Annotated in this window: 50 protein-coding genes, 3 tRNA genes and 2 pseudogenes; 27 read left to right on the top strand and 28 right to left on the bottom strand. The window is 70.5% G+C overall.

The window, feature by feature from the left end; genetic code table 11:
• The first annotated feature begins 98 nt into the window (after positions 1 to 98).
• Positions 99 to 965: an RNA polymerase sigma factor SigF gene (locus tag AS594_RS18190; protein WP_069928040.1), complete on the top strand. Its 867-nt coding sequence runs from the start codon at positions 99 to 101 to the stop codon at positions 963 to 965.
• A 79-nt stretch (positions 966 to 1,044) separates the two neighbouring features.
• Positions 1,045 to 1,947 (top strand): hypothetical protein, encoded by a 903-nt coding sequence (locus AS594_RS18185; RefSeq protein WP_069935171.1) that lies wholly within the window; start codon positions 1,045 to 1,047, stop codon positions 1,945 to 1,947.
• Positions 1,948 to 2,014: 67 nt separating this feature from the next.
• On the opposite strand, the gene AS594_RS18180 is transcribed toward AS594_RS18185, so the two are convergent.
• Positions 2,015 to 2,230: a hypothetical protein gene (locus AS594_RS18180; protein WP_069928038.1), complete on the bottom strand. Its 216-nt coding sequence runs from the start codon at positions 2,228 to 2,230 to the stop codon at positions 2,015 to 2,017.
• A gap of 211 nt (positions 2,231 to 2,441) precedes the next feature.
• Between AS594_RS18180 and AS594_RS18175 the strand changes: the two genes are divergently transcribed.
• From AS594_RS18175 to AS594_RS18165, 3 genes are all read left to right on the top strand, one after another.
• On the top strand, positions 2,442 to 2,936 hold the full coding sequence (locus tag AS594_RS18175) for a MarR family winged helix-turn-helix transcriptional regulator (RefSeq protein ID WP_069932605.1): 495 nt from the start codon (positions 2,442 to 2,444) through the stop codon (positions 2,934 to 2,936).
• A 94-nt stretch (positions 2,937 to 3,030) separates the two neighbouring features.
• Entirely contained in the window at positions 3,031 to 5,382 is a 2,352-nt protein-coding gene (locus AS594_RS18170) for an MFS transporter (protein ID WP_478078925.1), read from the top strand.
• 168 nt (positions 5,383 to 5,550) lie between these two features.
• Positions 5,551 to 6,369 (top strand): YceI family protein, encoded by an 819-nt coding sequence (locus tag AS594_RS18165; protein WP_069932607.1) that lies wholly within the window; start codon positions 5,551 to 5,553, stop codon positions 6,367 to 6,369.
• A 9-nt stretch (positions 6,370 to 6,378) separates the two neighbouring features.
• Here the strand turns inward: AS594_RS18165 and AS594_RS18160 are convergent, their stop codons facing one another.
• From AS594_RS18160 to AS594_RS18110, 11 genes and pseudogenes are all read right to left on the bottom strand, one after another.
• Entirely contained in the window at positions 6,379 to 7,161 is a 783-nt protein-coding gene (locus AS594_RS18160) for a GAF and ANTAR domain-containing protein (protein WP_079144533.1), read from the bottom strand.
• A gap of 40 nt (positions 7,162 to 7,201) precedes the next feature.
• Complete coding sequence (locus AS594_RS18155; protein ID WP_240509043.1) at positions 7,202 to 7,879, bottom strand: GAF and ANTAR domain-containing protein; 678 nt, start codon at positions 7,877 to 7,879, stop codon at positions 7,202 to 7,204.
• A gap of 189 nt (positions 7,880 to 8,068) precedes the next feature.
• Complete coding sequence (locus tag AS594_RS18150) at positions 8,069 to 8,824, bottom strand: TetR/AcrR family transcriptional regulator (protein WP_069932608.1); 756 nt, start codon at positions 8,822 to 8,824, stop codon at positions 8,069 to 8,071.
• Between the two features lie 81 nt (positions 8,825 to 8,905).
• Positions 8,906 to 10,420, bottom strand: coding sequence for an MFS transporter (locus AS594_RS18145; protein ID WP_069935170.1), 1,515 nt, complete (start codon positions 10,418 to 10,420; stop codon positions 8,906 to 8,908).
• A gap of 80 nt (positions 10,421 to 10,500) precedes the next feature.
• On the bottom strand, positions 10,501 to 12,498 hold the full coding sequence (locus tag AS594_RS18140; protein ID WP_069932610.1) for an ArnT family glycosyltransferase: 1,998 nt from the start codon (positions 12,496 to 12,498) through the stop codon (positions 10,501 to 10,503).
• Complete coding sequence (locus AS594_RS18135; RefSeq protein ID WP_069935169.1) at positions 12,495 to 13,790, bottom strand: bifunctional glycosyltransferase family 2/GtrA family protein; 1,296 nt, start codon at positions 13,788 to 13,790, stop codon at positions 12,495 to 12,497. The genes AS594_RS18140 and AS594_RS18135 overlap by 4 nt, the downstream gene beginning before the upstream one ends.
• Before the next feature lie 421 nt (positions 13,791 to 14,211).
• A pseudogene (locus AS594_RS18130) lies at positions 14,212 to 15,779 on the bottom strand (sensor histidine kinase).
• Positions 15,772 to 16,494, bottom strand: coding sequence for a response regulator transcription factor (locus tag AS594_RS18125; protein WP_069932612.1), 723 nt, complete (start codon positions 16,492 to 16,494; stop codon positions 15,772 to 15,774). The pseudogene AS594_RS18130 and the gene AS594_RS18125 overlap by 8 nt, the downstream one beginning before the upstream one ends.
• Before the next feature lie 141 nt (positions 16,495 to 16,635).
• Entirely contained in the window at positions 16,636 to 17,514 is an 879-nt protein-coding gene (locus AS594_RS18120) for an amidohydrolase family protein (protein ID WP_069933877.1), read from the bottom strand.
• Positions 17,515 to 17,703: 189 nt separating this feature from the next.
• Positions 17,704 to 18,600, bottom strand: a complete 897-nt coding sequence (locus AS594_RS18115; protein ID WP_069932613.1) for a DUF2797 domain-containing protein — start codon at positions 18,598 to 18,600, stop codon at positions 17,704 to 17,706.
• A 119-nt stretch (positions 18,601 to 18,719) separates the two neighbouring features.
• A complete protein-coding gene (locus AS594_RS18110) occupies positions 18,720 to 19,130 on the bottom strand; it encodes a DUF3291 domain-containing protein (RefSeq protein ID WP_069928027.1) in 411 nt (136 codons plus the stop codon).
• An 85-nt stretch (positions 19,131 to 19,215) separates the two neighbouring features.
• Here AS594_RS18110 and AS594_RS18105 point away from each other — a divergent pair, with 85 nt between their 5' ends.
• Positions 19,216 to 19,893, top strand: a complete 678-nt coding sequence (locus tag AS594_RS18105; protein WP_069932614.1) for a MerR family transcriptional regulator — start codon at positions 19,216 to 19,218, stop codon at positions 19,891 to 19,893.
• A 61-nt stretch (positions 19,894 to 19,954) separates the two neighbouring features.
• Here AS594_RS18105 and AS594_RS18100 read toward each other — a convergent pair.
• Together AS594_RS18100 and AS594_RS18095 are read right to left on the bottom strand one after the other, a co-directional pair.
• Positions 19,955 to 20,027, bottom strand: a tRNA-Arg gene (locus AS594_RS18100).
• A gap of 253 nt (positions 20,028 to 20,280) precedes the next feature.
• Positions 20,281 to 20,371, bottom strand: a tRNA-Ser gene (locus tag AS594_RS18095).
• Positions 20,372 to 20,564: 193 nt separating this feature from the next.
• Between AS594_RS18095 and AS594_RS18090 the strand changes: the two genes are divergently transcribed.
• Both AS594_RS18090 and AS594_RS18085 read left to right on the top strand, forming a co-directional pair.
• Positions 20,565 to 21,062: an SSI family serine proteinase inhibitor gene (locus tag AS594_RS18090; protein ID WP_069932615.1), complete on the top strand. Its 498-nt coding sequence runs from the start codon at positions 20,565 to 20,567 to the stop codon at positions 21,060 to 21,062.
• Between the two features lie 238 nt (positions 21,063 to 21,300).
• A pseudogene (locus AS594_RS18085) lies at positions 21,301 to 25,591 on the top strand (PAS domain-containing protein).
• A gap of 75 nt (positions 25,592 to 25,666) precedes the next feature.
• On the opposite strand, the gene AS594_RS18080 reads toward AS594_RS18085, so the two are convergent.
• The 9 genes from AS594_RS18080 to AS594_RS18040 all read right to left on the bottom strand — a co-directional run bounded on the left by AS594_RS18080 (position 25,667) and on the right by AS594_RS18040 (position 34,831).
• Positions 25,667 to 27,313 carry a long-chain fatty acid--CoA ligase gene (locus AS594_RS18080; RefSeq protein ID WP_069932617.1) on the bottom strand — a complete coding sequence of 549 codons (1,647 nt, stop codon included), beginning with the start codon at positions 27,311 to 27,313 and terminating at the stop codon, positions 25,667 to 25,669.
• Between the two features lie 133 nt (positions 27,314 to 27,446).
• Positions 27,447 to 28,025, bottom strand: a complete 579-nt coding sequence (locus AS594_RS18075) for a SigE family RNA polymerase sigma factor (RefSeq protein ID WP_069928022.1) — start codon at positions 28,023 to 28,025, stop codon at positions 27,447 to 27,449.
• Between the two features lie 222 nt (positions 28,026 to 28,247).
• On the bottom strand, positions 28,248 to 29,198 hold the full coding sequence (locus tag AS594_RS18070; RefSeq protein ID WP_079148169.1) for a DUF1906 domain-containing protein: 951 nt from the start codon (positions 29,196 to 29,198) through the stop codon (positions 28,248 to 28,250).
• Between the two features lie 52 nt (positions 29,199 to 29,250).
• Positions 29,251 to 30,417 carry a lipid-transfer protein gene (locus tag AS594_RS18065; protein ID WP_069932618.1) on the bottom strand — a complete coding sequence of 389 codons (1,167 nt, stop codon included), beginning with the start codon at positions 30,415 to 30,417 and terminating at the stop codon, positions 29,251 to 29,253.
• On the bottom strand, positions 30,414 to 30,974 hold the full coding sequence (locus AS594_RS18060) for a MaoC family dehydratase (RefSeq protein ID WP_079148170.1): 561 nt from the start codon (positions 30,972 to 30,974) through the stop codon (positions 30,414 to 30,416). Before AS594_RS18060 ends, AS594_RS18065 begins: the two co-directional genes overlap by 4 nt.
• The gene (locus tag AS594_RS18055; protein WP_069932619.1) at positions 30,971 to 32,170 is read right to left on the bottom strand and encodes an acyl-CoA dehydrogenase family protein; all 1,200 of its coding nucleotides are present in this window, start codon (positions 32,168 to 32,170) and stop codon (positions 30,971 to 30,973) included. Before AS594_RS18055 ends, AS594_RS18060 begins: the two co-directional genes overlap by 4 nt.
• Entirely contained in the window at positions 32,170 to 33,180 is a 1,011-nt protein-coding gene (locus tag AS594_RS18050; protein ID WP_079148171.1) for a bifunctional MaoC family dehydratase N-terminal/OB-fold nucleic acid binding domain-containing protein, read from the bottom strand. Before AS594_RS18050 ends, AS594_RS18055 begins: the two co-directional genes overlap by 1 nt.
• Positions 33,177 to 34,337, bottom strand: coding sequence for an acyl-CoA dehydrogenase family protein (locus AS594_RS18045; protein ID WP_069933878.1), 1,161 nt, complete (start codon positions 34,335 to 34,337; stop codon positions 33,177 to 33,179). Before AS594_RS18045 ends, AS594_RS18050 begins: the two co-directional genes overlap by 4 nt.
• Before the next feature lie 182 nt (positions 34,338 to 34,519).
• Entirely contained in the window at positions 34,520 to 34,831 is a 312-nt protein-coding gene (locus AS594_RS18040) for a hypothetical protein (RefSeq protein ID WP_069932621.1), read from the bottom strand.
• Positions 34,832 to 35,809: 978 nt separating this feature from the next.
• Between AS594_RS18040 and AS594_RS43940 the strand changes: the two genes are divergently transcribed.
• The gene (locus AS594_RS43940; protein ID WP_141747169.1) at positions 35,810 to 37,309 is read left to right on the top strand and encodes a hypothetical protein; all 1,500 of its coding nucleotides are present in this window, start codon (positions 35,810 to 35,812) and stop codon (positions 37,307 to 37,309) included.
• 47 nt (positions 37,310 to 37,356) lie between these two features.
• Positions 37,357 to 38,235, top strand: coding sequence for a hypothetical protein (locus AS594_RS43935; protein ID WP_141747168.1), 879 nt, complete (start codon positions 37,357 to 37,359; stop codon positions 38,233 to 38,235).
• 126 nt (positions 38,236 to 38,361) lie between these two features.
• Here the strand turns inward: AS594_RS43935 and AS594_RS18035 are convergent, their stop codons facing one another.
• Both AS594_RS18035 and AS594_RS18030 read right to left on the bottom strand, forming a co-directional pair.
• Positions 38,362 to 39,042 carry a YdcF family protein gene (locus AS594_RS18035; RefSeq protein ID WP_069935168.1) on the bottom strand — a complete coding sequence of 227 codons (681 nt, stop codon included), beginning with the start codon at positions 39,040 to 39,042 and terminating at the stop codon, positions 38,362 to 38,364.
• On the bottom strand, positions 39,039 to 39,833 hold the full coding sequence (locus AS594_RS18030) for a GntR family transcriptional regulator (RefSeq protein WP_069935167.1): 795 nt from the start codon (positions 39,831 to 39,833) through the stop codon (positions 39,039 to 39,041). Before AS594_RS18030 ends, AS594_RS18035 begins: the two co-directional genes overlap by 4 nt.
• A 480-nt stretch (positions 39,834 to 40,313) precedes the next feature.
• Here AS594_RS18030 and AS594_RS18025 point away from each other — a divergent pair, with 480 nt between their 5' ends.
• From AS594_RS18025 to AS594_RS17960, 14 genes are all read left to right on the top strand, one after another.
• Entirely contained in the window at positions 40,314 to 40,583 is a 270-nt protein-coding gene (locus AS594_RS18025) for a DUF6284 family protein (RefSeq protein ID WP_069935166.1), read from the top strand.
• Entirely contained in the window at positions 40,580 to 41,026 is a 447-nt protein-coding gene (locus AS594_RS18020; protein WP_069935165.1) for a Pycsar system effector family protein, read from the top strand. The genes AS594_RS18025 and AS594_RS18020 overlap by 4 nt, the downstream gene beginning before the upstream one ends.
• A complete protein-coding gene (locus tag AS594_RS18015) occupies positions 41,023 to 41,922 on the top strand; it encodes a DUF2637 domain-containing protein (RefSeq protein WP_069935164.1) in 900 nt (299 codons plus the stop codon). Before AS594_RS18020 ends, AS594_RS18015 begins: the two co-directional genes overlap by 4 nt.
• Entirely contained in the window at positions 41,922 to 42,269 is a 348-nt protein-coding gene (locus tag AS594_RS18010; RefSeq protein WP_069935163.1) for an RRQRL motif-containing zinc-binding protein, read from the top strand. The genes AS594_RS18015 and AS594_RS18010 overlap by 1 nt, the downstream gene beginning before the upstream one ends.
• 1 nt (position 42,270) lies before the next feature.
• On the top strand, positions 42,271 to 42,588 hold the full coding sequence (locus AS594_RS18005; RefSeq protein ID WP_069935162.1) for a hypothetical protein: 318 nt from the start codon (positions 42,271 to 42,273) through the stop codon (positions 42,586 to 42,588).
• Positions 42,589 to 42,599: 11 nt separating this feature from the next.
• The gene (locus AS594_RS18000) at positions 42,600 to 42,761 is read left to right on the top strand and encodes a pRL2-8 (RefSeq protein ID WP_206281715.1); all 162 of its coding nucleotides are present in this window, start codon (positions 42,600 to 42,602) and stop codon (positions 42,759 to 42,761) included.
• Positions 42,758 to 43,063: a hypothetical protein gene (locus AS594_RS17995; protein ID WP_069935944.1), complete on the top strand. Its 306-nt coding sequence runs from the start codon at positions 42,758 to 42,760 to the stop codon at positions 43,061 to 43,063. Before AS594_RS18000 ends, AS594_RS17995 begins: the two co-directional genes overlap by 4 nt.
• A gap of 103 nt (positions 43,064 to 43,166) precedes the next feature.
• The gene (locus tag AS594_RS17990) at positions 43,167 to 45,284 is read left to right on the top strand and encodes an FtsK/SpoIIIE domain-containing protein (RefSeq protein ID WP_069935161.1); all 2,118 of its coding nucleotides are present in this window, start codon (positions 43,167 to 43,169) and stop codon (positions 45,282 to 45,284) included.
• Positions 45,285 to 45,488: 204 nt separating this feature from the next.
• Positions 45,489 to 45,953, top strand: coding sequence for a hypothetical protein (locus AS594_RS17985; protein WP_069935160.1), 465 nt, complete (start codon positions 45,489 to 45,491; stop codon positions 45,951 to 45,953).
• A gap of 90 nt (positions 45,954 to 46,043) precedes the next feature.
• Positions 46,044 to 46,769, top strand: coding sequence for a DNA cytosine methyltransferase (locus AS594_RS17980; protein ID WP_069935159.1), 726 nt, complete (start codon positions 46,044 to 46,046; stop codon positions 46,767 to 46,769).
• Entirely contained in the window at positions 46,766 to 47,605 is an 840-nt protein-coding gene (locus AS594_RS17975; protein WP_069935158.1) for a bifunctional DNA primase/polymerase, read from the top strand. Before AS594_RS17980 ends, AS594_RS17975 begins: the two co-directional genes overlap by 4 nt.
• Before the next feature lie 2 nt (positions 47,606 to 47,607).
• Complete coding sequence (locus AS594_RS17970; protein ID WP_069935157.1) at positions 47,608 to 49,083, top strand: ATP-binding protein; 1,476 nt, start codon at positions 47,608 to 47,610, stop codon at positions 49,081 to 49,083.
• 487 nt (positions 49,084 to 49,570) lie between these two features.
• Positions 49,571 to 49,756 carry a helix-turn-helix transcriptional regulator gene (locus AS594_RS17965; protein ID WP_107393227.1) on the top strand — a complete coding sequence of 62 codons (186 nt, stop codon included), beginning with the start codon at positions 49,571 to 49,573 and terminating at the stop codon, positions 49,754 to 49,756.
• Between the two features lie 327 nt (positions 49,757 to 50,083).
• Complete coding sequence (locus AS594_RS17960) at positions 50,084 to 51,202, top strand: tyrosine-type recombinase/integrase (protein ID WP_338120170.1); 1,119 nt, start codon at positions 50,084 to 50,086, stop codon at positions 51,200 to 51,202.
• Between the two features lie 144 nt (positions 51,203 to 51,346).
• Here AS594_RS17960 and AS594_RS17955 read toward each other — a convergent pair.
• Both AS594_RS17955 and AS594_RS17950 read right to left on the bottom strand, forming a co-directional pair.
• A tRNA-Ser gene (locus tag AS594_RS17955) sits at positions 51,347 to 51,433 on the bottom strand.
• Positions 51,434 to 51,477: 44 nt separating this feature from the next.
• Positions 51,478 to 53,013: a S1C family serine protease gene (locus AS594_RS17950; protein WP_069932622.1), complete on the bottom strand. Its 1,536-nt coding sequence runs from the start codon at positions 53,011 to 53,013 to the stop codon at positions 51,478 to 51,480.
• 224 nt (positions 53,014 to 53,237) lie between these two features.
• On the opposite strand from AS594_RS17950, the gene AS594_RS17945 reads away from it, so the two are divergent.
• From AS594_RS17945 to AS594_RS17935, 3 genes are all read left to right on the top strand, one after another.
• Entirely contained in the window at positions 53,238 to 54,056 is an 819-nt protein-coding gene (locus AS594_RS17945) for a glycerophosphodiester phosphodiesterase (protein ID WP_069928017.1), read from the top strand.
• Positions 54,057 to 54,151: 95 nt separating this feature from the next.
• Positions 54,152 to 54,709 (top strand): ATP-binding protein, encoded by a 558-nt coding sequence (locus tag AS594_RS17940; RefSeq protein ID WP_107357921.1) that lies wholly within the window; start codon positions 54,152 to 54,154, stop codon positions 54,707 to 54,709.
• A 292-nt stretch (positions 54,710 to 55,001) separates the two neighbouring features.
• On the top strand, positions 55,002 to 55,976 hold the full coding sequence (locus AS594_RS17935; protein ID WP_069928015.1) for a DUF5926 family protein: 975 nt from the start codon (positions 55,002 to 55,004) through the stop codon (positions 55,974 to 55,976).
• Positions 55,977 to 56,213: 237 nt separating this feature from the next.
• On the opposite strand, the gene AS594_RS17930 is transcribed toward AS594_RS17935, so the two are convergent.
• Positions 56,214 to 56,825 (bottom strand): hypothetical protein, encoded by a 612-nt coding sequence (locus AS594_RS17930; RefSeq protein WP_069932623.1) that lies wholly within the window; start codon positions 56,823 to 56,825, stop codon positions 56,214 to 56,216.
• Positions 56,826 to 57,083 lie beyond the last annotated feature (258 nt).

Genomic DNA, 57,083 nt, shown 5'->3' with positions numbered 1-57,083 from the left:
CCGCAGCTCCGCCGCCGGTATTCAGGTGGAGGCTGCTTCCTCCGACGGGAGCGTCCGCCGCTACCGTCAGCGACCTCAGTGCTTGAAAGGGGGCCGGCATGTCCGCAGAACAGGGCAGCTCGAAGGTGCTCACGAAGGAAGTGCCCGCCGTGCTCGACCAGGTGACGGCTCCTCAGCCGCCGCTCGTCGCCGCACAGCCGGAAGCAATCGACACCCGCACTCTGTCCCGCTCGCTCTTCCTGCGGCTCGCCGCCCTGGACAAGGACAGCCCTGACCGTACGTACGTACGGGACACGCTCATCGAACTCAACCTCCCCCTGGTGCGTTACGCCGCGGCCCGTTTCCGCAGCCGCAACGAGCCGATGGAAGACATCGTCCAGGTCGGAACGATCGGCCTGATCAAGGCGATCGACCGGTTCGACTGCGAACGGGGCGTCGAATTCCCGACGTTCGCGATGCCCACGGTGGTCGGCGAGATCAAGCGCTTCTTCCGTGACACGAGTTGGTCGGTACGGGTCCCGCGCCGCCTCCAGGAGCTGCGCCTCGCGCTCACGAAGGCCAGCGACGACCTCGCGCAGAAGCTCGACCGGTCGCCGACCGTCCCCGAACTCGCCGCCGTACTGGGGGTGTCGGAGGAGGACGTCGTCGACGGGCTGGCGGTGGGCAACGCCTACACCGCGAGCTCTCTGGACTCGCCCTCCCCGGAGGACGACGGCGGCGAGGGTTCACTGGCGGACCGGCTCGGCTACGAGGACACGGCGCTGGAAGGCGTCGAGTACCGCGAGTCGCTGAAGCCGCTGTTGGCCAAACTGCCGCCGCGCGAGCGCCAGATCATCATGCTGCGGTTCTTCGCGAACATGACGCAGTCCCAGATCGGTGAAGAGGTCGGCATCTCGCAGATGCATGTCTCGCGGCTGCTGACGCGCACGCTGTCGCAGTTGCGGGAAGGGCTCATCGCGGACTGACCTCCGCGATCGGCCGGGTCGGTCGGCGGGGTCGGTCGGCGGGGTTTCTAATTGACGGTGCGTCAGACACACTGGCGCGATGCGACGTCATGGTCTGACGCACGGCCGCCGAGGTGCCGCTACGGGCGCCGCGGCGGTTGTGCTGGGTCTGGGCGGGGTACTGGCCGCGTGCGGCGGCGGGAACGGCGACGACGACGGCTATGCGGCGATCGGAGCGGCGGGCCGGGGTCCGGAGCGGGCGCCGGGACGGGCCGTACCGCCGGAGGGCGGGGTCGAACTGGTACCGCTCGACGGCGACGACGCCTCGCGCGGCGGTGCGCGTAGCGGTGGCGACGGGCGCGGCTCCCCCGCCGTCGGTGCGGAGGCCGGTGCGGCCGTTCCCCGCGACGGCAGGGCTTCCAAGTCCGACGGGCCGGACGCCGAGGGCGGGGACCCCGGCGCGACGCACGCTCCCGCGGCCCCGGGAAAGCCACAGGCCCCTGACGGGGGCGGCAGCGCCGGTACGGGTGGGGGCGGCGGCGGTACCGGTGGCGGCGATACGCCGGCGAAGCCGCCGGCCGGCGGGTCGCCCGGCACCCCGGGGCCGCCCGGATCACCGGACTCGCCAGGACCGCCGGGAGACGGCCCGGGGACAGGAGACGGCTCCGGTGGCGCCTCCCCCGCGCCGCCCGCCGGACCGGCCGTGCTCAAGGTCGGCGACCCCCTGCTGCCCCCCCGCGAGAAGCGGTGGTGCGAGCAGGTGACCGTACCGTTCCGCAACACCGGGGAATCGGCGGTCCGTTCGGGCACCGTGACGTTCGGGACGCACATCATCGGCGCGCTCGGTGTGGACTGGGGCACGCGGACGTCGACCCAGCCGCTGCCCGGGCCGATCGCCGCGGGTGCGGCCGTGACGAAGACGTACACCGTGTGCGTGGACGCCTGGCGGGTGCCGCTGGGCATGCGTGTCGAGACCCAGGACGTCACGGCCGACTGGAAGTGACCGGCCGGGCGGAGCGATCAGATACGCGGACCGATCGGATGCGTCGGGTGATCCGCGCGGTGCGTGATCAGCCGAACGCGAGCCAGGCGACCGCCGCGAGGATCACGACGACGGCCACGACGCCGACGATCAGGCCGGTCCTGGGGCCGCCCGGCGCGGTGGCCGCGGCCGGCTGCTGTCGCTGCGGTTCGCCGTCGTCCACGAAGGCGCGGAACATCTGGGTGCTGCCCGCCGGGTCGTGCTGACCCTCGGGGCCCTGCGGAGCATGGGGGTTGTGTGCCATGGGGCACGACCCTAGCGAAGTGGGCCGCTCAGCACACCCCCGGACCCTCCGCCCGGCGTGATCTGCGGCTTTACCGGCCCCCCGGACGTCCTTGACCCGTCGCGCACGGAGCCTTTTGGGTTCCTTTACTCCCACAGGCCCGAATTCGTTTGCCTGGAGCAACCAACTACTTCTATGGTTGCCCTAAGCAACAAGATGTTCGGAGGTGCCCATGGCCGCACAGAGCCGGTTCGAGGAACTGGCCCGGCAGCTCAGTGCCATCGGTGCCGTGAAGCGCGATCTCGCACGCGTCCTCCCCGCGCACTGCCCGGCCGGATCGGCCGCCGTACTCACCCTTCTCGACCGGCACGGCGAGATGCGGATGAGCCGGCTCGCCGAGCTCCTCGCGGTCGACATGTCGGTAACCAGCCGGAACGTGGCGCACGTGGCGGAGCGCGGCTGGATCGACCGGGCCCCCGACCCGTACGACAAGCGCTCCCGCATCCTGCGGCTCAACCCGGCGGGCCGGGTGCTCCTGGAGGAACTCTCCGAGCGCTACACCCAGGCCCTCGCCGGTGCCCTCGACGACTGGTCCGACGAAGAGGTCGGACAGCTCAACACGATGCTGGCCCGCCTGCGCAACAGCTTCGGCGATTGCCGGGCCCGGGCTCCGCACCACTTCCAGCACGACGCAGAAGTGCCCGTTCCACCCGCAACACCCGCGTAAGCAAAGGAATTCAATGGCTACGACCACACCGGCCGGTGTGCGGGGCGGCCACGCCAAGCAGGGGTCCCACCACCACTCCTCCGACGGCGCGCCGATGACTCACCGGCAGATCATGGAGGCCCTCACCGGTCTTCTGCTCGGCATGTTCGTCGCGATGCTGTCGTCGACGATCGTGTCCAACGCCCTCCCCGAGATCATCAGGGACCTCGACGGCACCCAGAGCGCGTACACCTGGGTCGTCACCGCCGCCCTGCTGTCCATGACCGTGACCACCCCCCTGTGGGGCAAGCTGGCGGACCTCTTCAGCCAGAAGCTGCTGGTCCAGATAGCCCTGGTCATCTTCGTCATCGGCTCGGCGCTCGCCGGCATCTCGCAGAACACCGGCACGCTCATCGCCTTCCGGGTGCTCCAGGGCATCGGTACCGGCGGTCTGGTGGCGCTGTCGCAGATCGTGATCGCCGCGATGATCCCGCCGCGTGAGCGCGGCCGGTACGCCGGATACATCGGCGCGACCTTCGCGGTCGCCACGGTCGGCGGTCCGCTGCTCGGCGGCGTCATCACCGACACCGACTGGCTCGGCTGGCGCTGGTGCTTCTACGTCGGCGTGCCGTTCGCGGCGATCGCCCTGGTCCTCCTCCAGAAGACCCTCAAGCTCCCGGTCGTCCGCCGCAAGGTGAAGATCGACTGGCTCGGCGCGTTCTTCCTGGCCGCCTCGGTCTCCCTGCTGATGATCTGGGTGACCCTGGCGGGCGACGACTACGACTGGATCTCGTGGCAGACGTACGCCATGGTCGGCGGCTCGGTCCTGCTCGGCCTGATCTTCGTCGTGGTCGAGACGAAGGCCGCGGAGCCCCTGATCCCGCTGCGCTTCTTCCGCAACCGCACGATCGCGCTCACGTCCTTCGCCAGCCTGTTCGTCGGTGTCGCGATGTTCGGCTCGACCGTCTTCCTGAGCCAGTACTTCCAGCTCGCCCGGGACAAGTCGCCGACAATGTCCGGCGTCATGACGATTCCGATGATCGCGGGCCTGTTCGTCTCCTCCACGGTCTCCGGTCAGATCATCACCAAGACCGGCCGCTGGAAGGGCTTCCTGGTCGGCGGCGGCGTCGGCCTGGTCGCGGGCCTCGGCCTGCTCAGCACGATCACGTACGACACCGAGTACTGGAAGGTCGCCGTCTACATGGCGGTCCTGGGCCTCGGCCTCGGCATGATGATGCAGAACCTGGTCCTGGCCTCCCAGAACCAGGTGAAGCCCGCCGAACTCGGCGCGGCCAGCTCGCTGGTCACCTTCACCCGCTCGCTCGGCGGCGCGGTCGGCGTCTCCGCGCTCGGCGCGGTGCTCTCCAGCCGGATCACGCACTACGTCGAGGACGGCCTGGCCGCCCTCCACATCAAGCCGGGCGGCGCGGCGGCCGGCGGGAACACCATCCCGGACATGGACGCGCTGCCGAAGCCGATCCGGACCGTGATGGAGAGCGCGTACGGAGACGGGATCGCGGACCTCTTCCTGTACGCCGCGCCCATCGCGCTGGTCGGTCTGGTCCTGGTGCTGTTCGTGAAGGAGGTCGCCCTGAAGTCGTCCAACGACGACGCCCCGCAGTCGGCGCAGGCGGAGCCGGGTACCGAGACGGCCGACGCGGCCGCCGCCACGCAGGCGCCCGTCGCGGCCGCCCCGCCCGCCACCGGCAGGACCCTGCACGGCACGGTCCGTACGGCCGAGGGCACGGCGGTGTCCCACGCCGCCGTCACCCTGATCTCCCTGGCCGGGCGGCAGCTCGGGCGCGCGGTCGCCCAGGACGGCCGCTACGCGCTGGACGCCCCGGCGGCCGGTTCGTACGTCCTGATCGCCTCCGCCGACGGCTTCCAGCCGCAGGCGTCCACGGTGGTCGTGGCGGACGAGCCCGTCGCGTACGACATCCTCCTGTCCGGTACGAGCGGCCTCACCGGCACCGTGCGCACCGCCGACGGCGGTCTGCCCGTCGGGGACGCCATGGTCGTCGTGACCGACGTGCGCGGCGACGTGCTGGCCACGGGCAAGTCCGCCGAGGGGGGCGAGTTCGTCTTCGGCGAGCTGATCCCCGGAACGGTGACCGTCGCCGTGAACGCGGCCGGCTTCCGGCCGGTGGCGCTGCCGGTCGAGATCGGCGGCCAGGGCGTCACCCGGGTCGAGGTCGTACTCCGGTCCGGTGCGCTGGTCCGGGGCACCGTGCGCGGCGGCGCCGGGCGGCGGCCACTGGCCGATGCCCGCGTGACGCTGATGGACGCGGCCGGGAACGTGGTCGCCGGCTCCACCACCGGGGACGACGGGGCGTACGCCTTCGCCGACCTCGACGCGGGCGAGTACACGGTCGTCGCGACCGGTTACCCGCCGGTGGCCGGAGCGCTCACGGTCACGGGCCGCGGCGTCGACGGCCACGACATCGAACTCGCCCACCCGGGCGAGTAGTCCAGAGCCCCCGGCCGCGTCGCGGGGGGGCGCGTCCCGAGCGGAGGCGCGCCACCCGTGACCCGGCCGGTGCGGAAAAGGGGCCCCGGTACGGGGCCGACAGGCAGGGGACGCCTGTCGGTCCCGGCCCGGGGCCCTCGTCATTCGTTCGCAAGGAGAGAAAACGGGATGGGACTTCGCGCACAGGTACGGACGCGGGACGGCTGGGCCGTCCAGCACGCGGTGGTGACCGTGACCGACACGACGGGCACGCAGGTGCTCCGCGCGGCGGCGGACGCGGAGGGAGCGGTAAGGACCGATGCTCCCTTGCCGGCCGGTCCTTACACGGTGATCGTGACGGCGGCCGGTTACGCACCCGCCGCGTCCACGGCGTTCGTCACGGCGAGCGGGCGCGCGGACGCCGGAACGGTCGTACTGGCCCGCCAGGGCGGCGTGGAACTGCCGCCGCCCGGCACCTGGACCCTGGACCCCGCGCACTCGTCGGTGGCGGCGGTCGCCCAGCACCTCGGGCTGTCCAGCGTGCACGGGCGGTTCCTGGAGTTCGGCGGCCGCGTCGAGATCGCCGAGGACCTCGGCAAGTCGCGGGTGGAGGCGGTGATCGGCGCGGCGAGCATCGACACCGGCGACGGCATGCGAGACGGGCACCTCAAGTCGCCCGACTTCCTGGACGTCGAGCGGTACCCGGAGATCACGTACAGCAGTACGGGCCTGACCCCGGCGGGTCCGGACCGGTGGACGGTGCACGGCGAACTGTCGCTGCACGGCGTCGCCCGCGCGGTCGAGCTGGACCTGAGCTACCTGGGGACGGGCCCGGACCCGTGGGGCGGCGTACGGGCGGCCTTCCGGGCCACGGCGGAGCTGCGGCGGGAGGACTTCGCCATGAACTACAACCAGGTCGTCCGGGCGGGCATCTCGGCGATCGGCGCGACGCTGCGGGTCGAGCTCGACATACAGGCGGTGCAGGGGGACAGGCTGCCGGCGGCCTAGCGGCCGGACCTACAAGGAGGTGGGGTCCCCGTGCCCGCGCCTGGTGAAGGAGCCGGGCGGGGGCGGGCCGCCCGCCGCCGCGGCCACCATGTCGCGGCAGAGGTCGCGCAGCTTGACGTTCCGGGCCTGGGAGGCGCGGCGCAGCACCTCCATGGCCTCGTCCGGGGTGCAGCGCCGGGTCGCGATGACCATGCCGATCGCCTGGTCGATGACGGAGCGCGAGAGCATCGCGGTCCGCAGGTCCTGGACGGTCTCCGACTCCTGCTCGATGCGCTCGGCCACGGCGATCGCTCCCGCCGCCTGGGCGGAGAGCCGCCGGACGGTGGCCAGGTGGGCCGCGAACGCGTCCGGCTTGCGGGAGTAGAGGTTGAGGGCGCCGAGGGAGTGCGAGTTCACCGCCAGCGGCGTGGCCAGCACGGACCGCACGCCTCGCGCGGCCGCGGAGGCCGGGTAGGGCGCCCAGCGCCGCTCCAGGAGCATGTCCGGGACGTAGTTCTCCTCGCCGTTCTCCATGCTGCACACGCAGGGTCCGGCCTCGGCCTCGTACTGGAGGAGGTCCAGTTCGAGCGCGCCCGTGCCGTCGGCGGCGGCGGTGGCGAGGCGGTTGTTGCGGCGCATGGTGATGCTGCACCCGTCAGCACCCTCCACGGCCCGTACGGCGCGTTCCGTGACGTCCTGGAGGAAGGCGTGCAGTCCCCGCCACTCGGTGAAGGCGTCCTGGAACAACGCCAGGTCGAAACCGCCGGCCGCTCTGGTGCTGGCGCCGTCTGTACTTCGCGCGGTGTCCGTCATGTATTCCGTCTTCCCGCGTTCACGCCGGTGACGCTGGGTGCTATTCGATGGCCCGCACTTCCACGATACGTGACGCGATGTCGCGGAGCTTCACATTGCCTTTCTGCGAGGCGCGCACCAGCTGGTCGAATGCCTGGGCGGCGTCGATGTTCATTCGCCCCATGAGAATGCCGGTGGCCTGTCCGATCACGTCTCTGGTGTGCATGGCCTCGGCAAGCTGTTCCTGCACTTCGACGCTCTCCAGGGCGATACCGAGATGCGCCGAGAACAGCCGCCCGATGCGTACGGATTCCTCGTCGAAGGCGTGCGGGCGAAGCGAGTAGAGCGTCAGCACGCTGAATCTTCGCTGGTGCCCGCGCAGCCGCAGGAACAGGGCCGATCGCAGTCCGCTCGCGGTCAGAACCGGCCCGTGGACGTCACAGGCGGTGATGTCCTCGACGCGGGCGACGGGGCTGTTCCAGAGGTCCTGCCGGCGCGTCGCGCAGCCGGCTCCGCAGCTCGTCGCCGCGTCCACGGTCCGTACCACTTCGTCGGTGCAGGCGACGGTACGGACGCGTCCCGCACGTTCGACGACGGAGATTCCCGCCTGGTCGGCGTCGGGCACGACGTCCCTGGCCAGCCGTACCGCGATCCTCGCCGTCTCCGCGCGCCCCTCCGCCTCGTGCAGGGCGGTCGCGGCAGCGGCCAGCGACTCGGCCACCGAGTCAGCTGCCCCCAAATGGGCAGAATCGTACGAAATCTCCGGAATGTCGGACGCAGTCACCACGAACCTCTTCGGCGAGCATGGCTGAGGGTGCGGCCATGCGCAGGAGAGCTCCGCAGCACATTCCCGACTGCGAGCAAAGGACGGACAGACTCTATCCGCTTCTGTCCTGCGACGAAGCATTCACGGTGGCGCCCCGACCGCTCAGCGGGACGCCATGGCCTCGATGCCCGCGATCAACGTCTCCAGGGCGAAATCGAAGTCCCGCTCGCGCATCTCCGCGACCGTCGCCCCGCCCCGCGCGTCCATCAGATCCTTCGCGTTCTCGTACGTCTCACGCAACTGCGGCGCGGTGCTCATCGTGCCCATCGCCTGCGTGAAGTACTCGTCCTGGCTCATGCCCGCCGACGCGCACCGCTGCACGAAGTGGCCCTCGATCGTTCCGAACCCGTAGACGAACTGGAAGACCGCCGACAGGCCGCCCATCTGCCCGTGCGGCGGCAGCCCCGTCGCCCGCATCACGTCGTGGACGGCCCGGGAGAAGGCCAGCCAGTGCGGCCCGATGTTCAGGAAATTGCCGATCAGCGGCGACACCCAGACATGCCGCACGAGCAACTCCCGGTAGCTGGTCGCCAGTCCGCGCAGCCGGTCGCGCCAGTCGTCCGTCTCGGCGGGCGGCGCGATCTCGGCGAAGACCGAGTCCAGGGCCAGTTCCAGCAGGTCGTCCTTGGTGTCGACGTACCAGTAGACGGACATCGCGGTGACGTTCAGCTCGGCGGCGAGCCTGCGCATGGAGAACTTCGCGAGCCCCTCCGCGTCCAGCAGCCGCACGACGACCGCGGTGATCCGGTCCCGGTCCAGGCCGGCCGGCTGGTCCGCCTTGCGGGTGCGGGACGTCCTCTCCTCCAGCCAGACGCTGTTACGCGCCGGATTCCTGACGCGGTCGGCCGCGGACACCATGGCGCACACTCCTCGTTCTCCCGGCGGGGCGGGGACGGGTCACGGACCGGAATGCTCCGGTCCGCTCCCTCGTTCCCGATGCTATGCCGCTGGCGCTGCGGCTCCGGATGAGTCTGCCCGCTCGGCCCGGCGCAACAGCACAGCGGCGAGAACTCCGCCCGCGAGTACGGCGACGGCCCCGACCAGCTGGCTCGTCCCGACCCCCGACGCGAAGGCGTCCGCGATACGGGCCCGCTCCCCCGCGTCCTCGGCCGCCGCCAGCGCGGCGGGCAGCGAGGCCGCGCCGACGGCGGCCGGGACCAGCGCGGCGAAGCGGGAGTTCAGTACCGCGCCCAGGACGGCGACGCCGAGGCCGTTGCCGAACTCGGCCAGCGTGCCGTTGATCCCGGCGCCGACGCCCGCCTTCTCCGGCGGTATGGCGCTCATGATGGCGTTGGCCATGGCCGGCATCGCGAGCGAGATGCCGGCGCCCATCACGACGAGGCCCAGCAGCATCCCGCCGTAACCGGAGCCGCCGAGCAGGGCGATCGCGGCGAGGCCCGCCGACAGCAGCGTCATGCCGGAGGCGATGGTGCCGGGCGTCCCCAGCCGGGGCAGCAGCCGCGCGCCGATGCCGGCGAGGTTGAGCGCCACCACGGTGAGCGCGAGGGGCGCCGTGCGCAGCCCCGCCTCCAGGGGCCCGTACCCGAGCACGAACTGGAGGTGCTGCGTCAGCAGGAACAGCGAGCCGCCCATCCCGAACGCGACGAGGACCGCACCGGCGACCGCGCCGATGAAGCGCTGGTCGCGGAAGAAGTGCATGTCCAGCATCGGGTGCGGGACGCGCAGCTCCCAGAGGGCGAACGCGCCGAGCACGAGGACGCCCGCCACCGCCGGGACGAGCACCTGGGCCGAGGTCCAGCCGTGCTCCGGGCCGGAGATGATCGCGTACACGGCGGCGGTCATTCCGATCGTGGACAGCACCGCGCCGAGCAGGTCGGGACGGTCGCCCTGCCCGCTCCTGGACTCCGGTACGAGCGCGACGACGGCGACCAGGCCGATGACCGCGACCGGGATGTTGATCAGGAAGATCGCGCCCCACCAGAAGTGGTCGAGCACGACGCCGCCGATCAGCGGACCCACCGCGAAGCCGAGCGAGTTGACGGTCGACCAGAGCCCGATGGCCTTCACGCGCTCGGTGTCGTCGAAGATCTGCACGACGACGGCCAGGGTCGTGGTGATCAGCAGCGCGCCGCCGATGCCCATGCCCGCGCGGGCGGCGATCAACTGGGCGCTGGATTGCGAGAGTCCGGCGACGAGCGAGCCGATGCCGAAGAGCGCGAGGCCGGCCGTCAGCATCCTCTTGCGGCCGTAGCGGTCGGCGGCGCTGCCGGCGGTGAGCAGCAGACCCGACTGGACCAGCGAGTACGCGTTGATCATCCATTGGATGTCGGCGGTGGACGCGTCCAGTTCCTTGGTCAGGGACGGGATCGCGACGTTGAGGACGGTGTTGTCGAGCAGCACGGTGAGCTGGGCGAGGCAGATGACACCGAGGATCAGCCAGCGCTGCGGGTGCCCTTGCGCGGTGGGGCGGTTCTCGGCGGTCGTCGCCGTCATGCGGGGGTCTCCTTGTACGGGTACGAAGGCCGGCGGGCCTTTCCCGTACACCGTACAAGGGGCTCCTGTACGCCGTATAATTATTTCCGCTCGGTCAGGTCGTAAAGGGTCGTACCGCCGACGGTGACCTTCGTAAAGTTCGCCTCCACCCAGGTGGTGACGGCGGACCCGCCGCCGGGGCCTCCGCCACTGCCGCCTGCGACGAAGTAGTGGATGGCGCCCTCGTTCACGTACGCCTTGAACTGCTCCAGGGTCGGAGACGGATCGCTGCCGTTGAACCCGCCGATCGCCATCACCGGCTTCTCGGTGGCGAGTTGGTAGCTCGCCGCGTTCTGGGAGCCGATGGCGGCGGCGGCCCAGGTGTGGCCCCCGGCGCCGGCGCGGATCAGGGCCTCGGCCTCGGCGCCGACGCTCTGGCCGTTGAGGAGGCCGCCCGTGCCGGCCGCGCCGCCCCCGCCGCCTTCACGGGCCGCCGCGCCGGGCATCATGCCGCCAGGAGCGGCCGGTTGCCCCGGCCCCCCACCCCGGCCGCCCGGCCCGGCCTGACCACCCGCGCCGGCCGGAGGCTGCCCCTGACCGGCCGCGCCCGCCGGGGGCTGCCCCATGCCGCCCGCCGGACGCTCGCCCCCGCCGAAGCCCCCGGGCCCGCCCCGCAGCGAGGCGGGTCCCGCCGTCACGATGGACCCGGTGTGGGCGGTGGCGACCGTCGAAGCGGCGTACGCGGCAGGCCCCGCCAGCGCCGCCGCGAGCCCGAGCCCGGCGGCCCCCAGCGCGATACGCCGGTCCACGCGCCCCGCGACCGCCAGCACGAGGGCCGCGAGCAGCCCGGAGACCAGCACCGTCCAGCGCAGCCACGGCAGATGGTCGGCGGTGCGCCCCAGCAGGACGTACGCCCACACCGAGGTCACCGCGGCGGTCGCGGCCAGTGTCCCCGCCGCCAGGAGCGAGCGGCGCTCCTCCCACAGCACGGTCGCACCCATGCCGATCAGGGCGGCGATGTACGGGGCCAGGGCCACGGTGTAGTACTCGTGGAAGATCCCCGCCATGAAGCTGAAGACGCCCGCCGTCATCAGCAGCGATCCGCCCCACGCGACGAACGCGGCCCGCGCACTGTCGGTCCGCTTCGCCCGCCACGTGACGACCAGACCGGCGACCAGCAGGATCAGCGCGGCGGGCAGCAGCCAGGAGATCTGGCCGCCGATGTTCGTACCGAACATCCGCCCGATACCGCTCTCGCCCCAGCCGCCGCCCCCACGGCCCCCGCCGACGCTGCCGGCCTCCTCGCCGTTGATGCGGCCGAGACCGTTGTAGCCGAACGTCAGCTCCAGGAAGCTGTTGGTCTGCGACCCTCCGACGTACGGGCGCGAGGCGGCCGGCCACAGCTCGACGATCGCCACCCACCAGCCGCCCGCGACCACGACCGCGAGCCCGGACAGGGCGAGCTGGCCGAGACGCCGGCGTACCGGCGTCGGCGCGCACACGGCGTACAGCACGGCGAGCGGCGGCAGGATGAGAAACGCCTGGAGGGTCTTGGTGAGAAACGCGAAGCCGACCGCCACGCCCGCCCACACCAGCCACCTGGTCCGCGCGTCCTCCAGGGCGCGGAGCACGCAGTACACGGTGACGGTCATCAGCAGGGCGAGCAGCGCGTCGGGGTTGTTGAACCGGAACATCAGCGCGGCGACCGGCGTCAGCGCGAGCACGCCGCCCGCGATCAGCCCGGCGGCGGGGGAGAAGCGACGGCGTACGGCGGCGTACAGCACCGCGACCGTCCCCACTCCCATCAGCACCTCGGGGACGAGGATCTGCCACGAGCCGAGGCCGAAGAGGCGTACGGACAGGGCCATCGGCCACAGGGCGGCGGGGGGCTTGTCGACGGTGATGGAGTTCGCGGCGTCGGACGAGCCGAAGAAGAACGCCTTCCAGCTCTCGCTGCCGGCCTGGACGGCCGCGGAGTAGAAGGAGTTGGCGTACCCGGAGGAACTGAGGTTCCACAGGTAGAACAGCGCGGTGACGAGCAGCAGCCCGGCCAGCGCGGGGCGCGCCCAGCGAGGATCGGCACTTCGGGACGGAGTCATCGGACGGCCTTCTCATTTCCGGGTGCGGGGTGATCGGTGCGCCGGTCGGGGAAGACCCAGGCGCGGAAGAGCAGGAAGCGCAGTACGGTCGCGGCGAGGTTGGCGGCGACGAGCACGGCGAGTTCGGTGCCGTGGGAGGGCGATCCGGCGGAGGCGGCGGCGTCGAGCGCGGCGAGCGAACCGCTGGTGAGCGCGAGCCCGATGCCGAACACGACGAGCCCCTGCGCCTGGTGCCGTACGGCCCGCTCACGGCCCCGGACGCCGAAGGTGAGTCTCCGGTTGGCCGCCGTGTTGGCCACCGCCGAGACCAGCAGCGCCAGCGCGTTGGCGGCCTGGGGGCCCACTCCCGCCCGGAATAGGGAGTACAGCGCCAGGTAGGCCAGCGTGCTCAGCGCGCCCACGACGCAGAACCCCACGAGCTGGCGGGCCAGCCCGCCGGGCACGCCACCGATCGTCCGGTCGCGCGGATCGTCCCCGAAGGGCCGCGCGAGCCGGTCCAGCGGCAGGGCGCCCACGGCGAGCGCCCGCCCCACTCGCCACACGCCCTTGAGGTCGTCGACGGCCGTACGCACGATGCGCACCGTGCTGTCCGGATCGTCGACCCAGTCCACCGGCACCTCGTGGATGCGCAGTCCGGCCCGTTCGGCGAGCACCAGCATCTCCGTGTCGAAGAACCATCCGGTGTCCTCGACCATCGGCAGCAGCCGCTCGGCCACATCGGCGCGTATCGCCTTGAACCCGCACTGCGCGTCGGAGAAACGGGCGGCGAGCGAGGAACGGAGGATCAGGTTGTACGTACGGGAGACGAACTCGCGCTTCGGACCGCGCACCACCCGCGAACCGCCCGCCAGCCGGGAGCCGATCGCCAGGTCGGAGTGGCCGGAGATCAGAGGCGCGACCAGGGGAAACAGCGCCTTGAGGTCGGTGGACAGATCGACGTCCATGTAGGCGAGGACGGGCGCGTCGGAACGCTCCCAGACGGCCCGCAGAGCCCGCCCGCGCCCCTTCTGCTCCAGCCGTACGGACGTCACTTCGGCCATCACGTGCCCGAGCCGGCGGGCGATTTCGGGTGTGCGGTCGGTGCTCGCGTTGTCGGCGACGGTGATCCGGAAGGCGTACGGAAAGGTGCGGGTCAGGTACTCACGAAGCCGGACCACGCACGCTTCGAGATCCTTCTCCTCGTTGTGGACGGGGATGACGACGTCGAGCACGGGGGTTACGGGGGCGCCCGGCTCTACGGCCGGAAGATGCTCCCTGGCCGGAAGGGCGCCCGCTGAGGTGTGGGTTCGCATGGTCCGACCCTCACGAACCGCCCTGTCAGCGGAGTGTGACACCCCTGTGCGGACCCTATGAGTCCCCTCCACCCCCACCCAGGACCCCACGGCACCGACCGGTGGCCCTCGCGCAGCCCCGCCGCACTCCACGCCGCCAGGAGGTAACGCGCCGGGGGGGCGCTCCCCACAGGGCGCCGAACACAACCCGGCGGCCCCGCGCAGCCCCGCCGCACCCCACCGTGCCGGAGGGGACGCGCCGGGGCGCTCCCCGCAGGGCGCCGAACACAACCACCCCGAACACACCGCAGCCCTACCCGAACGTTCGGCACCCGAGGAGACGCCCCGACGCGGCACCGACCCCGAAACCCCGGACCACTCGGCCCCGGCCCTGCGCGCGGCACCGCACACCCGCCCCAGCGCGGGGCGGCCCGAGAGGCCCTCAGCCGGCGGGACGAAAGACCCGGCCCCGCCCGGGATCAACGGAAACCCCGGCCCCGGCCCCCGGCCCGCCCCCCGGCAACCGCACCGCGAAGACCGTTCGCCCCGGCGCGCTCTCGACCGTCACCTCACCGCCGTGCGCGCGCACGACCGCCTGCACGATGGCCAGCCCCAGCCCGGTCGACCCGACCCCGGCACCGGTACCCGCACCAGTACCCGCACCGGCGGCCCCCGCCCCCGCCCCCACGCGCGCCCGCGACGCATCCCCCGCGCGAACCGCTCGAAGACGTGCGGCAGCAGCTCCGGCGCGACGCCGGGCCCGTCGTCCCGTACCTCCACCACCGTCCAGCCATCCCCCTCGCACCGCACGGCCGCAGTGACCGTGGTGCCCGGCGGGGTGTGCGTACGCGCGTTGGCCAGCAGGTTCACCAGTACCTGCTGGAGCCGCGCGGGGTCGCCCCGTACGACGGCGGGATCGTCCGGCAGCTCCAGCCGCCAGACGTGCTCCCGCCCGGCCACCCGCGCATCGCTCACCGCGTCCACGACCAGTGGCGAGAGATCGGTGCTCTCGTACGACGGCGACAGCGGACGCCCCGCGTCCAGCCGGGCCAGCAGCAACAGGTCCTCCACCAGCCCCGTCATCCGCGCCGCCTCGGACTCGATCCGCCCGAGCGCGTGCCGCGTGTCGGGACCGGCCGGCTCGCGCCCACGCCGGGTCAGCTCCGCGTACCCCCGGATCGAGGCCAGCGGCGTACGCAGCTCATGGCTCGCGTCGGCCACGAACTGCCGTACCCGCGTCTCGCTCTCCTGCCGCGCCGCGAGGGCCGAACCGACGTGCCCGAGCATCCGGTTGAGTGCCGCGCCGACCTGCCCGACCTCGGTGCGCGGATCGGCCTCCTGGCCCCGTACCCGCTCGTGCAGGGCCACCTCACCGCTGTGCAGCGGCAGTTCGGCCACCCGCGTCGCCATCGCGGCGACCCGCCGCAGCGGCCGGAGCGCGACGCCCACGATCGCCGTCCCGGCGAGCCCGGCGGCCACCAGCCCGGCGCCGGTGACGCACACCTCGACGACAACGAGGGTGCTGACGGTGTCCTGTACTCCGCCGAGCGGAAAGCCCAGTACGACCGACCCGTCGCCCGTGGCAACGATCCGGTAGTCCCCGAGCCCGGGTACCTCCACGGTGTGCGGTTCGGAGTCCCGCTCGACCGACCCCAGCGCCCGCGCCTGCGCACCGGACAGCGCCGCCAGGTGCGCCTCGGGCCGCACCCCCTCCACCTCGACGCTCTTCGCGCTCATGAGCACGGCCCCGTCCTGCGCGAGCCGCGCCCCGACGGTCCCCAGCGGCTGCCCCGGCGCCGCCACGAACCGCAGTTCCTGTCCGGCCGTCGCCTCCACCGGGTCGCGCTCGGCGCGCCGTACGGACGACAACAGCTGACCGTCGAGCTGGTGCTCCAGATACGAGTGCAGGGCGATCGTCGTGACCGCCCCGATCACCGCCGCGACCACCGCGATCAGCGCGACGGCCGACACCACCAGACGGGTCCGCAGGGACACCGCGCGCTCACCCACCGGGCTTGATCAGATAGCCCGCACCGCGCCGGGTGTGGATCATCGGCGTACGGCCGGCGTCGATCTTTCGCCTCAGGTACGAGATGTAGAGCTCGACGACGTTCGCCTGCCCGCCGAAGTCGTAGCTCCACACCCGGTCGAGGATCTGCGCCTTGCTGAGCACGCGGCGCGGGTTGCGCATCAGGAAGCGCAGCAGTTCGAACTCGGTGGCGGTGAGATGAATCCCCTCACCGCCCCGCACGACCTCGTGGCTGTCCTCATCCAGCGTCAGGTCCCCGACCACCAGGAGCGATTCGTCCCGTACGGCCGCTGCCGCCGTCCCCGAGCGCCGGATCAGCCCGCGCAGCCGCGCCACGACCTCCTCCAGGCTGAACGGCTTGGTGACGTAGTCGTCGCCACCCGCCGTCAGCCCCGCGATCCGGTCCTCGACGGAGTCCTTGGCCGTCAGGAACAGCACGGGCACGTCGGGCAGCTCGCAGCGCAGCCGCCCGAGCACGGCGAGGCCGTCCATGTCCGGCAGCATCACGTCCAGTACGACCGCGTCGGGCCGGAAGTCGCGGGCGGAACGGACCGCTCCCACGCCGTCACCGGCGCTGCGGACCTCCCAGCCCTCGTATCGCAGCGCCATCGACAGCAGCTCGGCGAGCGGCGCCTCGTCGTCCACGACGAGCACCCGGACGGGCCCGCCGCCGGGCCTGAGCATTTCGGTACGCATGGGCCCCAGGCTGGGCGACGTCCCTGAGAGCCCTCTTTCCCGTTCCTGTGAATACGCTGAGAAATTCGTGCCGGGGGTGCTCCCCGGGCCTCCCGGCACAAACGACACAAACGGCACAACCGGTCACAACGGTCATAGCGGTCACAGCCCGAAGAGCCGCTCCGCGTTCCCGTGACAGACGGCCCGCAGCCAGTCGTCTCCCAGGCCGAGCCGCTCCAGGGCCTCCAACTGGTGCGCGTAGCCGTACGGAATGTTCGGGAAGTCCGTACCCAGCACGATCCGGTCACCCAGATCCGCGAGCCGCCCCAGCTCGGCCTCGGGGAAGGGCGAGAGGCGCTCGGAGAAGTCGGTGAAGGCCATGGTCGTGTCCAGCCGGACCTCCCCGTACCGCTCCGCCAGACCGAGGAAGTCGCTGTACTCGGGCATGCCCATGTGCGCGACCACGAGCCGCAGCCGCGGATGCCGCGCGAGCAGCCGTCCGACCGGCTCGGGACCGGTGTGCTTGCCGGGCGCGGGCCCGGACCCGCAGTGCATCACCACGGGAATCCCGGCCTCGGCGAGCAGCCCCCACACGGGGTCGAGCAACGGGTCGTTCGCGTCGTACGCCCCCACCTGAAGGTGCGACTTGAAGACACGCGCGCCGCTCTCCACGGCCTGCCGCACGTACGCCGCCACCCCGTCCTCCGGGAAGAGCGTCGCCGTGTGCAGGCACTCGGGGGTACGGGCGGCGAAGCCGGCCGCCCAGTCGTTGAGCCAGGCGGCCATCCCCGCCTTGTGCGGGTAGAGCATCGAGGTGAAGTGCCGCACTCCGAACTCACGGAGCAGCCCGACGCGTTCCTCTTCCTCGTGCCGGTAGGTGATGGGCCATTCCATCCCGGTCAGCGGCCCGACCGCGTCGAAGTACGCCCACACCTTGCTGAGCACCCGCTCCGGCATGAAGTGCGTGTGTACGTCGATGATCCCCGGCAGCCCGAGCCGCTCCCAGAACCGCCGTACGTTCTCGGCCTCGCTCAACGCCATGTCCACGGCACAGGAGGGCGGTTCATGCGCTTCGACCGGCTTGACGTCCATGACGGTCACTCTCCGCCGGGCACGCCGCCCCAGTCCAGAGCCACAGCGCTACGAGATCCAAGAGACCACCCACCCCGCCACCCCTTCCACTCACCCACTCACCCACTCACCCACTCACCCACTCACCCACTCACCCACTCAGAAAAGCCCACCCTGCACGCCCCGCTCCACGCTCTTCACCGGAACGGTCACCCCCGCCGCCGCCCCGCCCTCCGGCCCCACGCCCGCCAGCTCCCACCCGCTCATCAGCCGGGTGTCGAGCACCACGACCGCACCGTCGGCCGTCCCCAGGTGCAGATCGGGCCCGGCTGCGGCCAGCAGCCGCCCCACGACCGTCCCCTCCGGCGCCAGCTCCGTCACCACGCCGGTCATCGGCCGCAGTCCTTCGAGACCAAACACTCCGGCGTGGTCCACCGCCTCGAACGGCGCCCGCTCCAGGGACTCGGGCCACCCCGCCAGCGCCCCGGCCCGCCGGTGCAACTCCTCGATCTCCCGCGCCCGCTCCGCCCGCCCGGGCAACGAGCTGCGCACGGCCCGCTTCTCCTTGTACGGAATCCGGTCCGGCACCCCCAGCGCCGCCCGCAGCAGCTCCTCGGTCCGCCGCGCCGCCATCAGCGGCCCGCGTCCCAGCCAGGTGAACGCCACCGCCCCCTGCTCCAGCAGCCGGGCGGACCCGCGCTCGTCCGCCGTGATGCCGACCTTGACCATGCCGGAGCCGAACCAGGCCAGGTAGACGGCGTACGGCCGGGGATCGTCGGCCATCGTGTCAGCGGCAACGGACCGCGACCGCTCCAGCCGCGCGCACTCGGGGCACTGCCCGCCACTGCTCCGACGCGGCACCACGGAGCGCAGCGGACACCCGCCCCGGCGCACGCCGACGCACAGCCGGTCCTCCCCCGTCACCCGGAACGCGACGTCGTTCCCGTACGTCAGCTCACTGACACGCTCGACGTGCTCCAGGCGTCCCCCGCCCCCGTACCAGGCAAGCGCCGGCCGCCCCGCCGTCCACCGCAGCCCCCCGCACAGCCAGCTCATACCAGGAGGCTAACGGCCACCTCTGACAACCGACCGCCGCCGACCGCCCCGCCGATCAACACCGGGCGGCGTCGGCCATCGGGCGCCGTCGGCACCGGCGCCGTCGGCCACCGGCCGTGTCAGGCGGCAGCCGCGTCGGTCCGTGCCTGTTCGGCGAGACGGCGCTTCGCGTCGTCCCAGCCGATGGGCAGCCGGTCGGCCGGAACTTCCCAGAAGGTGAACGTCGAGGTCCGCATGGTCGGGCGCAGCCCGGTCATGATGCCGCGGTGCGGTTCGGCCCGCGCGTAGGCGTAGAGCGCTTCGCGGCTCTCCCACGCGGACAGCGTGTAGAAGACGCGCTTCGCCGGCCGGGCGATGAGCGAGGCGCCGTACGCGCCGGGCGCCGACCGCACCTGACGCCAGGCTGCGAGCGACTTCCAGAAGAACCTCGGCACGTCCTTCAGGGAACGCACCTCGAAGCGGGAGGCCATGACGACGGCCTGTGCGTGCGGCGGAGCGGCGTTGGGCGTGACCCAGGGGAGTGTCGGCATGGCACTGCTCACCTTCTAAATTGGAGAGTGGCACTGTCTATATTAGAGAGTGCCACTCTCTAATGCTCCGCGAAAGAGGAAACCCGTGCGAATCTCCGAACTGAGCCGCCGTGGCGGAGTACCGGTCACGACCGTCAAGCACTACCTCCGGGAGGGGTTGCTGCCCCCCGGCCGGCCGACATCGGCCACCCAGGCGGAGTACGGGGAGACGCACATCCGCCGCCTGCGCCTGATCCGGGCCCTCATCGGCGTCCGGGGGCTGTCGGTCGGGGCCACCCGGGAGGTACTGAAAGCCGTGTCCGAGCACGAAACGGATCCGCACCAGGTGCTCGGCCTCGTGCTCGGCGCCAGGCCGGCCACGACGAACCACGCGACGGCCGGGAAGGAGGACGGCGGCGACCGACCGGAGGGCGCGAGGAACGCGACGGACGCGACGGACGCGGCAGGCACAACGGACGCGGACGCCCTGCTGGCGGAGATGGGCTGGGAGGTCTCCGAGCACGCCCCGGCCAGGCACGTCGTCACCGAGACCCTGGAGACCCTCCGCGCGCTCGGCGTCGACTACGACTGGCGGTCCCTCGTCCCGTACGCGGCCCTCGCCGAACGCACCGCCGCCCTCGACCTCGACCAACTGGCCGACACGACCGACCCCCTGGAACGGGCCGAACGAGCCGTACTGCTGACCGTGTTGCTGGAACCCGCCCTGCTGGCCCTGCGCCGCCTAGCCCAGGAGTCCGAGTCGGCCAGGCGCTACGGCGGTTGACGGGCAACGGACAAAAAACCGGAGGCCCTGACGATTTCTCGTCAGGGCCTCCGGCCTGCTGTGCACTCGGCAGGATTCGAACCTGCAACCTTCTGATCCGTAGTCAGATGCTCTATCCGTTAAGCTACGAGTGCTTGGCGTCCTGGGCTTTTTTCTGCCCCGTCGGCGTTGCGAGAACAACATTACATGACCTGCGCCGTCACGCGAAATCCATTAGCCGGACCCGTGCTGAGCTGCGGAAACGCCCCATGAGCGGGGCCCCGAGCACGACCACGGGACGACCACGGACCGGCAGCGGAACGACCCGCGGGACCACCACGGAACGACTCGCCGAACGCGGAACGACCGAAGCCCCGGTCCGTGGACCGGGGCTTCGGTGATCTTGCGCGGAGGCGGAGGGATTTGAACCCTCGATGGAGCGTAAACCCCAAACCGCATTAGCAGTGCGGCGCCATAGACCGGACTAGGCGACGCCTCCAGCACACTCTCTCGCCTGCGCGAGTGGGTGCGTGCAGATGATGACACAGCCTTGCGGCATGCCACCAATCGCTGACCACGGTACTAGGCAGGCGGGGGCCAGGGCAAAGTCTTACCGGTTGCGCAACGCCCGGGTCTGCGGAGCGTTAGAGAGTGCGGGGCACCCTGCCCCCTCTTGAACCTCAGGAGCCTCCATGCTGCGCCGTCTCACCCTCACCGCCGCCGCGTCCCTCGCCGTGCTGTCCGCCGCCGCTCCCGGCGCGGCCGCCGCGACCGCGCCGATCCCGCTTCCGCTGCTCCAGGACGTACTCCGGAGCGCGGAGGAAAAGGCGGCGGACAGCACGGCGGACGAGGTGGCGGACACGCGGGGCCGGCTCACCGTGACGACGGCCGAGACGGGCAACCGGGCCGCCAATGGGACGTACGAACTGGAATGCGGCCCCACCGGCGGCACGCACCCGGAGGCACAGTCCGCCTGCGCCCGGCTGGAGGAGCTGGCCAAGGAGAACGGCGACCCCTTCGCCCCGGTGCCGCAGGACCGGATGTGCACCCATCAGCACGGCGGGCCGGCCACGGCGCGGGTCACCGGTACCTGGAACGGACGAACGGTCGACGCGAAGTTCAATCAGGGCAATGGCTGCGAAATCTCCCGCTGGCGTCAGATGGAGCCGGTGCTTCCCAGCGTCCGTTGACCGCCCGCCGCCGGTCCGCCCCCACCGCCGCTGTGGAGCACTCGTACCTGGTCAGGGCATACGCCGCGGCGTCCGATGTGCCCCCAAGCGCACACAACCTTGGTGAGAGCTCCCCCTCATCCGCCGTCGCGCGCCCGTCGCCTGCCTTTAGACTCCCTCCAGTGACAGCTTGCGGCCCGAGGGGCAAAATGAGGCCGGCTGCCGGCAAGGTGCAGTAGTTCAGGGAGGAACCGTCGTCGTGAGCAGCAGGCCATCCCGAGGCGCTGCTCGCCTCGCAGCGATACTCGACGCACTTCCTGACGGGCTGTTGCTCGTCAATTGCAACGGCACCGTCGTCAATGCCAACACCATCGCCCTGGAGACGTTCGAGTCGCCCGGTACGGGACTCGTCGGGCGCGGACTGCTCGATCTCCTCCCGATGTTCGACTCGAAGCTCATCCCCGGTTCGATGCGGCGGGCGGACGGCGAAGACGATCAAGGGCGTACGAAGCCCACCCGGATGATCGCGCGGCGCACCGACGGGACGGAGTTCCCGGTCGAGGTGACCAGCGCGAACCTGGAGGACGGCCGGGACGCCTACGCCTCCTACGCCGACCGGCCCAGTTTCACCGGCGACGAGCTGCTGATGCTCGTCGTCCGCGACCTCTCCGGGACTGTCGACACCGAGGCCGAACTGGCCCGTTCCCAGCGTCAGACCGAGATGATCCTGCGCGCCGCGTCCGAGGGCGTCGTCGGCACCGACACCGACGGTCGCGTGGTCCTGGTCAACCCGGCCGCCGCGCAGATACTGGGTTACCGCGCGAGCGACCTGGGCGGCAAGGAGCTGCACCCCCTCGCGATCCACTCGAAGGCCGACGGCACAGCGTTCCCGTACGAGGATTCACCCCTCGCGGACACCCTCAAGTCCGGGCGCAAGCACCGGGTGCGCGGGCAGGTCCTGTGGGCGAAGAACGGCAAGTCGGTCGCCGTCGACCTCACGACCGCTCCGGTCCGGGACGGCGACCAGCTCGTCGGCGCCGTGATGACCTTCACCGACCGCCGGCCGTACGACGAACTGGTCGAAAAGCAGGCAGAGGTACTCGACCGTGAGACGAAGCGGTACGAGGAGATGCTCGCCCGTGAGACGAAACGGTACGAAGAGGTCGCCGGGCGGCATGCCCAGCTGACCGCCGTGCTGGGCGACTCGCTGCGCGGACCGCTGGAGGAACTGCGCGGCGAGCTGGGCACGCTGGCCTCCGACCCCGCAGGACAGCTCTGGCCCGAGGCGAACCAGATCCTGCATCACCTGGCCGCGGGTTATGCCCGGATGACCACCCTTGTCGACAATGTCCTGGGCTTCCAGCGGCTGGCGGCGGGCGCGGAGCAGCTGGACAAGAAGAAGGTTCTGCTCGACGGCGTCGTGGCCGCAGGTGTCGAGGGCGCGATCGAGCTGATCGGCCCCGGCCGGGCTCAGTTCGCCGTGCACGCGCCCCCCATAGAGGCCGAGGTCGACGCCGGGCGGCTGGCGACGGCGCTCGCGCATCTCGTCGCCGACGTGGCGGGGATCGACTCGACGGGCAAGGCCCCGGCGGCGTCGCCGGGCGGCGGCTACACGGACTCGACGATCGTGGTGGCGGCGGCGCAGCGCGGTGAGGTCGTACGCATCGAGGTGCGCGGACCGTACGCCGGAGGCGACCCGGTGCACGAGCCGATCGTGCGCGGCATCGTGGCGGCGCACGGCGGCGTACTCCAGACGCACGAAGTGCCCGGCATGGCCGGGAACGCGTACGTACTGGAAGTGCCGCTCGGCGCGGGCTCCGGGGCGGTCGCTCCGGCGCAGGGCAAGACGGCCGAACCGGATCCGGCGCCGGTACCGGCGCAGCAGGCGGCCCCGGCGGAGGGCGGCGGGCGGCGGGCACGGCGGTCGTCCACGGACGCGTTCCTGGAGCCGGCCGGCAAGCGGGTGGCGACGGACGCGGCGGCCGGCGCGGGCTCCGACGACGAGGCCGCCGCTGCCGCGACGGCGGCGCCCACCGGGCGGCGACGGGCACGGCGTGGCGCGCCGGGCGAGACGGGGGCCGCGGGTCCCCAGGAGCGCATTCCGGCGCAGGCGGCGGGCGACGGTGCGGGGCCGGGCGCCGGGGCCGTCGCCGGCTCCGGGGGTACGGGGCGCAGGCGCGGGCGGCCGAGCCCCGTCGAGGTTGGCGGCGAGGGACGTACGGGCGAAGCCGGCGGGGGCGGTGGTGGCGTGGAGCTGCGTGCCGCGCTGCCCGCTGCCCCGGCACCGCCCGTGGCCGCGGGCGCGGTCTCGGAGGGCTCTGTCGTGACGGCCTCCGAGGGCGCGCACGGAACCGGGCGCGCGGCGCTCGGGGAGACGGTGCCGCCCCAGGGCGTGCCCGTCGACGTACCGGGCTCTACGGGGCGCCGCGCGCGGCAGAACCAGGACGCGGCGCACGGGAACGTGCCCGCGCTTCCCGCGCTGGCTTCGGGGCCGTCCGTACCGTCTGCGGGGAGCGAGTCCCAGCAGCTGCACCAACAGCAACACCAACAGCCTTCCGGGCGGCGTGCGCGCCGGGCGCTCGCGCCCGCGCAGGAGCGCTCCGAGGCGCCCCGCAGTCCGTTCGCACTGCCGCCGGCCGACGCCGACCGTGTGCCTCCGTCGGCGGGGGAGGCGGACGCCTCGCTGCCGGGGCGCCACGACGCCGTACGCACCGCTCCGGACGCCGACCACACCCCGCCGCAGGCGCATCCCACCGCCGCTCCGACGGGGCGGCGCAGGGCGCGTGGAGACGTTCAGGCCGGGCTGCCGACGCCGGACGTGCAAGCGGCACAGCCCGGTGAGCCGGTGCAGGCGCTTCAGCCCGGTCAGCCCGGTCAGCCCGTGCGGGCAAGTCAGCCGGTGCCGGCCGGCTGGGCGGCGAACGGCGCTTCGGGGCACGGCCCGGCCGCGCCCCCCACGGTTGCGGACGCCGCCGCGCACGACAGCGGTGCCGTCCCCGTGCCGCCGAACTGGTCCGCCGCCCCCGGCGGAGCCACGGCGACGACGACCGGTACGACGCAGACCTGGCCCGCTCCCGGCTTCGCCGGGACGCCGGCGAGCGAGGACGAAGCCGAGCAGCACGGGGCCGAGCGGCATGGAGCGTTTTCGGCCGGTCCGGCCGGTCCGGCCGTTCCCGCCGGTCCGAACAGCACCGCCGCTGCGAACAGCACCGCCGCTCCGAACGGCACCGCCGGTGTGACGGGCTCGGTCGGCGTGAACGGCGTCGCGTCTCCCGCCGCTCCTGTTGCCCCGCCACTCCCCTCCCGTCGCCGCGCCCGCCACCGCCGCGCCCCAGCAGCCGCGCGCCGCACAGCCGTTGCCGCCCGCACAGCCCCTCCCCGCCGAAGCCCCAGCCTCGGTACAGGCCCCCGCGCAGACGCCCGCTCCTCTCTCCGCCCCTCTGCCCGGCGCCGACTCCTCGCAGGGCCGCGCGTTCAGCGTGCGTACCCTCGGCCAGGGCATGCCGTTCGCCCAGCAGATCGCCCACCAGCAGAACCAGACCCTCGGCTCGGGGCGGCGCCGGAAGCTCGCCGCGGCGCGGCCGGAGGCCGAGCAGGGCACGCCGGCAGAAGGCACCCGGACGGCAGAAGCCTCCGAACCTGCCGCCCGGTCGCACCCGCAGGCCCAGGGCCCGCTCCAGCAGCGGCTGTCGGCGCAGGCCGAGGGCCGGGCGTACGCCATAGGAGCACCCGACGAGGGCTCCGAGGGGCCCGAGCCGCTGGACGGCCCCAATGGCGCCGTGGAGGTGGCCAACCGCCCCCAGCCGCAGCCCGTCGACGACGAACTGCCCCCCGAGCCGCTCGACAACCCGCGCCGCCTGCTGGTGTGGCCCGCCCCGGACGTCTCGACGCAGCAGGCGCTGAGCGACCGCGGCTACCGCCCGGTGATCGTGCACTCCCGCGAGGAGGTCGACGCGCAGATCGCGGCGTTCCCGGCCGCCCTCTTCGTGGACCCGCTCACCGGGCCCATCACCCGCACGGCGCTCCAGTCCCTGCGCCAGGCCGCCGTGGCGGCCGAGGTGCCGGTGCTCGTGACGGCCGGTCTCGGGCAGGCGACGCGTGAGGCGGCGTACGGAGCCGACCCCGCCGTACTGCTCAAGGCGCTCGCGCCGCGCGACAGCGAGCAGCACCCCTCGCGTGTCCTGCTGATCGAGGAGCACGAGGAGATCGCGCTCGCGCTGACGGCGACGCTGGAGCGGCGCGGTATGCAGGTCGGGCGCGCCGGGACGGACACCGAAGCGGTCGCGCTGGCGACGCAGATGCGGCCGAACCTGGTGGTGATGGACCTGATGCAGGTACGCCGCCGACGCGCCGGGATCGTCGACTGGCTGCGCGCCAACGGGCAGTTGAACCGTACGCCGCTGGTCGTCTACACCTCGGCCGGCCTCGACGAGGGCGAGCTGCACCGGCTCGCCTCGGGGGAGACGGTGCTCTTCCTCGCGGAACGCTCGACGAGCAGTGAGGTGCAGGGCCGGATCGTGGACCTGCTCGCGAAGATCGGCACCAACTGAGCCGCCGGCACCGTGTCGCACTAAAGGGGCCCCGCGCCGTTGCGGGGCCCCTTCAGCAGTTCATGTCGGACGCCCTCAGAACTTCGTGACGTCCAGCTCGCCGTCCGCGTACTGCTTGCGGATCACCTTTTTGTCGAACTTGCCCACGCTCGTCTTCGGCACGGCCGGGATCATCGCCCACCGCTCCGGGAGCTGCCACTTCGCGATCTTGCCGGCGAGGAACGCCCGCAGCTCCTCGTAGTCCGCAGTCGCGCCCTCCTTCAGCACCACCGTGGCCAGCGGGCGCTCGCTCCACCTGTCGTCCGGAACGGCGACGACGGCCGCCTCCGCGACGTCCGGGTGGGCCATCAGCGCGTTCTCCAGCTCGACGCTCGAAATCCACTCCCCGCCGGACTTGATGACGTCCTTCGCCCGGTCGGTGAGGGTGAGGAAGCCGTCGGTGCTGATGACGCCGATGTCGCCGGTCTTGAGCCAGCCGTCCTCGCTGAACTTGTCGTCGGGCCTGAAGTCCTCACCGGCAGCGCCGCCGTAGTACGCCCCGGCGATCCAGGGGCCGCGTACCTCCAGCTCACCGGCCGACTCGCCGTCCCAGGGCAGGACTTCACCGCCCGGCCCGATCAGCCGCGCCTCGACACCGGCCGGGAAGCGGCCCTGCGTGACGCGGTACGGCCACTCCTCCTCGGGGGTGAGCCCGGCGGGCGGGTGGGCCATGGTGCCGAGCGGGGAGGTCTCCGTCATGCCCCAGGCGTGACACAGGCGCACACCGAGCTTGTCGTACGCCTCCATCAGGGCCGGCGGGCAGGCGGCGCCGCCGATGGTGACGCTCGCCATGGAGGAGAGGTCGCGCGGGTTGGCGGTGACCTCGGCGAGCAGGCCCTGCCAGATGGTGGGAACGGCGGCGGCGTGCGTCGGCTTCTCGCGCTCGATCATTTCGGCGAGCGGCGCGGGCTGAAGGAAGCGGTCCGGCATGAGCATGTTGATGCCGGTCATGAAGGTGGCGTGCGGCAGACCCCAGGCCATCACATGGAACTGGGGGACGACCACGAGGGTGGTGTCCTTGTCGTTCAGCCCCATCGACTCGGCCATGTTGACCTGCATGGAGTGCAGGTAGATGGAGCGGTGGGAGTAGACGACGCCCTTGGGGTCGCCGGTGGTGCCGGAGGTGTAGCACATGGCCGCGGCGGAGCGTTCGTCCAGCTCGGGCCAGGCGTACGTGGTGGGGCGGTCCGCGATCAGTTCCTCGTACTCGTGCACGCGCGGCGCGCAGCCGTCGAGCAGCGAGCGGTCGCCCGGGCCCGAGACGACCACGTGCTCGACGGTCTTCAGGTGCGGGAGGAGTGGCGCGAGCAGCGGCAGCAGCGAGCCGTTGGCGATGACGACCCGGTCGGCGGCGTGGTTGACGATCCACACCAGCTGCTCGGGGGGCAGGCGCAGGTTGAGCGGGTGGAGCACGGCGCCCATGGAGGGGATCGCGAGATACGCCTCCACATGCTCCGCGTTGTTCCACATCAGGGTCGCGACGCGCTGGTCGCCGTCGACTCCGAGCTCGTCGCGCAGGGCGTTCGCGAGCCGTGTCGCGCGCTCGCCGACATCGGCGAAGGTGCGGCGCTGCGGCTCCTCCTCACCGGTCCATGTGGTGACCTGTGAGCGACCGTGGATCGTCATCCCGTGCTTCAGGATGCGGGTCACGGTCAGTGGTACGTCCTGCATGGTGCTCAGCACGGCGTCCTCCCGGGGGCGCTACGCGGCAGTAATAAGGATGGCCTGATTCTGCGCACGTACCGAGCGGTATGTCACTACTTCCGAGACTACGAATCGGGTTCGCCGCGCAGAGCACCGGCGAACAGGGGGCTCGTCAGCGCACCGGGGCCAGCTCCGGGTCCTCCCGGAGCTTGCCGAGGGCGCGCGAGACGGCGCTCTTGACCGTACCGACGGAGACGCCCAGGACCTCGGCCGTCTGGACCTCGCTGAGGTCCTCGTAGTAGCGCAGGACGACCATGGCCCGCTGGCGGTCGGGCAGCTTCATGATCGCGCGCCACATCGCGTCGCGCAGCGCCTGCTGCTCGGCGGGGTCGACGGCGCCCGCGGCGGCGGAACCGGCGGCGGAGGCGGGGCCGGGCTCGGGCAGCTCGTCGGTGGCGTACTCGTCGACCTTCCGCTTGCGCCACTGGGAAGTGCGGGTGTTGAGCAGGGCCCGGCGTACGTAGCCGTCGAGCGCCCGGTGGTCCTCGATCCGGTCCCAGGCGACGTACGTCTTGGTGAGCGCCGTCTGCAACAGGTCCTCCGCGTCGCACGGATTCGCGGTGAGCGAGCGTGCGGTGCGCAGCAGTACGGGCCCCCGGGTGCGTACGTACGTGGAGAACGACGGACAGGGCGTCGGCGTCGCCGCCCTGGTCGCCGCCTTGGATGCGCTGGTGCAGACAGGCGTGGTCATGGCTCCACGCTAGGAGCGGGCCGGACGCTGCGGATCGGCCCCAGGTCCCGAAAGGGGGTCCGCCTCAGGTTGTAGGGGCGGGGGCTGTCCGACCTCCTGAGGGTGGAGGAGACGCGACCCCGGGTAGGGGTCGCGTCTCAGGGGCGGCCGTTGCCCGCTCCGTCGCCCGCCGTGCGGCCTGCCCGGATGCCGGCCCGGGTTGCTCCGGCGTACGCCCGGGGGTCAGCTGCCGATACGGGCGACCGGGGCGTCGGCCGAGTTCCGGTCGATGGTCAGCCGTCGGCCGCCGTGCTTCTCGGTGACGTTGCCCGCGTACTGGTGAATGCGGCGGTGCGGGGTCCAGGCCCGCTTGGACAGGACGCGCTCCCCGTACAGCGACGGCTTGCCGTCCCAACGGGCGAACCACATCACCGACGGCAGGTCCGCGACCCCCGCCCTGCGCGACGCCTCCATGTGCCGTACGCCGGAATCCGCGCTGCTGTAGAAGCCGGGGAGGTAGGCGTACTTGCGTACTTCACGGTTCCAGCCGCGGACGAAGTCGAGGGTGGTGCGGGCGCAGCGGCGGTTCCCCTCGTTGTACGCCTCCATGTCGAGGTAGAGCGGGCTTCCCGTGAGCATGCCGAGCGCCTTCGCCGCGCGGACTGCCTGCCGCCCCTCCTTCCTGCCCTGGCGCCAGGGTGCGCGGCCGATCCTGACGTGCCGCTTGTTCTTGGCCTGCACGCACGGGGACTGCGAGCCGACGAAGACGGGCAGCACCCCCCAGCCCATCCGGTCCGCGGCCGCCACCCACCGCTTGCTGAGGTGGGGTTGATCGGGGCAGGCCCTGCCACGGCCCCCGAAGTACACACCGACGGCCCGGTACGGTGAGGAGCGCCAAGCCCGCAGGGTCGACAGCGGCGGGGTCTTGCAGGTGTCGAACGCCCGGCCGCGGAACGTCACGGTGCGCGGCGCGGACAACGGCACGGAGGCCGGGGCCGGCGACGGGGCGGAGGCCGGAGCTGACGACGGGGTGGACGACGGCGCTGCCGCGGGCGCTGACGACTCGGTCCGCGCGGCGGGCGCCCCCGGCCGCCCCTGGGTGGCCTCCCTGGCCTCCGTCTGCTGGGGAAGTGCGAGCACGCCGATCGCCGCGGCCAGCGCGAGTCCGTGTCCGATGAGCCTCTTTAGGTACATGAGGGAGAGTGAACGGGTCTCGCGCCGTACCGACGCTCTTCACACTCCGCAGTCAGCCATCCGCGCCGAGGATCAACCCGGACGTGGGAACGCCGGTCCCCGCCGTCACCAGGGACCGGGCCGCGCCGGGTATCTGGTTCACCGAGGTGCCGCGCAGCTGTCTGACCGCCTCCGCGATGCCGTTCATTCCGTGCAGGTACGCCTCGCCGAGCTGGCCGCCGTGCGTGTTCAGCGGCAGCGCGTCCCCGGCCACGAACGCGGCGCCCTCGCCGGGCCCGCAGAACCCGAACTCCTCCAGCTGCATCAGCACGAACGGGGTGAAGTGGTCGTAGAGGATTCCCACATCGATGTCGTCCGGGCCGATCCCCGAGGTCTGCCAGAGCTGCCGTGCCACCACGTTCATCTCTGGCAGTCCGGTGAGGCCGTCGCGGTAGAAGCTGGTCATCTGCTCCTGGCTCCGCCCGGCCCCCTGCGCCGCGGCGACGATCAACGCCGGTGGGTGCGGCAGGTCTGCGGCCCGCTCGGCGGAGGTGACGACGAGCGCCTGCCCGCCGTCGGTCTCCTGACAGCAGTCGAGGAGCCGCAGCGGCTCGACGATCCAGCGTGAGGTGGCGTGGTCGGCGAGGGTGATGGGCTTCTCGTAGAAGTACGCGGCGGGGTTGCGGGCGGCGTGACGGCGGTCGGTGACGGCGACGTGGCCGAAGACTTCGGGCGTCAGGCCGTACGTATGCAGATAGCGCTGGGCAGCCATGGCGACCCAGGAGGCGGGGGTGAGCAGGCCGGACGGCAGGTTCCAGCCGAGCGCCGCGCCCTCGGCCGACGGCTCGCGGTGCTGCACCCCCGAACCGAAGCGGCGACCCGACCGTTCATTGAACGCCCGGTAGCAGACGACGACTTCGGCCACCCCGCTCGCCACGGCGAGGGCGGCCTGCTGCACGGTGGCGCAGGCCGCGCCGCCCCCGTAATGGACGCGGGAGAAGAAGGACAGCTCGCCGATGCCGGCCGCCTGGGCGACGGTGATCTCGGGGCTGGTGTCCATCGTGAAGGTGACCATGCCGTCCACGTCGGCCGGGGTGAGACCGGCATCCTCGACGGCGGCCTGTACGGCCTCGACGGCCAGCTTGAGCTCGCTGCGCCCGGAGTCCTTGGAGAATTCGGTCGCACCGATGCCGACGATCGCGGCCTTCCCACCGAGCTGATCGGCCCTGCGTAAGCTCACGATCCCTCCCCAGGCATTCCGGACCCGGTGCCGGTGCTGGTGCTGGTGCCGGTGTCGTCATGGGCGCCGGTGTAGTCATGGGCGCCGGTGCTGGTGCTGGTGCCCGTGCCGGGGTCGTCATGGGCGCCGGTGCTGGTGCCGGCTCCCGGGCCGGATCCCACACCCGCCCCGGCGACGCCGAGGCTGACCGTCACCGTGCCGGTGACGTGACGACCGAGCCCGTTCGCACCGACGACCTGTACCTCGGCCGTGCCGTCCGGCGCGACGGCGGTGACCGTGCCGGTCAGGACCATCGTGTCGCCGGGGTAATTGGGCACCCCGAGACGGATCTTCACGGCGCGCAGCCTGGCGCCGGGGCCGAGGCGGTCGGTGATGTACCGGCCGACCAGCCCGTTGGTCGTCAGGATGTTCATGAAGATGTCGGGGGAGCCCTTCTCCCGCGCCGCCTCGGCGTCGTGGTGGACATCCTGGTAGTCGCGGGAGGCCACAGCACCCGCGACGATCAGCGTGCGGGTGACCGGAATCTCCAGCGCCGGCAGCGCGTGCCCCACCTTCATACCGGCTCCCCCTCCTTCGGCCCGTCACCGGCCAGTAACTGGCCGAGTTCTTCCAGCACTTCGCTGCCACCACCCAGATACGCGTCGAGCTGCCGCCCCCACAGGAAGTGCCGGTGGACGGGATGCTCCAGGTCGGCGCCCGTTCCACCGTGCAGGTGCTGCCCGGCGTGCACGACACGCTGCCCGGCCTCCGACGCCCACCACGCGGCGGTGAGGGCGTGAGTGGCGAACGGCAGCCCCGCGTCGTGGCGCCAGGCCGCTTCGTATGCCGTGACCCGTATCGCCTCGGTGTCCATGTACGCGTCGGCGGCGCGCAGCAGCACCCCCTGGTTGGCCGACAGAGGCTGCCCGAACTGCTCCCGCTGCGAGGTGTGCTCCACGGCCCGCGCGAGAGACCCGGCGCACACCCCGACCTGAAGCCCTGCGAAGGCAACCCGGCTGACCGCGAGCACACCGTCGTACGCTCCCCGGAACCTCCTGAACCTCCCGGACCCTCCAATCCCCCCGGACACAACGCCCGGCCCGCCGCGCGCCGGATTCAGCCCCTCCGGCGTTGGACGACCGGGACCAGGACCAGAACCATGACCAGAACCGGACGGCCTCTTGTCCGGGGCGGAGCACTGGCCGATCCGCTCCCCCCTCGCCCGTCTCAACGTGAGTCGCCCGGCCGCCCACGGCGCGGTGGTCTCGACCGCCTCCGTCGTCACCGCCGCATCCGCCACAGCCACGAGCCACAGCTCCCGGTCCGCGTCCGGGACCAGCACGTGCGTGGCGTCGCGCAGCCACGGCACCACTGCCGCCACGCCGCTCAGGGCCCCGGACGCGTCGGCCCGTATCGCCCCGGTGGCAGGAAACGCCCCGGTCACCACCGCCATGCCGGCGCCGATCGCGGGCAGCAGCCGGGCTCGCTGCTCCTCCGTACCGTGCGCGGCGACCGCCAGCATCCCGTACACGCAGGTCGCGGCGAACGGCACCTGCGCCGTCGTACGCCCCTGCTCCTCCAGCAGCAGCACGAGCCCGAGGAGGCCGGTTTCCCCGACGGCCTCGACGAGGCCGGCGCCGCACAGCGCCTTCCACAGTTCGCCGTCCGTGCCCGTCCCGGCGGCGGCCTGCCGGTCGGGCGCCGACAGGTCCCCGAAGATCCGCGCGGCCAGATCCCGCGCCGCCCTCTGCTCGTCCGTAGGCGTGAAATCCATCAGCCCCCACCGCCTTCTCCGCCGCCGCCGTCCTCCGCCACCCGGAACACCGGCAGCTCCCACTCCCCGTCCACCCGCAGGAACTCGACCTGGACACGCATCCCGATCCGCACCTTGTCGTACGGCACGCCCACCACGTTGCCGACGATCCGCACGCCCTCCGCGAGCTCGATCAGCCCGACGGCGTACGGCGGGTCGAAGGCGGGGAACGCGGGATGATGCATGACGACGTACGAGAAGACCGTGCCCGCCCCGCTCGCCTCGACCGTGTCCCACCGCGGCGACCCGCAGTCCCCGCACCCCGGCAGCCACGGAAACCTCAGCGCCCCGCACCCGCCGCACCGCTGGATCAGCAGCCGGTGCCCGGCCACCCCTTCCCAAAACCCGGCGTTGTCCCGGTTGACGACGGGCCGGGGCCGCTTGCCACCGTTCCTGCGGCCGCGCGCGGTCGGTGCGTACTTGAGAATGCGGAAGCGGTGTGTCCCCGCCGGCTCCCCCTCCGCGCGGACGTCCATCCGGGTGGTGACGAAGTACCCCGTGCCGAGCTTGGTCGTCTTGCGCTCCGACACGGACTCGATCACCGCGTCGAAGGTGATCCGGTCCCCGGGCCGGAGGTCCCGCGCGTACTCCTGCTCGCAGTCGGTCGCGACCACCGAGGTGTACCCCGCGCCGTCCAGCAGCGCGAGCAGTTCGTCGTACGCCGCCGACCTGCCCGCATGCCCCGACAGCCCACCCATCGTCCAGACCTGGAGCATGGTCGCCGGGGCGATCGCCCCGGGCCCGGAGTACGCCGGACCCGTGTCTCCCATCGCCTCGCACCAGTGCCGGATCATCGGCTCGTTGACGGGGTCCTTGCCGACCCCGGCGACCACCGCGGCCCGCCCCTCGAACGCCTTCAGCAGCCCGTAAAGATCGCCCCCGGCGCCGGCCCGCGCGCCCGCTCCCTCTCCGCCACTCGCCACCCCGGCCCCCGTACCCGCTCCCCCTCCGCCGCTCGCCGCCCCGCTCATCGCCGTCGCCCCCTCGGCATCCCGAGCCGCATCGTCGCCACGATCTCCCGCTGCACCTCGCTCACCCCGCCCCCGAAGGTATTGATCTGCGCCGCCCTGTTCATGCGCTCCAGTTCCCCGTCCCCCCAGACCCCCACGGAGCCGGAGCGCACCATCGCGGCCTCGCCCGCGATTTCCTGACATATTCGATACACCGCGACGGCCGATTCGGTTCCCACAAACTTCACGCCACTCGCATCTCCCGGCGCCAGCGTCCCCGCCCCCACGTCGCCCACCAGCCGCCAGTTCAGCAGCCGCACCGCCGCCAGCCGGGCGTGCGCCTCGGCCAGCCGGGCCCGTACCCACGGCCGGTCGGCGGGCCGTTCGCCCGTCGCCGGGCAGGGAGTCGAGGCGTACGCCAGAGCCTGCTCGTAGCAGTCCTCGGCCTGCATGCCGATGGCCGCGAGGGCCACCCGTTCGTGGTTGAGCTGGTTGGTGATCAGCCCCCAGCCGGCGTTCCGCGCGCCGACCAGATTCCCGGCGGGCACCCGGACACCGTCGTAGTAGGTGGCGGTGGTGGTCAGTCCGCCGACCGTCTCGATGGGCGTCCACGAGAAGCCGGGCGCGTCCGTCGGCACCAGCACGATCGAGATGCCCTTGTGCTTCGGGGCGTCCGGGTCCGTACGGCAGGCGAGCCAGATCCAGTCCGCGTGCTGGGCGTTGCTGGTGAAAATCTTCTGGCCGTCGACGACCCACTCGTCGCCCTCGCGCACCGCGCGCGTACGGAGCGAGGCGAGGTCGGTACCGGCCGACGGCTCGGTGTAACCGATCGCGAAGACGATCTCGCCGCGCAGGATCCGGGGGAGGAAGAAGTCCTTCTGGGCGGGGGTCCCGTACTTCATCAGGGTCGGCCCGACCGTGTTCAACGTGACCATGGAGACGGGGGCGCCCGCCCGGTACGCCTCGTCGAAGAAGATGAACTGCTCGTCGGCGCCGCGTCCCTGGCCGCCGTACTCGACGGGCCAGCCGAGCCCGAGCATCCCGTCGGCGCCGATCCGCCGCAGCAGCGCCCGATGTCCGGCGGCGTCGTGCGGGTCCGCTCCCGCCACGATTTCCCTGAAGTACGAACGCAGTTCCGCGCGCAACCGCTGCTGGCGCACGGTGGGGGCAAGGTGCACAGCGGCGTCCTCCGGCATCGGGCGGCGGCTCGTACCAACGGTTTCTGACTGTCCGTCAGTTCTGCCCGCACTGTCAAGGCGGCAGCGCACCCCGAAAACGGGAACGGCCTGCGCAACGGTGGCAAGCACCGTCGCGCAGGCAGTCATTCACCCCGCAACACAGACCCCGGTCCCGCCACGGCTCACCAGAGCTGGGCGAAGTTGACGGCGACGGTCTCGTTGTCCTGGTCGATCGCCGTGAAACCGGAGCCGTTGACGCTCGCGGTGTTGTTCTGGTTGGAGGCGCCTCCACCCGTCGCCACCTGCTGCGTGGTGGTCGAGTTGCCGCCGTTGTGGCCGGCGACACCGCTTCCGCCGACCGCGGCCACGGTCGCGTTCGATCCGTCATTCGCGAAGGAACCGTTGTCCGCGGCGGCGACACCCGAGAGCAGAGCGGCCGCGAGTGGCAGTGCGGCAACGGCTGCGATGACTCGGGCGGTACGGATGCTTGCCATATGAAGTCCTCCAAGAGAGGTAAAGCCAGGTGGTTCCTGGGCAGTTGGCCGACTGCCTCAGCGATGGTCACGACGTCGCGAGATCAGAATTGCCCACCGAATCCCCGGCGAACCAGCCTGGAGGCACTTATTCCCTCTCAAGCGTGATGACATGTCGATAAACACCCTTCACGCCCCCAAAACGCCCGAACCCACGACCGCACCGCACCGCCCTGGACCGCACCACCCTGGACCGCACCACCCTGGACCGCACCACACCGGAACGACGAAGACCCCCGACCGATTCAGCTGGTCGAGGGTCTCGCACCTGCGGTGGGTGTGGGATTTGAACCCACGGTGACATCGCTGCCACGACGGTTTTCAAGACCAGTCCGCCGACGGCTCCAGCAACGCACTGACCTCGAAAGACGAGCCGCATCACCCTCATCACCAGCCTTTCTGGCCAGAGGTTGGCCACCATGACCCGCTTTGCGCACCACGCCCCCCTCAATGCGCATCTACCGGCGGGGCAGTCGCTGAGTCTGTTGGGCTGGCCTCCTGGCTCCTCAGGTGCGCGGTCTGCTGCGGTCGGCGTGGTTGCTGTACTCCACGGCCGTACAACACGTCCGCTGCCCCACCTTAGAAGCTCGATCGGAGACCGCTCGGGGTGTCGCGTACCAGCTGCACGACGACCGGACAGGGGGTCCGGGGGGCACCGCTGTCCGGCGTCATTGATGTCAGCCGTGGATGTAACACACCTTCTGATCCGTAGCTCTACATAGATCGGTCAGAAGCGGTCAGTGCGATCGCTACGAGTGCTCTGGGGTCGCTGGTAGGTGGGGGCAGTTGTTGGGTTGCGGTACAGCAGCATTCCGGCGGCGGTGACCGATGAAGTTGCAGCAATGACCTCTTCTTCAACCACCCTGACAAGTCGCATGGTCTGAGTCCTTGTGGTTGAGTGGAACTCAGGGCATGCCGCATGAATCGAGAGGTGGCGCCATGTCCAGAGACGAATCCAATTACAGCGTAGATCGCGTTAGCCTCTTTTTGTATAGAGTTAGAGCCGCGCAGTACGGTCTGAAGATTCGCTCGCGTAGATTTAAATTGGAAGCAATTGGCCTGGCAGGCGTGATTATCGGCCTCGTGGGCGTATGGCTGGGTCTTAACTTCGAATGGCTGAAGCCTGTCAAAAGCCTTTACGTTTCCGCCTTTAGCGAGCATCCGATGCCGACAGTAGCCCTGACTGCCACATTCCTTGCGGGTATAGCGTGGGGTCTGATTAGGCGGTTTGGGAACCTATCGAGGGTGATGCTGGTTGCCTCAGCAACGGACGAGGGAGCGGAGGAGGTAAGAAGTTGCATGAGCGCTGGAATGCGCAATTATGCAGCATATACACAGCTGCGTCTACTTTACGATGAGAACATAAGGGATGCAAATGTCCACCTACAGGATGCGGGCTGGAAGCAGAGTTTTGAGTTCGTGCAAATCGGCGGCTATCAGTATGCCTCCGCCGCCCTGCCGCTAAGGGAGCCAACAAGGCTTGATAATCTAATTAATTCCACCATGAACGCCCAAGTGAGCGATCATCAATTTGCAGATATGGCCGAAAGTCGCCAAAAGCTGATGGGGGCATTGAGGAGAAATATTACTGATGCAGCTCGAAGGAACATTGAGAGGGGTGCAAACTACCGCGTGATAGAGATGGAGTTCAGGCAGAACGGCAACGGTCCTCCGCGCGTACTCCTAGACGTAGGCGTCACGAGCTACGGGAAGATCATGCGCAGCTGTGACGCTATGATTAATGAATTTGCGCTTTTCGCTTTCCTTGCAGGATCAAATTGCAGTGGAATGAGGCCGACCACGGTCCTTAAATGCCTGCCATGGCGTAAGAGAGTGCACGACGCGGCCAGATCTCCCGGAGACCTGTTCCTGCACCCAGTCGACCGGGCTGCGGGGTTGGGAGTAGCGGTCGCCACGATCATGGACAACGGCGAGCATCAGAAGGTGGTTGGGCTGGGTTGGCGATCAGAGGAAGTTGGAACATATCCCGCATGCTGGCATGTCATTCCTGCTGGCATGTGCAATACGCATGACACCCACCGTGGCAGAACCCTTCCTAACTGGTATCTCACTACGACGATGCGAAGCGAGTATCTCGAAGAATGGTTTAATGACCTCCAGTTGGAGAAGGGGCAAATGCCCTACTGGAGAGAGCAAGTAGTCGATAGATGGAAAGAAAAGGCCGCAGATCGCCAGATAGTACTTACGGGGCTGGCGTTTGATTTGTTGAACTTGCGCCCAGAGGTTTGCGCGGGCGTAATTGTTCCTAAATGGGGCAACGAGTTGAGCTGGGAGTACGAATCCGGCGTGGCCGCATACGCTGAGATACTTGGTGCGCCTAGTAAGGAGATTGAACCAACGCAAATGGTTCAGTCTGGAGCGGCGGCCATTTTCCTTGCAGAGCGCTATGCGATGGAAATCAAAGCGCATCTCCGGTGATGATGAAACTCAATTCTGGTTGCTCTTGTGCTATGCAAGGAGGAGGCATGGCGTACGCCTCAACAACCCTGCATTTGCTGATCGCCGCTCCGGGTGACATTCCAGAGGAGGATATCCTCACCATTGAGCATGCAGTGAACAGATGGAATGCCAATTACGGTCCAAATTTCCAAATGACGATAATCCCAATACGTTGGACACGAAATGCCGCACCAGCTGCTGGTGGGCGCCCGCAGGACTTCATCAACAAACAATTGGTCGATGACGCCGACTTGGCTATCGCTCTCTTCTGGTCACGACTGGGGACCGATACAGGTGAAGCAGTATCCGGTACTGCCGAGGAAGTCGAGCGCATGGTCAATGCAGGGAAGCATGTCGGCATTTTGCAATGCAAAAAAGATGTACCATACGGCGCTGACTCAAAGCAACAGGCCGCGCTACAGGCGTACCTGACTGGCCTCGGCAGCAGCGCGCTCGTGCTGGACTACCGAAACGATACGGAACTTGTTGGCAGAGTCGAGAACTTGATGAGTAAACAGGCAACTTCGTTCCTCAAGGAAGCCAAGCTATCCCGAGGGGGCACAGATACAGAAGACCTGGGTATATGGCCCTCGGTTGACTTTCGTGAACGCGTGAAAACCGACTCCAAGGGTCGGGCGAGGACAGTGAAGAGCTACTACCTAGCTATCGCCAACATGGGTCGGCAGGTAGCGCACGATGTCGAGTACACACTGAATCCCGATGGCATCGTTCAGGTATTCAATGAGGGTCAGCCGATCCGGTCGATCCCGCCGACACCAGAAGGAAAGGTGCTATACCAAATAGCCACTACGGACCAAAGTGCAAACCAATTTGATTGCACAGTGACATGGACAGACGCTTCGGGAGAGAGGAGATCGAACACTGCAACCTTGAGGCTCGTATGAATCTTAATAAGCGGCAACAGGCCCGCGGCTTCCGACTCTGGCAACAGGTCAGGACTCAGTGGAGAGCAACTGAACCCGTCGTTAAGAAGAAGGTCCGCTGGTGGCAGTGGTAAACGGCATTGGAGCCTACGGACCGACTCGGCGGTCTGCCTGCACCGCGCCTGGCAAAAGGCGACTTGTGAAGCCTGCATTGCATAGTCGCTCGTAGGCTGCCGCCACATCGTCCGGCACCGGCTGGCTGACCATGAATCCCTGTTCTGGGTAGATACGCAACCGCTGGAGTGCGCCGACAAGCATGTCGAGCACCAGGCGGGCGTCCCCGATGGAGTCGACGTAGTCGTCGAACGTCATCGGAGTGGACGCGCTCACGATCTCGACTCCAGGCCAAAGTTTGCGCGCCGTCGCGTAGGCGCGCCGCTCCTCGTAGGGCTTGCTGATGAGCAGGACGGACGAGACGTCCACGCCGGACTCTTCGAGAAGGGCTCTGGAGAAGCAGATGTTCTCACCGGTATTGCGCGCGTTCGGTTCAACAAGCACATCGGAGCTCGGCACCCCCAGCTCCAACGCCCTTTCGCGATAGTGAACAGCCTCGCCGCGCGGCATCCGCTCCCGCGTAGTGCGGCTGGTGGCCCCCGTGAAGACGATGAGCGGCGCCATGCCACGTTTGTAGAGGTCGACCGCAGTATCGGCCACGCCCAGGTCGTGACTGCCCAAGCCGACCGCGACCGAGCATGGCCGTGGCTCGTGGTGCATCTGGTGAAAGTCCCAGAGGCGGCGCGCGTCCGCCCATGACTCTGTCGAGATCACTGCTCTGCCTCTCCGTCCCGTGCTGAATCAGGCACCTTGAAGTCGTACTCCCACGCGAAGCGCGATGCTGCGTGGACACCGATCGCGTACTCCACCACGGTGCCATCGGCCGTGTACGTGGTGCGGTGCAGCTCGACTACTGGCTCACCCCCGGGGAGTTGCAGCAGCTTCACCTCGTCGGCCGTCGGGATGCGGGCGAAGAGTTCTTCCTTCATGTGGTCGATCTCGTACCCGGCGTCGTACAGCACCCGGTACCCACCACCACGTCCGGCCGGCCCCGGCGTCGGATCAACCAGCCGTGTTCCCTCGACGTGCTCGGGTCGGTAGTAGCTGGTCAGGGTGTGCGTAGGCTGCTCGCCCTCCTTAACGAGGCGTGCGCGGGCGTACACCTCGGCACCAGCAGGTAGACCATGCGCTGCGGCAACGGCCTGCGGAGCCGCAACACGACTGACCTGTTGCGTCTGCTCACCGCGACGGTACGCGCGACCGGTCGCGACACGGTCAGCGATGAACGCCACCTCGTCACCGTCTCGCCACTTCGCCTTGTCGTACCGGCTGATACCGAGCCGCTTGAGCGGAGTCTGTTGCCGGACGACCGTGCCATGTCCACGGGACGAGGTGACCAGCCCCTCCGCCTCCAGCGCCTTGTACGCCGCGTGGACCGTGGACTTGGACCCTTCGCCTGCTTCGACGAGGTCCCGAATGTGCGGCAGTTGCTGCCCCGGTGCGTACTCCCCGCTCGCGATACGAGCGGCCAGCCTGTCCGCCAGCTCTCGCCACTTCGGTGCCATGCAGTGCTCCTCTCGATGGGACCAGTCAAACACAGTCCCAGGACTGTTGACAGTCCTGGGACTGTGGGTCATGGTCTTACTTAGCGGTTCGCAGTCCTAGGACAGCGCGCAAGTGGGCCTTCTTTGGCCTGCCACAAAGCCTCTTCCGAACCACAACTCAAGAGCGTGATCCACCGCAGTGAGACGGCCGTGACTGCACCGGCCGAGGGCGGGTGGAGACCAGTCGGCCGAGACCGGACCCGCGTCACAACCGGGTCCCACACCTGTAGGGGGACACGCCACCGACTCGAAAGAACCGCACGGCACACCTTGTTGCTGCCGCGACCTCCGGGATTTCGGACCTCCCCGGAGCGAGCAGCGCCGTGCGCATAGGAGATCCGCGCATGTTTCGACCGACCCATCAAACGGCGCGCGGCCCCGGTGCTGGAACACCGGGGCCGCTGTTCGGGCCGTTCCACCTGCAAGGGAGAACACGACCCAATGAGCCACATCGTCACTGTTCAGGATGCTGTTACCGCGTTCGCCGACTTCATGGAGCCGACGGATGCGGAGTTGGACGCGATCGAGCGTGAGATGCCCGTGATCCTGGCGGATGTCGATCTGCTGGACGCGTACATCGTCATTCTCGACCGCACGCCGACCGAGCTGGACGACCGCCGCATCCGCCGGGCCCGCCGCCGCGCGCTGGCGGCGCGGGTCGCGCTGGTCAACCGTGCGGCTTGCACGAGCCTCCCCGGCGGTGCTGCGTGAGTGCCACCGACCGGAACCTGACCGCCGCGCACGCTGAGGTGAAGGCGGAGATCGCGCGGACGGATACCAAGACGGCGCTGCTGCTGGCGTTCGTCGGCGCGGTGCTCGCCGGTACCTGGACGGTCGTACGCGACATGCCGCTGACCGTGCCCGTCATCGTCGCGGGCGGTCTTGGTTTGGCACTGCTGGTCGCGGCGGCCGGCCTGCTGCTGCGGTCGGCCCGCCCGAACCTGAGTGGCCGGCACGGCTTCCCGCTGTGGGCCACGCTCACGGCCGAGGAGATCGGTACGGCGGTCTCTTCGGATCTGGCCGCCGACATCGCGGGACTGTCCCGGCTGGCGGTCGCCAAGTTCACGTGTCTGCGTCGCGCGGTCGACCTGACCATGACCGGCGGCGCCCTGCTGGTCCTTGCCGCCCTGCTTGCCGTCGGGGGTGTGGCATGAACCTTCGCCGCAAGGGCCGTGCCGCCCTGGTCCTCGCCCTGGTCGCCGTCGTCGGTATGGCGTTCCGTGTCTCGTGGAACGCGCTGCGGGACATCGCCGGCGCCGTCGGCGCGGATGACACGGCGGCGACGCTGTATCCGTTCGTGGTCGACGGTCTGATGGCGCTCGCCCTGATCGCCACACTCGTCCTCGGCGGCGACGCCCGTCGTTTCGCGCTGCGGGTGCTGGGTGCCTACACCGTCGCTTCCCTGGTCCTGAACTACGTGCACGGGCTGGTCCCGGAGCTGCACGACCGCACGGTCGACTGGGGGCGCCTGGCCGACTGGGACCCGGCGAACTGGGCCCTGGTCCTGCTCGCCACGTCGCTTCCGGTCGGGTCGATCTACTTCGGCTCCGATCTCGTCGCCAAGGTGCTGCACCACCGCCCCGCCCCGATTCCGACCGTGAGCACGGATGCGGAGGAATCTACAGAGAGCGATACGAAACGGTCTACGGCTGACCTCGCGGTATCGACCCCAAAGCCGATCACCCCGAACGTCACGGCGCTGCCCCGGCCGGTGGCCGTCGGCTTCCTGAAGTCGACGCTCCCCGCCAAGCCGCTCCCCTCGATCGCACCGGCCCCCGTCGAGTCGATCGAGCGGCACGCGGTGGCGGCAGAGTCGCCCCGCCCGCGCCGCGCCACCGGCCGTGTCCCGGCGGTGGCGAAGTCGACCCGCCCGAAGCGCACGCCGGAACAGTTGCTCGCCGAAGCGCGCACGGCGACGGCCGATTGGCCGGACGCGAAGGTGACCGCCGAGGGCATCCGCCGCGAGGTGCACACGTCGCCGGCCAACGCCCGGTCCCTGCGAGACACGATCCTCGCCGAACGGGCCGCAACGGCGGCTGAGGCCGCGTGATGGGGGCGCTGCCGGTCTACCGGTGGTGCCTGGCCCCGGACGGCTACGCCACCCGCCGCCAACTCAGGGCGCGCGGCTTGCGGCCAGGTGGTCAGTGCGTGGCCGCGCAGCTCGAACGGCCGCGCCGCCGCCGTGGGCCGCTGGTCGCCTACCTCTACCGCGTCGACCTCGCCCAGCCGGTCCGGCCGATGACGCCGGGCCGGTGGTCGGCGCTGGCCAAGGCCAACGCCGCCCGCCGCATCTGCCCGCAGTGCCGGACGGATGCGGGCTACGTCATCCCCACCTCGCTCGGCACCTGCGTGCCCTGCGCCTACCCCGATCCCTCCCACGCCGTGAGGAGTGCCTGACATGGGCAAGCCCGACACCCGCCGCCTGGACCGTGCCATCGCGCAGGCGAGCCGCAAGCTGGCCGCCGTGCAGAACCGCGAGTTGTGGCCGCTGGACGGCCGCGAGCGCCGCGCGGTGCTCGCCGGTCTGGCCGGCGGCTCCTACAAGGTCGTGCGCGGTGAGAGTCCCGCACGCGCGGACCGGAAGCTGGAAACGGCCTGGGCGTCCGCTGAGATCCGGCTGGTCGCGGAGATCGCCGCGCTCACGACCGAGCGTCAGCGGGTCGTGAACGAAGCCGCCCGCGCCAAGGCGGCCAAGAAGTCGTCGGGGTGGTGGTGACCGTGCCCGGCATGGAGACCCCACCGGGTGAGTGCCCGCAGTGCTGGCAGCATGCCTACGACCGGCGCGTTCACCGCAAGCTCAAGCCGCGCGAGGACTGCCCGCAGTGCGTGGACCACATGGTCAACGGCTGCCCCTACCTCGTGCCCAAGAGGAAGTCGAGTTGGTGGTGAGCGTGGACCGCCGCTGCCCCGCCGCGCACCCCGACGACCCCACGCCCTGCGTGGGTCCGGTCGTGGTGACCGTGCTCGACGCTGGTAAGGCGGGGGCCGACGGGTGCGAGCACCACGGCGCTCGGCTGCTGGCCTCTCTCGACGGCGGACGCGTCTACGCCCTCCCCGACGCCCCCTACAGGGCCGCGATCCGCACCTTCACCGCCGCCCAGGGCATCCGCCCGTTCTGCTGGCTCGACGGCCCTCGTACCGAGCCGTCGCACCTCAGCCACGCGGAGAACCGCGCCCGGTACGGCCGCTGACCTGCACCGCAGCACGTTGGGGTGGCCGTCCCCTGCCACGGACCGGCCGCCCCGGACTCCCGCGTACTCCCGCCCCGTTGGGGCAGTCAGGAGCACTTCCAGCATGTCTGAGAACGTCGTCCACCTCCACAAGCCCACCGACCCCCCGACCCCCGACACCGCCCCCACCATGCTCACCGTCGTCCCCGACGCGCCGCCGGCCCGGCCCGTGCCCCTGTGGGTCCGCTCCGGACGCGCCATCAAGACCGCCGCCACGCACGAGACGACGCGGGCGACGGTGCGGGCGGTGGCCCGGCACAGCCTCTACACCTTCAACGGCGGCCGGATCGTGGCCCGCCGCACCTGGGACGGCCGTACCGGCTCCCGGTACGAGCGGATGATCCGGGCGGCGGAAGCCGCGGGGAACCTGGAAGCGGCCGAGGAGTGGGAGGAGCGGTTGCAGCGCTTCCGCGCCGCCCGCCACCACCGCCGCATGGACCTCCTGCACTCCCCGGTCGAGGCCGCGAAGGGGGTGGCCGTCGGCGCCGGGATGGGCATCGGTGTCCTGGTCGCCCTCGGCGTCGTCATGGCCCTCAACACCGGGCACGTCGGCGACGTCATCACCCCGCTGTCGGCGACCATCGACTTCATCGCCCTGCTCATCCGGATCGTTCAGGTCGTCTGGGGTCCGGCGCTCACCATCGGCCCGTTCCTCGCGCTGCTCGCCCTGTGGTCGGTGGGCCGCAAGCAGCACGCCGCCCCGAACTGGGCACTGCCCGCGAACGTGCGCAACGGCGAGGGGGAGCCGATCACGCCGTCCATCGTGGTCAAGGCCCTGCGCGACCTCGGAGTGCCCGCCCTGGCGCGCGCTATCAAGGAGATGGGCGATGCCGGCGCGTCCATGCTGGGACCGATCCGGATCGCCGGATGCGGTGTCGAGGTGGACGTGACCCTGCCGTCCGGGGTGTCGACCAATGAGGTGCAGGGAAAGCGGCGCAAGCTGGCCGAGAACCTGACCCGGCACGAGCACGAAGTGTTCATCACCATCCCGACCGCCGCACGGACGGTCCGGCTGTGGATCGCCGACTCGGGGGCGCTGGACGAGCCGATCGGCCCCTCCCCGCTGGTCACCGACGACACGATGACCGCCGACTACACCAAGGGAAAGGCGCCCTGGGGGCAGGATCTGCGCGGCGACGCTGCCGCGCTGAGCCTGTACCAGCGCCATCTGCTCATCACGGGTCTGTCGAACCAGGGCAAGACGGTGGCCCTGCGCTCCCTGGCCCTGTGGCTGTCGCTGGACAGGTCGGTGCAGTTCCTCATGGGCGACCTCAAGGGCGTGGGTGACTGGGCCATGTTCGACGGGCTCGCCACGACCCTGATCCAGGGCCCGACGGATGAGCACGTGATCCAGGTGACCGAGATGGTCGAGGGCGCGGTGGACGAGATGAACCGCCGTATCCAGGCGCCGCCCGGCACCGTGTTCCCGCCGCTGATCGTGCTGGTCGACGAGGCGCAGGTGGCGTTCATGTGCCCGGCGAAGGACGCCGAGAAGCGCCCGTACGGCGGGTCCAAGGCCAACTCCCGGTACTTCATGGCCGTCCGGAAGATCCACAACCAGGGGCGGGCCGTGAACGTGCTTATGTGGCAGGGCACCCAGGACCCGACCAACGAGAACCTTCCCAAGCTGGTCCGCGAGGGCGCCCACACCCGCGCCTCCCTCGCCCTGGGCACCGAATCCCAAGCCCGCATGGCCCTCGGGGACAAGGCCGTCGACGGGGGCGCCGCTCCCAACCTGCTGCGCCCGGGTCTGGACCGGGGAACCCTGGTCGTCGCCTCCGACGGCGTCACCATCCCGGCCGGACAGTCGTCCATCACGGTACGCACGCACTACATCGACGACGACGCCGCCGAAGCCATCACCGACCGGGCCAAGGCCCTGCGCGACGGAGTCACCACCCTGCACGCCATCGATCGGGGCGCGGAGCACGACCCGCTCGCCGACATCGCCGCCGTCGTCGGCGACGCGCCCCGCGTCCGCACCAAGGACGTGCTGGCGCGGCTCGCCACACGGCACGCGGACGCCTACGGCGGCTGGTCGTTCATCGACCTCAAGCGCGTCCTCGACGACGCCGGCGCCGAACCCTACAAGTCCGACGGCGTCATGGTCGTCGCCCGCGACCGCGTGGCCCGCGCCCTCGCCAACCGCGACACCCAGGGTTCCGCTTCCGCCGACGGATGACAGGGAGCCAACCTCCGACGGGTCAGGGAGACAGGGAGAACTCCCTGAACACCTCCCTGACCCGCCTCCCTGGCCCTGACCTGCACAAATGATCGTTCAGGGGATCAGGGAGGCACGCAGCTCAGACCCCCAGAACACCCCGCCACACGGCACCCCGAAGGGGGTGCCGTCGCCTCCCTGGCTATACGCCGGAAGGGATTCCGCATGTACCCCGACCACACCCATCAGCCACCCGTACAGCGGGCCGTTGAAGTCCACCAGCCCACCCCGTACCCGCCCGCCACCATCGCCCCGTCGCCGGTCGTCACGGTGCAGCCGGGCAGCGTCCCGGCGGTGGCGAGCATCGTCCTCCCGGACGGCCGCATCGTCACCGGCTACGCCATCGACCACGCCCGCCCGGAACCGGTCACGGTCAAACCGGCCGTCTCGCGGACGGCGGTGAACGTCGCCCTCGAGGGCGTCGGCTTCCTCGCGGTGTGCAGCGGACTGCTCCTGCTCACCTCGTTCATCGCCGCGCTCACCGCGTTCATCACCCAGCTCATCATCCTGGCCGCCGTCATCTTCGGCGGATGGATCGCCGTGCAGATCTTCAGCACGAGCGGCCACCAGGGCGGCACCACCGTGAACATCCGCAAGGCCGTGATCAAGCGCAACCACTTCCACGGCTAGCTACGCCAAGGGCGGCCCCCGTCTCACGCCAATGAATTCGGGGCCGCCCTTGTCCACCTGCCCACTACAGACCTGTGGAGGTCTCCCAGCATGACTCAACCCACCGACATCCGGCGAGACGGCGAGCGGCCGTTACTGCTGGACCTGTTCTCCTGCGCCGGCGGCGCCGCCATGGGCTACGCCCGCGCCGGATTCGCCGTGGACGGATGCGACATCGCCCACCGGCCGAACTACCCCTTCCCCCGCCACCAGGGCGACGCTCTGGCCTACCTCGCGGGCCTGATCGCCACGGGTGAGATCCGCCGGTACGCGTTCGTGCACGCCTCCCCGCCTTGCCAGCACGGCTGTGCACTGACCGTGGGCACGAACGCATCGCAGGGATGGGGCCGCCCGCACGTCGACCTCGTGGCGCCCACCCGTGAGCTGTTGGACGCCACCGGCCTGCCGTACGTGATCGAGCAGCCCAACGGCCGCGCGGAGATCCGCAAAGACCTCACCCTGTGCGGGGAGATGTTCGGTCTCGGAGTCATCCGGCACCGCAACTTCGAGCTGGGCGGCTGGAGCATCGAGCAGCCGGCGCACGTGCCGCACCGGGGCCGTGTACGCGGCTACCGGCACGGCCGCTTCTACGACGGCCCCTACGTGGCCGCCTACGGCAACGGCGGCGGCAAGCCCACCGTTCCGGAGCTGCAAGCCGCGCTCGGCATCGACTGGACCGACGTGCGCGAGGAACTGACCGAGGCCATCCCGCCCGCCTACAGCGAGCACATCGGCCGTGCCTTCCTCGCCTCCCGGGTGCTGGGGGTGGCGGCATGAGCGAGCACCTGCGCACCGCGCTCGACCTCGCCGCCTCACAGATCCCGGTCCTTCCCCTGCGGGCGGGCAAGGTTCCGTTCGGCAACTGCCGCCGGTGCGCGGACAACGCGTGCGGCGGCCGGCCGAACATGAAGAACCCCGGGCGCTGTGCCTGCCCCGGTCCCTGCCACGCGTGGGCCGCCGCGACGACCGACCTGGACGTCATCACCTGCGGTCCCTGGCGTCGCGCATGGATGCGTGCGAGCGCGGTCGCCTACCACCCGGGCGGGGCGGGGCTGACGGTCGTGGATCTCGACAACGCCGACGCGATCACGTGGGCCCGCGAGAACCTGCCGACCACGCAGACCGTGCCCACCACCCGGGGCGAGCACTGGCTCTACCTCGGTCGGATGCAGTCCGCGAACGCGGTCCGGCCCGGCGTGGACATCAAGTCCACGATGGCCTATGCCCGGTGGCTTGGGTTCGGCACCGGCACCATGGCCTACCTGCCGGACGCCGTGCGCGCGCTGGCCGTGAGCAAGCCCGCCACGGCTCGGCCCGCGCCGCAGGTCATCACCGTGCCCGCACCGGTCGGCGGCGGGGAGTGCCCTCACCGCACGCCTACGTACCTGGAACGTGGCATCGCCATGGCGGAACAGCGCATCGCCGAGGCCCGCGAGACCATCCACGCCACCGTGTACCGCACGTTCCTGGCCGTGCTCTCCACGCACGGCCGCTGCGGCTGCCTCACCGAGGCGCACACCGCGCGGCTGTTCACCGCCGCACAGGCCAAGGGGGAGTCGCCCCGGCACTGTATCGACGCGTGGACCAACGCCCGCACCAGGTTGGGACTGTGACCATGGCAGACGACGAGAAGAACCCCGCCCGCGAGGTCATCACCGACTACGCGCAGGCGCACTTCAGGTACTTCCGCACCGCCGAAGGGACCGTGTACGCGCAGAAGAACGGCCACCCCGTGGCCCGACCGATCCGCTCCCAGGGCACGACGGGCAGCCACCGCCAGGAACTCATGGTGGGCCTGTTCAGGGACGGGCGCGGCGTGTTCAACGGGACCGCGCTCAAGGAGGCGCTGGACTTGATCGAGGCTCTGGCGCTGACCGAGGCCACCCAGGCCGTACAGATCCGCGTGGCCCCCGGATTCGACGGGGCGACGTGGCTGGACCTGGGCCGCAGCGACGGGCAGTCCGTCCGTATTCACCCCACCGGCTGGGAGATCACCGTGCCGGACCCACAGGAGGTGTGTTGGCGGCGTACCCAGCTCACGGGAGAACTCCCGTTGCCGGTCAAGGACACCGACGGCAAGGGCATCGACCTTCTGTTCAGGCTGACGAACTTCATCAACGCGGAGACCGAGTGCCTGGCCATGGCGTGGCTGATCGGCTGTCTGGGGCCGTCGGTGCCTGTCCCCGCGCCGTTCCTCACCGGCCCGCAGGGGGCGGGGAAGTCCACGGCCGGCCGGATGCTCGTGCGGATCATCGAGGGCATGAGTGGAGACCTGCGTCGGGCGCCGAAGGATGAGGAGAACCTGATCGCGGCCGTGGCGGCGGGGTGGGTCACCGCCCTGGACAACCTCTCCCACATGACGCCGGACCTGTCCGACGCCATGTGCTGCATCGTCACCGGGGCCGAGAGCGTCAAAAGGGCCCTGTTCACCGACGGCGACGTGCACCGGGCCCGCTACCGCCGCCCCCTGCTCCTGACCGGCATCGACGTGGGTGTCATCCGGCCCGACCTCGCGGAACGGCTCCTGCCCCTGCGCCTGGAGCGGCCCCGCGTGAGGCGCACCGAGGCCGAACTGTGGGCGGAGTTCGAGGACGCTTTGCCCGTCATCCTCGGCTCGCTCCTGGACCTCACAGTCAAGGTTCGCGCCGCTGAGGCTGAGACTCCCACCGACCTGCGGATGGCCGACTTCGCTCACCTGTGCGCGCAGTTCGACGCGGCGACCAGCCTCGGAGCTCTCAACGCCTACGGGGCCAGCCTCGACGACCTGAACGACGACGTGATCGAAGGCGATCTCCTCGCGCAGACCGTCCTCCTGCACGCCGACAGCATCGAACCGGGCGGCGAACAGCGGATGACCTCCACCGAGTGGCTGCACTGCCTCAGCCGCGTCTACAGCGGCGACGATCTGCGGCCCCTGCCCAAGGGATGGCCGACCACCGGCAAAGTCCTCTCCGACCGGCTCAAGCGCCTCCAACCGACCCTGGCTGCCCGGGGGGTCCTCATCGACTCTGGCCGCACCCGCGAGGGCCGGTACCTCGAAGTGACCCGCCGAGCCACCCCACTCCCACACGAGCAGACGGAAGCGTTCTGACCCGCAGCCCGTTCACCCGGACAAGCAAGAGGAGCACCCCGCCGTGGCGTGCTCTTCTTGCTGTTCGGCGGAACGCCGCCCTGGTGGTCGCGCCGCGAAGCGGCCCCTCATTCACGCTCTGAGAGGCCACCGGACTACTACAGACACCCCTTCTTTTTTCTTAAGTAGGGAAGCTCTGCGTCACAGCGTCACACGGACGGGGAAAACAGCCCCTGGCCTGCGGTTACAGGCGTGACGCAGACGGCAGGCTCTGCGTCATCCTGCGTCACCTGCGTCACGCCGTGACGCAGCACGTGACGCACCGATGACGCACCCCCACACCGCCGCGTCACGCAAAGCCCCAGGTCAGAAGCCCGAGTGACGCTGGTGACGCTGTGACGCAGAAATCCGCACCTCGGACACAAGCGGACCCGATGTGGGCTCCCCCGGAACGTCTGCCACTTCCGCTCCCCCCTGCCCGCTGAACTCTGCTGAAGGAGTCTCCGCCTTGGCTGTCCCCAAGATGCTCAAGCTTCCCGAAGTTCTCGAAGAGATCGGCATGAGCCGCGCCGCCTTCTACCGGATGCGGGCGCGCGGTGACGCTCCCCGTCTCCGCAAGCTGCCCAACGGACAGATCCGCGTCCGGCGCCAGGACCTCGACGCCTGGTGGGAGACCTGCGAACAAGCTGCCTGATCCGAAGCACGACACCGAAGGGGCCCGCGACGTGCGCGGGCCCCTTCGGCCATGAAGGAGAGACACATGCAGAGCTATGACGTGCGCGTGTGGAGCATCCGCCGCCGCGCGAGCAAGAGCGCCCCGTTTCAGCTTCGTTGGACCGTGGGCGGCAAGGTGCACCAAGAACCGTTCCTGACCAAGACCCTTGCCGATGGGCGTCGGGCCAAGCTCATGACAGCAGCATCCAGCGGTGAGGCGTTCGATACTGAGACTGGCCTTCCCGTCTCGGAGCTGCGCCAGCTCAACCGCACATCCTGGTACGCACACGCTCGGGACCACGTAGCCATGAAATGGCCCTCTGCCGCCGCCAAGCACCGCGCGAGCATCGCGGAGAGCCTGACCATCGCAACGATGGCGATCTGTCCGCAGAGCAAGGCACGGCCGGAAGCCGAGCTTCTGCGGCGGGCGCTCTACCAGTGGGCGTTCAACGCCGGTAGGCACGGGACGGCGCCACCCGCCCCCGAAGCGCAGGCACTGGCTTGGGTGGAGAAGAACGCGCCGGCTGTCGTGGACCTCGACAGCGCCAAGCGGATGCGTACGGTCCTCGACGAGCTGGCTAAGAAGATGGACGGGAAGCCCGCAGCACCGAACACGATCCGGCGACGCCGGGCCGTACTGAGCAACTGCCTTCGACTGGCCGTGGAAAAGGAGCTGTTGCCGAGCAATCCGCTGAGCCGTGTCCACTGGGACATTCCCAAGGCTGTGGAGGAACTGGACGAGCGGAGCGTGGCCACCCCCGCTCAGGCCGCCGAACTCATCAAGGCCGTGCACGGTCAGGGACACCGGGGTGAGCACCTGGCCGCGTTCTTCGGGTGCATGTACTACGCCGCTATGCGACCGGAGGAAGTCTCGGTGCTCAGCGTCGACCAGTGCACCCTTCCCGTGACGGGATGGGGCCGACTCGACCTCTCGGGCGCCCGGCCGCAGGTGGGCTCCGGTTGGACCGACGACGGCATGCCCTACGAAGAACGCGGACTCAAGCACCGCGCCCGTAAGACCGTCCGCCGCGTGCCGATTCCGCCCGTCCTCGTGTCGCTACTGCGCGAACACATCGAGCAGTTCGGCTCAGGAGACGACGGCCGTCTCTTCCGTGCCGTGCGCGGTGGCCCTGTGCGCTCGCAGGAGTACGGCGCTGTGTGGAAGGAAGCGCGCCGTCGCGCGCTCACGTCGGCTCAGGTGGCCTCCCCGCTCGCGCGCATCCCGTACGACCTGCGGCACGCCTGCGTGTCCTTCTGGCTCCGCTCAGGGGTGAGCCTCGCTGAGACAGCCCGCCGGGCGGGGCAGAGCATCGCCGTACTTCAGCGGTACTACGCGAAGGTGTTGGACGGCGAGGAAGACCGGATGAACGAGCTGATCGACCAAGGCTTTGCCGAGCATGCCGAGGACGATCGGCCGGCGCCCTGACCGCGCCCGATCCTGGCCACAGGTTGGCCGTACACCCTGGTCAGCAGTGGGATACGGGCGGGACAGGGTGAGACAGGCTGAACGCAGAAGGGGTGTCTCCGAGTCGGAGACACCCCTTCTGACCAGTACCTACGTTGAACTGTGCGGTGGGTGTGGGATTTGAACCCACGGTGACATCGCTGCCACGACGGTTTTCAAGACCGTTCCCTTAGGCCGCTCGGGCAACCCACCTTCGCGCCGCCGGCCCGCGGTGGCGCGAGTAACAGCCTAGCCGGTCAGCTGTCGTCGCCCTCGCGCTGGCCCAGGGTGACTTCGGCCGTCGACGTCTTGCCGTCCCGCTCGTACGTGAGCGTGACCTGGTCGCCCGGCTTGTGGGTCCAGATCTCGCTGATCAGGGTCGGGCCGCTGTCGATCACGCGGTCGTCGAGCTTCGTGATGACATCGCCCGCCTTCAGACCGGCCTTGCCCGCCGGGCTGTCCGACGGGACCGCCGGGGTGTCGCCCGTGCCGCGGTCCGCGATGACCGCGCCGCCGTCGCTCTTCGGGTCCATCGAGACCGTCGCGCCGATCACCGGGTAGACCGGCTCGCCGGTCTTGATCAGCTGCTGGGCGACGGTCTTCGCCTGGTTGACCGGGATCGCGAAGCCGAGACCGATGGAGCCCGCCTGGGACTGGCCGAAGCCGCCGGTGCCGGCCGACTGGATGGCCGAGTTGATGCCGATGACGGCGCCGCCCGCGTCGAGCAGCGGACCGCCCGAGTTGCCGGGGTTGATCGACGCGTCGGTCTGGAGGGCGCTCATGTACGACGCCTTGCTGTTCTGGCCGTCGCCCGAGGCCACCGGACGGTTCTTCGCGCTGATGATGCCGGTGGTGACCGTGTTCGACAGGCCGAAGGGCGCGCCGATGGCGATCGTCGAATCGCCGACGGCGACCTTGTCGGAGTTGCCCAGCGGCAGCGGGGCCAGGCCGGAAGGGGCACTCTTCAGCTTCAGGACGGCCACGTCGTAGCCCTCCGCGCGGCCGACGACCTCGGCGTCGTACTGCTTGCCGTTGGAGAAGGTGACGGACAGGTCGCCGCCGTCAGCCGCCGACGCCACCACGTGGTTGTTGGTGACGATGTGGCCCTGCTTGTCGTAGACGAAGCCGGTTCCCGTGCCGCCCTCGCCGTCGCCGCCCTGGGCCTCGATGGTGACCACGCTGGGCAGCGCCTTGGCCGCGACGGCCGCGACCGTGCCGGCGTCGCGCTTGAAGTCCTTCGTGGTGCCCGACGCGGAAACGGTGGTCGAGTCGGTCGGGTCGTCGTTGCGCTCGGCGACCCAGTACCCGATGCCGCCGCCGACGCCACCCGCGACAAGGGCGGCGGCCAGCACCGCGGCGACCAGGCCGCCGGCGCGCTTCTTGCGCGGGGCGGGGGGCACGGGCGCGCCCCACGCGGGACCGCCGGCGTCGCCGCTGCCACCGCCGCCGTACGGGTACGAGGACGGAGGCGGCGGCCAGCCGGCGCCGCCGGCCCCGGTACCAGGCCCGGCTCCCTGCGGATGCGCCTGCGGCACCGGCTGGGGCGGCGTGCCCGGCTGCGGAACGGGCATGTACCCCGGCTGCGCCTCGTGGCCCGGCTGCGTGCCCTGCGCTGTGGGGTTGTGTACGGGCGGGGCGGGGGCGGGGTTCGCGGCGGGCGGTGCGGGTTCGTGCCCGGGAGCCGCCGGGTTCGTACCCGCGGAGTCGGAGGCGGCGGGCCCGGGAGCGGCCGCCGGCACGGGAGGTGCGGACGGGGCGGCCGGAACCGCAGTGCCCTCGTTCTCGGTGCTCACAGCTCTCTTCTCCTCGGTCCCACGTCGTTCTCGGTCAACGTCACCACTGTGCAAGTGTCCGCTGTCAGCTTTTCCCACCGCACGTCAGAGGACCGTAAGCGGTTCCTGTGCATCCATGGAACATCCTTTACACCGGACAAAACGCCCGCATCTCCGGAAGGGCCGACCGGCCGTTCCCGGGACGCGTTTTTCCGCCTACCCACTGGCGGTGACACCATGGCGCGGTGACCCACGCACGGCAGCACACGATTCAGGTCGTCGCTCACCGCGGCGCCTCGGAGGACGCCCCCGAGCACACCCTGGCGGCGTACATGAAGGCGATAGAGGACGGTGCCGACGCTCTGGAGTGCGACGTACGGCTCACCGCGGACGGGCACCTTGTCTGCGTCCACGACCGCCGCGTGAACCGCACCTCCAACGGCCGCGGCGCCGTCTCCGCCCTCGAACTGGCCGATCTCGCCGCCCTCGACTTCGGCGCCTGGCGCGACAGCGCGGAGTCCCCCGACTGGGACCCGGCCCGCGGCCAGGCCCCGGGCGAGTTCACCTCCGTACTCACCCTGGAGCGCCTCCTGGAGCTCGTGTCGGACGCCGGGCGCCGCGTCGAGCTGGCCATCGAGACCAAGCACCCCACGCGCTGGGCCGGCCAGGTCGAGGAGCGGCTGCTCCACCTGCTGAGGCGCTTCGGCCTCGACGCGCCCGCGGCCGACGAGCCCTCGCCCGTACGCATCATGAGCTTCTCGGCGCGCTCGCTGCACAGGGTGGCGGCCGCAGCGCCCACCCTCCCGACCGTCTACCTGATGCAGTTCGTCTCGCCGCGCCTGCGCGACGGGCGGCTGCCGGCCGGCTCGCACATCGCGGGCCCCGGCATCCGGATCGTCCGCAACCACCCCGGTTACATCGCACGGCTGCACCGTGCCGGGCACCGGGTGCACGTATGGACGGTGAACGAGCCGGAGGACGTCGATCTGTGCGTACGCCTAGGGGTCGAGGCGATCATCACGAACCGCCCGAAGCAGGTTCTGTCCCAACTGGGACGCCTGTAACTCCTGTCACAGGGAGTGCTCCGGCGCGTTCGCTCCGTGTTCGATCGTTGCGAGTGCGTCACTGACCCGCGCCTGGCCGGTTTCCGGTCCAGGCCATTGGGGCATTCACTCCGTGGCGTGGGGCGAAGGAGGTCTCGGGGGTGGCGTTGGTGGTGGCACGGGAAGTGCCCACGTCGTCGAGCATGGCCGTACCCCATGGCCCTGCGGGCGTGGGTGAAGCAAGACGCCGTATGCGCGACGAACTGCGCGTCAGCGGGGTGTCGGATTCGGTCATCGACGATGCCGTACTGATCCTGTCCGAACTGCTCAGCAATTCCTGCCGTCATGGCAGGCCACTGGGGCAGGCCGAGGTCGGAGACGGTGACATCCGCGCCGCGTGGCGCGTCGATCCGACAGGCAGGCTGACCGTCGAAGTGACGGACGGAGGCGGTCCGACCCGGCCGGTTCCAGCCACGCCCTCGGTCACCGCGCGCGGCGGCCGCGGGCTCAACATCATCACGGCGTTGGCGCAGGACTGGGGCGTACGGGACAGCGCGGCGGGCGAGGTCACGGTGTGGGTCGACGTCACCGGGGGACACCGGCGCGAGGACTTCGCTGCGCGCGTCGCGGTGCCCGGACTGGATTTCGCGGACCCTTTCGACGACCTCGGCTGAACTCGGCCGGGCGTCGCGACTGACCTCGGCCGGCCTGGCGACTGAACTCAGCCGGCCGTCGCAGCTGAACGCAGCCGGCCGTGGCGGCTGAACTCGGCCGTCTTTACCGACTGAACTCGGCCGGCCGTGGCCCGGCCTCGTCCGGGCCCGGCCCGGACCCCGCGACAGGCTTCGGCCGGGGCCGGTTCGGCCGCCCGGGCCCGGACGGATCACTGCCGGCCCTCTTCCGGGCCGGTTCAGCGGCTAGGCTCGCGCCCGACACAGCAAAGCCGTGAACGGGAGAAGCCAAGCCATGGCCAAGAAGCGCCCCCAGCCCGCAAGGGGAACCAAGCCGCAGGCTCAGGTGGCCGGCGGGGAGGTGCCGGTCGTCGGGGCCCGCGAGCCCTGCCCGTGCGGTTCCGGCCGTCGTTACAAGGCATGCCACGGCCGCGCGGCCGCCCACGCCGTCACCGAACTGGTCCAGCGGCCCTTCGAAGGGCTGGCCGGCGAGGGCGACTGGGTCGCCCTGCGCGAGCTGGTGCCCGCCGCGACGGCCACGCTGACGCTGAAGGACGGACTGCCCGAAGGCGTCCCCTCCGTAACGCTGGCGACCGTACTCCCGATGGCCTGGCCCGCCCTGCGCCGCGACGACGGCTCCGTGCTGCTCGGCCTTCAGAACGACACGCCGTCCGGGGACCTCAGCCGCGACCTCGCGGACACCCTGCTGCGCGCGCTGACCGCGAAGCCCGGCACCCCGGTCGCGGCCGAGCGCGCCCCGGCGGACGGCCCGCGCCTCCAGGACCTGCTCGACGCCGACGCGCCGTTCGAGCCCGAGGTGCACACCGGCTTCGAGTTCTGGGTCCCGGACGCGGAGAACGCCACGCCCGAGGTGAGCGCCTCCCTGGAGCGTGCCAACGCCGCCGCGATCCCCACAGTCCGGCTGACCGGTGTCGACGCCGCGTACTGGTGCGAGACGCCCGACAAGAACCACCTGCGGTGGGTCATGCCGTACGCCGAGGACCAGCTCCTCGACGCGCTGGCACGGCTGCACGCCGCCGGTACCTCGTCGCTCGGCGAAGGCACCCGCCTCGTCGGCTCCTTCCGCGCGCACGGCCTGATGGTGCCCGTCTGGGACCTGCCGAGCGAGACGAAGGCACAGGACATCGAGAAGCCCGCCGCGGAGCTCGCGGAGCGGCTCACCGCGGCGCTCGCCTCCGACGCCCCCCTGTCCCCGGAGGAGCGCCGCGCGCGGGGCGGTCTCACCAACCGCCAGGTGACCCTCAGCTGACAGTGACCTGGGAGTGGGAACGAGAGTGAGTGCGACAGTACGTTTCTGTCGGGCGATCGGTGACTCCGGTCACAACCCCCCGTTTCGCAGGTAAATCCCTGTCTGAATAGGGGAGATCGAATTTGCCAACCGCAGATCTCTTGTTACCGTTCTAAGTGCCCGGTCGCTGGTGCATCCCCCGTCGCCAGCGACCGGGTCTTTCTGTGTCCCCGCTCCGCCCCGTGTCACGACGACCGGTCAACGGGGCGCAGGCGCCGCCGAGTTGCTTCCGGAGCGCAGCAGCAGAGGCCCGTCACCGGCCGCCGCGAACTCCGAGACGGCCGAATATTCAGCCGCTTTTCCCCGTGTGGGCTCACGCGGCGTTTCGCACACCCCGGGTTCGTCTTCCGCGCTCACCGCGCAATGCATCTGAACGGTCCGGTCGCCGGCACCCATCAGTGCGAGTACGGCGCGCAGTTCCATGCCTGTCGCATTGCGGTAGTACGTACGCGCCCAGGTACTGCCGGCTTCGGAGAGCACACAGGTCTGGGCCTCGATGCCTTCCGGGGAGCTGAGTTCGGGACCGCACCGCGCGGACGCGTCGCGCGGAAGGACGCGCGAAGGGGCAGCCGAAGGAGCGTTCCCGGGAACGGACTCTGCGCCGTTCCCGGGAACGGTCGCGGCACTGTTCCCGGGAACAGACCGGTGAGCGCTCCCCGGATCGGTCCGAGCGTTCCCCGGCGCGGTCCGGTGAGCGTTCCCTGGAGCCGCCTTGCCGTCTTCCGGTACGCGTACGGGCTCGGGTTCCCCGGACGCGCCGGCCAGCGGCAGCAGGGCGGTGAACACCACGACGGCCAGCAGTCCGGTCATGCGGAAATTCAAGGCGGGTCCCACCTGTCGACTGCCCGGAAATTCTTGAGGTGGGCCGAAGATATCGGCCAATGCCCCACCGCCCGGGAGCCGCGCGCACGGCGGCCCGGGAACTCCGCGCGACTCACACCCGTACGAGTGAGCCGGCGGGGGCTTCGTCGCACAGTCGTCGTACAACCGCCGCGCGCGCCGCTTTCGTCCCCGGTTTTGCCCGCCGCCTTCGTCCACCGAGGGCGGCGCCGAGGACGGCGGCTCTCG

This window comes from Streptomyces agglomeratus (genome assembly GCF_001746415.1).
Classification (GTDB): Bacteria; Actinomycetota; Actinomycetes; order Streptomycetales; family Streptomycetaceae; genus Streptomyces; species Streptomyces agglomeratus.
The sequence above is the reverse complement of the archived record's forward strand: the minus strand, read 5'-3'. Positions and strand labels throughout refer to the sequence as shown.

Excerpts from the sequence above, each read along its gene's own strand:
- AS594_RS18190 (WP_069928040.1), top strand. The coding sequence starts at position 99 with ATGTCCGCAGAACAGGGCAGCTCGAAGGTGCTCACGAAGGAAGTGCCC.
- AS594_RS18185 (WP_069935171.1), top strand. The coding sequence starts at position 1,045 with ATGCGACGTCATGGTCTGACGCACGGCCGCCGAGGTGCCGCTACGGGC.
- AS594_RS18180 (WP_069928038.1), bottom strand. The coding sequence starts at position 2,230 with ATGGCACACAACCCCCATGCTCCGCAGGGCCCCGAGGGTCAGCACGAC.
- AS594_RS18175 (WP_069932605.1), top strand. The coding sequence starts at position 2,442 with ATGGCCGCACAGAGCCGGTTCGAGGAACTGGCCCGGCAGCTCAGTGCC.
- AS594_RS18170 (WP_478078925.1), top strand. The coding sequence starts at position 3,031 with ATGACTCACCGGCAGATCATGGAGGCCCTCACCGGTCTTCTGCTCGGC.
- AS594_RS18165 (WP_069932607.1), top strand. The coding sequence starts at position 5,551 with ATGGGACTTCGCGCACAGGTACGGACGCGGGACGGCTGGGCCGTCCAG.
- AS594_RS18160 (WP_079144533.1), bottom strand. The coding sequence starts at position 7,161 with ATGACGGACACCGCGCGAAGTACAGACGGCGCCAGCACCAGAGCGGCC.
- AS594_RS18150 (WP_069932608.1), bottom strand. The coding sequence starts at position 8,824 with ATGGTGTCCGCGGCCGACCGCGTCAGGAATCCGGCGCGTAACAGCGTC.
- AS594_RS18145 (WP_069935170.1), bottom strand. The coding sequence starts at position 10,420 with ATGACGGCGACGACCGCCGAGAACCGCCCCACCGCGCAAGGGCACCCG.
- AS594_RS18140 (WP_069932610.1), bottom strand. The coding sequence starts at position 12,498 with ATGACTCCGTCCCGAAGTGCCGATCCTCGCTGGGCGCGCCCCGCGCTG.
- AS594_RS18135 (WP_069935169.1), bottom strand. The coding sequence starts at position 13,790 with ATGCGAACCCACACCTCAGCGGGCGCCCTTCCGGCCAGGGAGCATCTT.
- AS594_RS18125 (WP_069932612.1), bottom strand. The coding sequence starts at position 16,494 with ATGCGTACCGAAATGCTCAGGCCCGGCGGCGGGCCCGTCCGGGTGCTC.
- AS594_RS18120 (WP_069933877.1), bottom strand. The coding sequence starts at position 17,514 with ATGGCGTTGAGCGAGGCCGAGAACGTACGGCGGTTCTGGGAGCGGCTC.
- AS594_RS18115 (WP_069932613.1), bottom strand. The coding sequence starts at position 18,600 with ATGAGCTGGCTGTGCGGGGGGCTGCGGTGGACGGCGGGGCGGCCGGCG.
- AS594_RS18110 (WP_069928027.1), bottom strand. The coding sequence starts at position 19,130 with ATGCCGACACTCCCCTGGGTCACGCCCAACGCCGCTCCGCCGCACGCA.
- AS594_RS18090 (WP_069932615.1), top strand. The coding sequence starts at position 20,565 with ATGCTGCGCCGTCTCACCCTCACCGCCGCCGCGTCCCTCGCCGTGCTG.
- AS594_RS18075 (WP_069928022.1), bottom strand. The coding sequence starts at position 28,025 with ATGACCACGCCTGTCTGCACCAGCGCATCCAAGGCGGCGACCAGGGCG.
- AS594_RS18070 (WP_079148169.1), bottom strand. The coding sequence starts at position 29,198 with ATGTACCTAAAGAGGCTCATCGGACACGGACTCGCGCTGGCCGCGGCG.
- AS594_RS18060 (WP_079148170.1), bottom strand. The coding sequence starts at position 30,974 with ATGAAGGTGGGGCACGCGCTGCCGGCGCTGGAGATTCCGGTCACCCGC.
- AS594_RS18055 (WP_069932619.1), bottom strand. The coding sequence starts at position 32,170 with ATGGATTTCACGCCTACGGACGAGCAGAGGGCGGCGCGGGATCTGGCC.
- AS594_RS18050 (WP_079148171.1), bottom strand. The coding sequence starts at position 33,180 with ATGAGCGGGGCGGCGAGCGGCGGAGGGGGAGCGGGTACGGGGGCCGGG.
- AS594_RS18040 (WP_069932621.1), bottom strand. The coding sequence starts at position 34,831 with ATGGCAAGCATCCGTACCGCCCGAGTCATCGCAGCCGTTGCCGCACTG.
- AS594_RS43940 (WP_141747169.1), top strand. The coding sequence starts at position 35,810 with ATGTCCAGAGACGAATCCAATTACAGCGTAGATCGCGTTAGCCTCTTT.
- AS594_RS43935 (WP_141747168.1), top strand. The coding sequence starts at position 37,357 with ATGGCGTACGCCTCAACAACCCTGCATTTGCTGATCGCCGCTCCGGGT.
- AS594_RS18030 (WP_069935167.1), bottom strand. The coding sequence starts at position 39,833 with ATGGCACCGAAGTGGCGAGAGCTGGCGGACAGGCTGGCCGCTCGTATC.
- AS594_RS18025 (WP_069935166.1), top strand. The coding sequence starts at position 40,314 with ATGAGCCACATCGTCACTGTTCAGGATGCTGTTACCGCGTTCGCCGAC.
- AS594_RS18015 (WP_069935164.1), top strand. The coding sequence starts at position 41,023 with ATGAACCTTCGCCGCAAGGGCCGTGCCGCCCTGGTCCTCGCCCTGGTC.
- AS594_RS18010 (WP_069935163.1), top strand. The coding sequence starts at position 41,922 with ATGGGGGCGCTGCCGGTCTACCGGTGGTGCCTGGCCCCGGACGGCTAC.
- AS594_RS18005 (WP_069935162.1), top strand. The coding sequence starts at position 42,271 with ATGGGCAAGCCCGACACCCGCCGCCTGGACCGTGCCATCGCGCAGGCG.
- AS594_RS18000 (WP_206281715.1), top strand. The coding sequence starts at position 42,600 with ATGGAGACCCCACCGGGTGAGTGCCCGCAGTGCTGGCAGCATGCCTAC.
- AS594_RS17990 (WP_069935161.1), top strand. The coding sequence starts at position 43,167 with ATGTCTGAGAACGTCGTCCACCTCCACAAGCCCACCGACCCCCCGACC.
- AS594_RS17985 (WP_069935160.1), top strand. The coding sequence starts at position 45,489 with ATGTACCCCGACCACACCCATCAGCCACCCGTACAGCGGGCCGTTGAA.
- AS594_RS17980 (WP_069935159.1), top strand. The coding sequence starts at position 46,044 with ATGACTCAACCCACCGACATCCGGCGAGACGGCGAGCGGCCGTTACTG.
- AS594_RS17975 (WP_069935158.1), top strand. The coding sequence starts at position 46,766 with ATGAGCGAGCACCTGCGCACCGCGCTCGACCTCGCCGCCTCACAGATC.
- AS594_RS17970 (WP_069935157.1), top strand. The coding sequence starts at position 47,608 with ATGGCAGACGACGAGAAGAACCCCGCCCGCGAGGTCATCACCGACTAC.
- AS594_RS17960 (WP_338120170.1), top strand. The coding sequence starts at position 50,084 with ATGAAATGGCCCTCTGCCGCCGCCAAGCACCGCGCGAGCATCGCGGAG.
- AS594_RS17935 (WP_069928015.1), top strand. The coding sequence starts at position 55,002 with ATGGCCAAGAAGCGCCCCCAGCCCGCAAGGGGAACCAAGCCGCAGGCT.
- AS594_RS17930 (WP_069932623.1), bottom strand. The coding sequence starts at position 56,825 with ATGACCGGACTGCTGGCCGTCGTGGTGTTCACCGCCCTGCTGCCGCTG.